The sequence below is a fragment of the Brevundimonas basaltis genome, from assembly GCF_014202075.1.
Classification (GTDB): domain Bacteria; phylum Pseudomonadota; class Alphaproteobacteria; order Caulobacterales; family Caulobacteraceae; genus Brevundimonas; species Brevundimonas basaltis.
In genome coordinates this window covers 1-55,269 of sequence record NZ_JACHFZ010000004.1, presented here as the reverse complement: position 1 = coordinate 55,269, position 55,269 = coordinate 1, and the positions used below count along the sequence as shown (strand labels likewise).

Below are 55,269 nucleotides of genomic sequence, written 5' to 3'. Positions count from 1 at the left end.
ATCACGAAGTCGCGGTCGGTAATGGTCGGCTCGACGTCCTTCGTGCCCTTCAGATCCGTCCAGCGGATGGTGTCGCCCAGCTTGTGACCGGCCAGGTCGACGATCAGGTCTTCCGGAATGTGATCGGCGCGGACCTTGACCTCGACCGAGTGGCGGACGACTTCCAGCGAACCGCCCTGACGGAAGGCTTCGCACTGGTCCTGGTTGATGAAGTGGACCGGGATGTCGATCTTGATGGTCTGCTTCGCATCAACGCGCATCAGGTCGAAATGCATCGGACGGTCCGACACAGGGTCGAATTGCACGTCGCGGGCGATGACCGGCTGGGTTTCCTTGCCGTACTTCAGGGTCACCAGGTGGCCCAGCAGTTTGCCGGTGTAGAGCGACTTGCGGAAGTCCTTCTCGTTCACCGCGATGGCCACGGGGGCCTTGTCGCCGCCGTAAAGCACGCCGGGGACCATGCCCGCACGACGCGCGGCGCGGGCGCCGCCGGTGCCAACGCCGTCACGGACGTCTACGTTCAGAATGATCTCGGCCATCTGGCTCGCCTCAACAACAGAAACGCCGCGCTGACGTAATCGCCCGCGCGGCGGGGTCCTCGAACCCTCGAATTCAAGAGCGCGGGCTATTACACGCAGACGCCGGGGGACGCAACCGTCTGGAGGCCCTGATTCCGCCGCGGCTCAGCCTTCTCTGTTCAAGGCCGCCGTCGCCGAGGCCGAGGCGGCGGCCGCGCCGGCTGCTACCGGGGTCTGGCCCGCAGGCTCGGAGCCGGCCACGACAGTGGAGGGGGAGGCGATGGGCGCGGACTTGACAGTCTGGGCCGTGCAGGTCGCCAGGTCTCGCGCGACGTGGCGACCGATGCAGAACATGTCCTCGTAGCTGGGGCGTGACGCCGCCAGGCACTGGAACAGCATCAGCTTGGACATGTTGAGGCAAAACTCGCTGTTCTGCTCGACCGTCAGGGCCTCGGTGTTGGCCCGGGCGTCCTCGCCCCCGGCCCCAAGCGCGGCCAGCGCGGCCAGGGCGAGCGAACGCACCACGGCCGCCGTATAAGGTGGACCCGAGCGGGCCGACGTCACCTCAAGCCCCGAACCGGCGTTGGCGGCGGCGAACAGCCGGGCGGAGTCGTCGGCCGACGGCAGCATCTGAACCGCCGATAGCGCCTTGGCGCCCTGCAGTCGGGTATCCCGGTCCGCGATATTGACGACCGCCCAGCGGCGACGGGGATCAGACCGGCCCTGGATGGTGTAGGCGTCTTCCTCCACGGCGTCGGCGATCGCCAGCATGGCGGCCGAATCACGCCCGATGGCTTCGACAATCAGGCCCGCGGCCGCGTCGGCGCCGGGCAGGGTGGCGGCGTAGGCCGGATCGGCGATGATCCGGGCGACCATTTCCTGCCGGATGGCCGGATCAACCGCATAGGTGCGGACGCCGTCGACGAATTCCGGGGATTGGAGCGCGAGGATCGAACCGTAGGCGATCATGCCGCGCGAGATCTGCGCGGGCTCGTACGACGCGCCCTTCCGGATCGCCGCCTGGATAGCTTCGGCGTTCTGGAAACCAGCCTCGATGGTGCTGACCTCGCGCATGAAGGCCACATAGATGGAAGCGGCCTGCGCCACTCCTTCGTTCAGGCTGACGGCCGGCGGTGGCGGCGGGGCCGGCTCAGGCTCCGGTTCCGGCGTAGCGCAGGCGGCGAGCACGGTCATCGCGGCAATAGCGGCCAGCGACAGGCCACGGCGAATACGAGCCTCAAGCATACGAAATCCCCACCCTTGGACGTGCGGCGCCGCTCGTGGCGCCGGAACTTCGGAGCCGGTTATAACGCGGTCAAAACCGTTCCACGAGCGTTAATGCCAGCTTGGCCGCACATCGGAGGTCGGGAGGGATCGATCAGTCAGGCGAGGCGCGGCCCGGCTGAGCGTTCAATCTTTCCGTTATCGACGGGTCGCGCCGCGGAGCAGGGGGTTCCGGCGTGGCCGGCGGTGGCGCGGGGCTGATCACGATCGGCTCGACCGTCCGGGGCGGCGGATCGGTAGGGGTGACATCCGACACGGTCACGATCGGGGCCGGCATGGCCGCACCGCGCGAACACGTCGCGAGGTCGCGGACGACATGGCGACCGAGGCAGAACATGTCCTCGTAGTTCGGCCGCGAGGCCGCGAGGCATTGGTAGAGGTTCAGCTTGGACATGCCCAGGCATCCCTGGCTGAACCGGTCGAACTGCAGCGCGTCCGTGTTGGCGCGGGCGTTTTCCCCCGCATAGCCAAGGGCGGCCAGCGCCGCCAGGGCGAGGGCGTTCACCACGGCCGGGGGATAGGGAGGTTTGCGAGGCTCGCCGTCGACGTGTAGCGCGCCGCCGCCGCTGTGAGCGGCCGCGAACAGATTCGCGGCCTCCTGCGCCGACGGCAGCATGGTCTGGGCCGAGCGGGCTTTGACCGTTTCCAGGCGCCCGACCCGGTCCCTGACCTCGGAGACGGCCCATGCGCGCCGCGGGTCGTACCGCGCCTGGATTGCATAGGCGTCGTTCTCGATCGAGGTCGCGGCGCGCCCGAGGCTGTTGATATCGGCGGAGAGCGTGGCCATCACGAGACCCGCCGCCGCCTCGGCCCCCGGGAGCGTCGAGGCGCGGCCGGGATCGGCCACGATGTCGGCGACGAGTCGCTCGCGCGAGGCCCGGTCGTTCGTCATCGACCTGACGCCGGAAACGAACTCGGGCGACTGCAGGGCGAGGATCGCGCCGTACGCCACCAGGCCGCGAGAAATCTGGCCCGGGTCATAGGCGGCGCCCCGCCGCAAGGCGTCCTGAATCTGCTCGGGGCGGGTGAAGCCGCCCTCGAGCGCCGCCATGTCCCGACTGAAGCTCATATAGACCGCCGCCGCGTCGGCGACGCTCTGATTCAAGGCGATTGGCGGGCCGGATCGGGCGGCGATCTCGGCTGCGACACGGGCGGCCTCGGCCTCGGTGGCGGCGTTGTCGGAGGCGCAACCGGCCAGGAAGGCGGCGGCGGCGAGGGCGGCGATGGACAGGCCGCGGCTTTGATTACCCGGACGCATCAGGACTCCTCCAATTACCGGCGTCCAGCAACGCCCAACCTCACGGCGCAAATGGGGCAGGCGGTGGTCGGGTTCCGAGATTCTAGTCGAACAGCTTGGAGACGGATTCCTCATTGGCGATACGCCGGATCGCCTCGCCGATCAGCGGAGCCACGGAAACACAACGGATTTTCGGACAGGTCAGAACTTCGTGGGGCCGTTCGATGGAGTCGGTGATGACCAGCTCCTTCAACGGCCCGTCGGTCACCCGCTGCACAGCCGGGCCGGACAGGACTCCGTGGCTGATGTAGGCCGAAACCTCCGTGGCGCCCTTGTCGATCAAAGCCTGGGCCGCGTTGACCAAGGTGCCGCCGGAATCGACGATGTCGTCGAACAGGATGCATCGGCGTCCCTCGACATCTCCGATGATGTTCATGACTTCGCTTTCGCCCGCCTTGGGCCGGCGCTTGTCGACGATGGCCAGGTCCGCATCCAGCCGCTTGGCCAGTGAGCGCGCCCGGACCACGCCGCCAACGTCGGGCGAGACGATCATCAGGTCGTCGCCCTTGCGGTAGTGTTCCTTGATGTCCTGGGCCAGCACCGGAGTGGCCACGAGGTTATCCGTCGGGATGTCGAAGAAGCCCTGGATCTGGCCGGCGTGCAGATCCATCGTCAGGACCCGGTGGGCGCCCGCCCGGGTGATCATATTGGCCACCAGCTTGGCCGAAATGGGAGTGCGGCCTCCGGTCTTCCGGTCCTGCCGGGCGTAGCCGAAGTAGGGCATGACGGCCGTGATCCGCTTCGCCGACGCCCGCACCAGGGCATCGGTCATGATCAGCAATTCCATCAGATTGTCGTTGGCCGGGTAGCTGGTCGACTGGACGATAAAGACGTCCTCGCCCCGCACATTCTCCTCGATGACAGCGAAGACCTCGTTGTCGGCGAATCGCTTCACCTGGGCCTTGGTGAGGGGCATGTCGAGATGGGCCGCGATGGCTTGCGACAGCGTCCGGTTGGAGTTGCCAGAGAGCAGCTTCATGTCCGGTCATCCTTTCGCCGTCATCGCCCGGCTGAAAATACGGCCGCCGCGCTGGCGCGCTTCATATCAGGGGACGGCTCAGCCACAAGCGCCGAGCGTTCTTTTTGGTCGACTTCTTCTCGCATTGGCGTGGCGTTGTCGGCTGGTGTAGAGATCGCGTCACGTTTCCGGGGGCGCCGACGGGTGGATGCCCGCCGGCCTGTCATGTTGAGGTCGTCCTTGCCTTCTTCCAAGTTTCGCGCCGGTCTGATCCTGACGGTCGTGGCCGTCTCGGCCCTGACGATTTCCGCCTGCGGCAACCGCGGCAATCGGCCCAAGCTCGCCTATGAAGAACGCCCCGTCGAGGCGCTCTACACCACCGGCTACGATCGGCTGCAGAGCCGGCGCTGGGGCGATGCGATCGACTATTTCCAGGAGGTCGAGCGCCAGCATCCGTATTCGGAATGGTCGCGCCGCGCGATCCTGATGCAGATTTACGCCCACTACCAGAGCAACGACTACGCCGAGGCGATCGCGGCGTCGGACCGATTCATCCAGCTGTTTCCCGGCAATCCGAGCGCGTCCTACGCCTTCTACATGAAGGCGCTGTGCAACTTCGAGCAGATCACCGACGTGGGCCGCGACCAGGGCTACGCCCAGGCGGCGCTGGACGGGCTGCGCGACGTCGCCCGCCGTTATCCCGGGACCTCCTACGCCATCGACGCCACGGTCAAGATTGACATGGTCAACGACCAGTTGGCGGGCAAGGAGATGACAATCGGCCGCTACTACCAGCGGGCCGGCCAGCCGCTGGCGGCGCTCAACCGCTACAAGGCGGTGATCGAGAACGAGGCCTACCAGCGCACCTCGCACACGCCCGAGGCCCTGTACCGGCTGGTCGAGGTCAATCTGCAGCTCGGCCTCAAGGAAGAGGCGACGCGCAACGGCGCGGTGCTCGGCTTCAACTATCCGGGCAGCCCCTGGTACGCCGAGGCCTACGCCCTGCTGACCGAGGACGGCCGGCGTCCTGACATCGCCCCCGAAGGGCAGCGCGAAAGCTGGCTGCGTCGCATCATTCCGGGCTGACGTCCGTTTCTGACGCATGGGGCGGTCATGACGGACGATCATCGCTAGACTGAGCGCCATGGCGAATCAGACCCGGACCCCCGCGCCCTCATGCTGACCGCCCTTTCCATCCGCGACATCGTCTTGGTCGAGGCGCTCGATCTCGAGGTCGATAGCGGGCTGACGGTGCTGACCGGCGAGACCGGCGCGGGCAAGTCGATCATTCTGGATGCGCTGGGCCTTGCACTGGGCGCGCGCGCCGACGCCGGCCTGGTGCGCAGCGGCGCGAGACAGGCCTCCGCAACGGCCGTGTTCACCGCGCCGGATGATCCGGCCCTGATCGAAATGATCTCGGACAAGGGTTTCGAGATCGCCCCGGGCGAAGAGTTGATCCTGCGCCGCATCCTCTCGGCCGATGGTCGCAGCCGCGCCTTCGTCAATGATCAACCGGCCGGGGTGACGGCGCTGCGTGAGATCGGCCACGCCCTGGTCGAGGTTCACGGCCAGCATGAAACCGTCGGCCTGCTCGACTGGAAGACCCATCGTGCCCTGCTCGACGCCTACGGGGGTCTGCAGCCGCAACTGGGGGGCGTCGCCGCCGCGGCCGACCGCCTCAAGGCCGCCGAACGCGCCGTCGCCGATCTGAAAGCCGCCGCCGCCGAGGCCGCGGCCCACCGGGAGGAGCTGGAACAAAACCTCGCCGATCTCGATGCGCTCGACCCGAAGGCCGACGAGGAGACGGAACTGGCGGGCGAGCGCGCCCTGCTCGGGGCGGCCGAGAAGGCCATCGCCGATCTGGCCGACGCCCGCGCCTCGCTGGGCGGCGACAAGCTGTCGCGCAACCTCTCGGCCGCATTGCGAGCTGTGGAACATGCGCGCCAACGCGCCGGACAGGCGGGCACGGACCCCGAACATCCGCTGCTGCAGAAGCTGACTACCGCGGCCGAGGCCATCGACCGGACGCTCGTTGAGGCCGAGGAGGCCATCGCCTGCGTCGATGCGGCGGCGAACGCCTTCGACTTCGAGCCCGGCCGCCTCGACAAGGCGGAGGAGCGGCTGTTCGCTCTGCGCGCCGCCGCCCGCAAACTGAACGCCTCGGTGGAGCTGTTGCCGACGCTCCGGGGCCGTTTCCGCGAACAGCTGAGGCTGATCGAGGACGGGGCGGAGGCGATCACGGTCGCGGAGCGCGCGGCCTCAGCCGCCCGAGAGGCCTATGACGTGGCCGCCATGCTGCTGACCTCGGCCCGGGAGGCGGCGGCGGAGCGGCTGACCGCCTCCGTGATGGGCGAACTGGGTCCGTTGAAGCTGGACCGCGCCCGCTTCCGGGTCGCCTTCGAGCCGGTCGGCGAGGGGCGGCGCGGGCCGCTGGGCGTCGAGACGGTACGGTTCGAGATCGCGACCAATGCGGGCACGGACTTCGGGCCGCTGGACGCCATCGCCTCCGGCGGGGAGCTGGCCCGCTTCGCCCTCGCCATGAAGGCAGCCCTGGCCGGACGGGAGGACCAGCGCCAGCCGGTGATGATCTTCGACGAGGTGGATCAGGGCGTCGGCGGCGCCGTGGCCTCGGCCGTGGGCGCGCGCCTGCAGCGTTTGTCGCAGGGCGCCCAGGTGCTGGTGGTGACCCACAGTCCGCAGGTCGCGGCTCGTGGCCATGCCCATTGGAAGGTCCGCAAGGCCGATGCGGGCGGATTGACCACGACGACGGTCGATGCGTTGGACGAGGCGGCGCGCCGCGAGGAAATCGCCCGCATGCTGTCCGGCGCGCAGATCACCGACGAGGCGCGGGCGGCGGCCCGGGCGCTGATCGGCTAGGCCCCCAGGATCCAGCCCTCTTCCTGCTCGACCCGGGCGATCAGGGCCTCGTCAGCGCCTTTCGGCGGGGCGAAGGCCTTCGACAGGGCGCCGGTCTCGTCCATCTTCGCCAAGGCCTCGGCGGTGGCCCGGACCTGCGCCTGGTCCCTGAACTCGCCGAGGTTGGGCTTGCCGTCGAACATCGAGGGCCAGACCTCGACCACCAGGGCCGACAACGGCTCGATGTCCGCAGCCTCGAGCGCACGCCAGCCGGTTCCGAAGGGCCAGACGGCGCCGGACGGACCCAGCTTTTCCAGCAAGCGACGCACGGCCGGGATGCCGACAAGGGTCTGGCCGCCGACCGCGCCCGCGCCATGCATCTGCCAGACGCTCTTGGGCTGCAGCTTGCCCTTGCGGACGGCGTCCTCGGTGGCGCGGAATTCCGGGATGTCCGCGCCCGAGCCCGCAGGCGGTTTGGTCGTGGTCAGCCAGCGCTGGGCCTGGCTTGCGGGCGCGCCCCACATCGGCCAGGCGTTGTCGGTCATCAGCCGGTTGATCTTGGCCGCGACCTGATAGCGGTTGTTGCTGTTGTCCGCCCTGTCGACGACGTTGGAGGCGAGGAATTTCCACATCGCCGCCCATGGCGTGCCGCTCAGCTTCAGCCGTTCGGCCGTGCCGGTCGGGAAGCCGAGGTTGAAGTCGAACCCGACCAACACCCGGTCGCCGCGCTTGCGGTGGTCCGCCAGCAGGGATCCGAGCAGGGCTTCGCCCTCGGCCCGGGTCGCGACGTTGTGGGTCTCGCTGTACAGCCGGAAACGCACGTCGCGCTTGGCCACGCCGATCCAGATCGACTGATCGCCCAGCTTCTTGCCTTCCGCGGCGGTCCAGTCGGCGATGATGTAGGCGTCAAACAGGCGGGCCACGGGGGCGCTCCGGATAGTGGTGGGCAGGAACTGGGGGCTTCTAGCCCTCCGGCGGCGCAGGCGGAAGGGCGATCAGCCCTTCAGCAGCGCCTCGAGATGCGACAGCCAGCGGCGGCCCAGACGCAAGGCCTCACCGGGCGAACTGGTCTGGACCGGGAGGGTGGCGTCCCACAAGGCCAGCTCGAACTCGGGATGGCGGGCGTCGCCGAACATCAGCCGCAGCACCACCTGTTCGGCATCGGGGGCGAGAATGTCGAGAGACTTGCGGGTTTCGCCACGGCGGACCCGCGCGACCACATGGCCGTCGACGATGATCTCGCCGCCGTCGATCTCCTCGAAGGCGTAGACCAGGCCGCTGGCGCCGCGGTTCCACAGCACGGCGATCTGGGCGCCGTCGAAGTCCAGTCCCGCGGCCCGCCCCTCGGCGGGCGACAGGGCCTCGGCCTCGGGGATTACGCCGAGCGATTTCAGCAGGGCCCGGCGCATCCGGCGAACGGGCTCCATCCACCAGGCCAGCACAAGGGCGGCCGTGGTCAGGGCCGCCGCCGCCAGCGCCACGAGCAGGATGACCCGGAGCGCCTCGGCCATCTCTAGTCTTCCAGTTCGACCACGACCGGGACGTGGTCAGAGGGCTTGTCCATGTCGCGGGCGTCGCGATGCGTCTCGACCGCCCGGAAGCGATCAGCGGCTTGCGGCGACAGCAGATGAAAGTCGATGCGGATGCCGTGATCCCGCTGCCATGCGCCGGCCTGATAGTCCCAGAAGGTGAAGGTCCCCGGCGGCTGTCCGCCCAGATCGCCCGCGTCCGAGAGGCCGAGATGCCGCAGGGCCTGGAAGGCGGCGCGGCTCTCGGGCTGGAACAGGGCGTCGCCGGTCCACGCCGCCGGGTTCTTCGCGTCGTCCGGCGTCGGGATGACGTTGTAATCGCCGCACAGGGTGAAGGGCTCCTCCAGCGCCAGCAGGTCGCGGGCATGGGCCTGCAACCGCTCGAACCAGGCCAGCTTGTAGGCGAACTTCCCGGTCCCAAGCGGATTGCCGTTGGGCAGATAGATGCAGCCGACCCGGACCGGGCGCGGGGCCTCGATCACGGCCTCGATGTAGCGGGACTGTTCGGCGTCGGCCTCATAGCGGGACTCATCCGCGCCCGGCAGGCCGCGCCGGACATCCGACAGCGGGTGTTTCGAAAGAATGGCGACGCCGTTGTAGCTCTTCTGGCCGTGGGTCTCGACGTTATAGCCAAGGCTCTCGAAGGGCTCGCGCGGGAATTTTTCGTCCACGCATTTGATTTCCTGAAGGCAGGCCACGTCCGGCTGGGCCGCTTCCAGCCAGGCCAGCACGGTCGGCAGGCGGGCGTTGACCGAGTTCACGTTCCAGGTGGCGATGCGCATCGGTCATGATTACGGCGCGTCGGGGGCGTCTGTGAAGCGCCGATCGCGCAAACGAAAAACGCCCCGGGGTCGGAGCCCGGGGCGCTGTTCTCGACCAAAGACGTCGGGATTACTGTTCGCTGGTCGCCGGCGCGGCCGCGGTCAGCGAGCATCCGCCGGCGATCGTGGCGGCCTCGATGCAGTTGTGGACCCGCTGGGCGGTGAACGTCGCGCCGACGCGGGCGAAGAAGCCGTTGCCGCCGCCGCACTTCACTTCATAGACCGTCAGCCCCTGGGCGTCGCGACCGACCCGGCGGGCCTGCTGCACGTCGCAGTCGGCGGCGTCGGTTCCGGCGAGGACGGTCTTCCACGCGCCGAGGCTCTCGGCGGCGGTGGAGTAGCGGCAGCTTTCCTGCTCGAGGGCGAGATCCCAGCAAGGCGTGGCCTTCCAGCCGTCCTCGGCGTTCTCCAGCCAGTAACCGTCACGGTCGGCGCAGCCGATCTCGAAGATGAGGTTGCCGGCGGTGCTCTTGCCGATGGCGACGCCCTGATCGACCGTGCAGTCGATGCCGGCGGCGCGGGTATAGGCCGACAGCACCGGCACCGGGTTCAAATTCACCGGCAGGGTGCATTGCTGACCGACGTCGGCGGTCGGGTCGCGCAGGCGGCTGGTCTCGGCCTGTCCGGCCAGTTCGAGGCAGTTGAAGGACTGCGGCGGCGTCGAGCTGACGACGAGATAGCCGGGGCCTTCGGCGCAGACCGCCTCATAGGTGGAGTGCTGCTCGGCGGTGACGCCCAGCAGGGTCGCCTCGGACACCTGGCAGGTGACGCCGGCGGCGGTCAGCACGACCTGGGCAGCGGCCCTGTTCTCCTCCGGCGTCGCGGCCGGCTTGGCTTCGGCGCCTTCCTGCTCCTGATTGCGGCGATCCCGACGATCACGGGCGCCGTCGCTCATCCGGCCCGGCAGGACGCGGTCGCCGCGGACGTTTCCGCTGGCACGGTCAGAGGTTTCTGCGTCTCTGCGGTCTTCCTGGGCCATGACCGGCTGGGCCGAAAGCAGCGCCAAAGCCATGACGCCGCCGATCAGCGCGAGCAACTTTTTGTGGAACACGGTGAAACTCCGGGTGGGAAATTGTCACGGAACCCTTGGCTGTCGCATGTGGCAGGGTCAAGGCGCCAGACTCGCCTGCTCTGGACGCGCCTCCCGGCTTCGGCCTATTCTGCCCTAAGTTTCGTTTGGAGACTGACTTGGCGGACGGACTGGCCCTGACCGATCTGGAGACGGCGGCGCGCGAGGCGCGCGGGCTGAGCTATCCGTTCGGGCCGCCGCCCGGACCGGGCGAGGCCGTCGAGATCGGCGCCGACGTGCTGTGGATGCGTCTGGCGATGCCGATGGCCCTGAACCACATCAATGTCTACGCGATCCGCGACGGCGACGGCTGGGCTTTGATCGATACCGGCCTGGACCTGCCGGGCAGCCGGGACGAGTGGGAACAGCTGTTGGCCGGGCCGCTGGGTGGCGCGACCGTGACCCGCGTCATCTGCACCCACATGCATCCGGACCACATCGGCCTGGCCGGCTGGCTGTGCGGGCGCTTCGGGGCGCCGCTGGTGATGACGCGGCTCGAGTACGTCACCGCTCGGATGTTGGTCTCCGACACCGGCCAGCCCGCCCCCGAGGAAGGCGCGGACTTCTATCGGGCCGCCGGCTGGGACGATGCGCAACTGGAGGGCTACCGGACGGGCTACGGCCAGTTCGGCAAGGTCGTCTCGCCGTTGCCCCACGGCTTTATCCGCGTGCGTGAGGGCGACCGGCTGTTGATCGGCGGTCAGGGGTGGCGTGTCGTCGTGGGTGAAGGTCACAGTCCCGAGCATGCCTGCCTGTGGCGCGAGAGCGACGGTATCGTGCTGGGCGGCGACCAGATTCTGCCGAAAATTTCGTCGAACGTCTCGATCTGGCCGACGGAGCCGCACGCCGACCCGCTGGGAGACTGGCTGGACTCACTGCGGCGCATGAAGACGGTGTTCCCCGACGATGTGCTGGTTCTGCCGTCCCATGGTGAGCCGTTCCGCGGCGTCCATACCAGGCTGGACGCGCTGATTCGCGGTCACCAGACCGCGCTCAAACGACTGGAAAAGACCTTGCGCACGCCCTGTCGGGCCGTCGATGTCTTTCCGGCCCTGTTCGCGCGCCCTGTCGGCGACGGCGTCCGCGGCATGGCCACCGGCGAGAGCCTCGCCCATCTCAACTACCTGCTCCACCGGGGCCGTGCGGCGCGCACCCGCGACGCCGACGGCGTGGATTGGTGGACCGCGACAGAACAAGGAACAGCGGCGTGACGGAACACATCAGAACTGGGCTCGTCGACGGCGTGCTGACCGTGACGCTGGCGCGGCCGGACAAGAAGAACGCCATCACCCAGGCGATGTACGCGGCGCTGTCGGATGCGACCGAACAGGCCCGGAGCGACGACGCTGTCCGCGTGCTGATGTTCCGGAGCGAGGGCGACAGCTTCTCGGCGGGCAACGACATCGCCGACTTCATCGCCCTGGGATCGCAGGGCCAGCAGCCGCTCGATATGTCGGTGTTCCGCTTCCTCAAGGCCCTGGCCGAGCTCGACAAGCCGGCGGTGGCGGCGGTGCGCGGGCGGGCGGTCGGCATCGGCCTGACCCTGCTGCTTCACTGCGACATGGTGGTGGTGGCCGAGGACGCCCTGTTGTCGGCGCCGTTCATCAACCTCGCCCTCGCGCCCGAGGCGGCGTCCTCGATGCTGCTGCCGGCGGCGATCGGTCACCAGCGGGCCTTCGAGATGTTCGCGCTCGGCGAGCCGATCGACGGGCGGACGGCCCTGGCTTGGGGTCTCGCCAATCGCGCTGTCCCGGTCGATCAGGTCGAGGCCACGGCAGCCGGGCTGGCCGCGAAACTGGCCGCTCGCGCGCCCAACTCGATCCGCAAGACCAAGGGGTTGATGCGCGACGCGGATGCCCTGTGGGCGCTGATGCAGCGGGAGGGCGAGGCCTTCGGCAGCCAGATGTCGAGCCCGGAGGCGATGGAGGCCTTCATGGCCTTCAGCCAGAAGCGGGCGCCGGATTTCTCGAAAGCCGGCTGATAAATTCCGTTGCTTTGGGGGCGCGCGGCCCTTAGGTGCGCGCGCCCATGTCCGCCACGCCCATCCTTTCCACTGTTCCGCACATAGAGGTGGAGACCGCCGCCGACGCCGCCGCCGTCGAGGCGCTGGTGCTGGCCGCCTTCGGCCCGGGCCGGTTCGCCAAGACCGCCGAACGCCTGCGCGAGCGGGCCGCGGTCGCCGCAGGCTTCGTGGCGCGGGAAGGGGGCGTTTTGCTGGGGTCGGTGCGGCTGTGGTCGATCACGGTCGGCGGAACGCCCGCCCTGTTCCTGGGCCCGATCGCCGTCGCCGCCGACAACCGGCGAGCCGGACTGGGGGCGGAACTGGTCCAGGCCTGCCTGGCCCGCGCGGCGGAGACGGGGCAGGGCGTCCTGCTGGTCGGCGACGCCCCCTATTTCGGCCGCTTCGGCTTCGTCGTCGCTCCGGAGGTTCGCCTGACCGGCCCGGTCGATCCGCGCCGGGTCTTGTGGCGCGGAGAGGGTCTGCCCGCCGGCCTCGTCCTACCCGCCTGACCGCGCTTCGCCGGGATAGGCATTGCCAGCGCCGCCGGGCGCCTTAAGTCTGCATCCATGTCCGTCCCCGCCGACAGCAAGACCGGACTGGCCGCCGTGGCCGAAGCGGCGACCCAGGCGCCGGGCCTAGGCCTGCCGCCGGTTCACCTTTGGAACCCGTCCCACTGCGGCGACATCGACATCGTCATCCGCCGCGACGGCGTCTGGATGCACGAGAACTCCCCCATCGGGCGGCCGGAACTGGTCCGACTTTTCTCGACGGTGCTGCGCAAGGATACCGACGGGTATTGCCTGGTCACGCCGGTCGAGAAGCTCTCGATCCGGGTCGAGGACCTGCCGTTCCGCGCGGTGGCCATGACGGAGGCTGAGGGTGCACTGACCTTCACCACCGACGTCGGCGACAGGGTCGAGGCCGGGGCCGAGCATCCGATCCGGGTCGACACCGATCCGGACAGCGGCGAGCCCTCGCCCGCCCTGCATGTCCGCGCCGACCTGTGGGCCCGTATCGCCCGGCCGGTATTCTACGAACTGGTCGAGCGGGGGACGGTCGAGGACGGCCGGCTGATGGTCCGCTCCCGCGATGAAGCCTTTTCGCTCGGACCGGTCGGAGCCGGCGCCGCATGAGCCTGACCTCTCTGCGCGAAAGGCTGGTCGAGCGGCTGGCCCCGGCCTCGGCCTGGCGACCGGACGGGCCGCCGATGCGATCCGACTTCGATCTCAACCCCGGTGCGCCGCGCCCGGGCCGGACGCTGCGTCCCGCCGCCGTGCTGGTGCCGATCATCGCCCGGCCCGAGGGCGCGACGGTGCTGATGACCCGGCGCTCCGACAGCCTCGCCAGCCATACCGGCCAGATCGCCTTCCCCGGCGGTCGCCTGGACCCCGGCGAAGATGCCGTGCAAGCCGCCCTGCGCGAGGCCCAGGAAGAAGTGGCGCTGGACTCCGCGGCGGTCGAGGTGCTGGGCGTCGCCGACGGCTACGAGACCGTCACCGGCTTCATGGTCACGCCGGTGGTCGGCTGGCTGGTCGAGCCGCCGGTGGTCTCGCCCTCTCCAGACGAGGTCGCCGAGGTGTTCGAGGTCCCGTGGGACTTTCTGATGGACCCGACCAACCACCGCCGCGACTTCTACGATCCGGAGACCGGCCCGCGCCGCTGGTTCTGGGCCATGCCGTGGCGCGAGCGCTATATCTGGGGCGCCACGGCCGCCATTGTTCGGGCCCTCCGCGCCCGCCTCTATGGCGACGAGGCCGAGCCCGCCGCCGCCGTCGACGAGGACGCGGCGTGACCGCCCGCCTGTCGGATCAACCTTGGCTGACCGCACCCTCGACCCGGGCGGTGATGGCCGCGCTGGAGGCCGCCGGCGGTATCGGCTGCGCCCGCTTCGTCGGCGGCTGCGTGCGCAACGCCCTGATCGGCCAGCCGGTCGCCGACATCGACATCGCCACGACCCTGACCCCGCAGGAGACCGACCGGGCCATTCGCGCCGCCGGGCTGAAGTCCGTCCCGACCGGCATCGCCCACGGCACCGTCACCGCCGTGGCCGAACGGACGCCGTTCGAGATCACCACTCTGCGTCGTGACGTCTCCACCGACGGCCGCAGCGCCACGGTAGCCTTCACCGACGACTGGGCCGAGGACGCGGCGCGCCGCGACTTCCGCCTCAACGCCCTCTACGCCGACGCCGAGGGACTGGTGTTCGATCCCACCGGCGAGGGCGTTGCCGACGCGCTGGCGGGACGGATCGTCTTCGTCGGCGAGCCCCGGACCCGCATTCGGGAGGACTTTCTGCGCATCCTGCGCTTCTTCCGCTTCCACGCCTGGTACGGGCGCGGCGAGCCGGACGCGGCTGCGTTGGCGGCGTGCCGCTCTCTCGCGGCCGGAATGACGCGTCTGTCGGCCGAGCGGGTCTCCAGCGAGCTGATGAAACTCCTCTCGGCCCCCGATCCTCGAACGGCCGTGCGCGCCATGGCTGGCGCCGGCGTGCTGGAACAGATTCTGCCCGAGGCGGAGCTGACGCCGCTTTTCGGCGCCGTCGTGGAACAGGGGGGCGACGCCATCGCGCGGCTGATGATGTTGCTCCCACCCGAAGAGGCCGTGGTTCGCGATGCGACCACTCGTCTGCGTTTTCCCAACGCCGCCCGCGACCGGCTGGCCTTCGCGGCGCTGGCCCTTCCGGCCGTGCGCCTGTCTATGAGCGATCGTCAAGCGCGGGAGGCCCTCTACCGCCATGGCGCGCGGGCGGTGGCGGACGCCGTCTGGCGTCGTTGGGCGGCGGCTCCCGACAAGGGTGACCACGCTCGTCGCCTGCTGGCGCTGGCGGATGGCTGGAGACGTCCGCCGCTGCCGGTCGGCGGGCGGGATATCGCCCGTCTGGGGGTCGAACCCGGCCCCGAGACGGGTCGCCTGCTCAAGGCCTTCGAGGAGGCGTGGATCGCCGACGACTTCCCCGCCGCCGGGCACGCCGAGCGGCTGGCGGCCCTCGTCAACGCGCCGCGCGGGTGAACTCCGTCACCACCGGACGATGGTCCGAGCCGTTCGGTCTGCCCAACCGCCGGCTGAGAAAGGCCAGATCGGGCGAGGCGTAGACCTGGTCGATGGTCACGCCCAGCGGCGCCGGCACGTCCGAGGGCCAGGTGCCGGGAAAGCCCGGCGCCGGGTGCAGGTCGAGGTCGCGCCGCACCTGCTTGCCGATGCGGGCGCTGGACACGCTGTTGAAATCTCCCGCCACCACGACCGGGCCGTTCAGGTCCACGACAACGTCCTGCAGGGCCATGGTCTGGCTGATCTGGCCCCACTGCTCCTGGAACGGCCAGGGGCGGGTCAGGTGGACCCCGACGATGTTGAGCCGACCCAGCGGCGTACGGGCCACCGTCGCGACCGCGTGCAGACCGTCCGGATGGTCGGGCAGGGCGGTCAGGGGCCAGCGCGAGCCGATCACCGACCGCGAGGGGCCGCGCGTCTGGTCCAGCCGTATCGAGGCTGCGCGGTGGGGATAGCCTTCCAGCACCTCGTCGATTCGGCCGGCGGCGTCTTGGCCCAATTCGATCAACACCACCACGTCAGCGTTCGCCGCCTCGATCGAGGCCCGGATCGCGGCGACGTCGTCATTCAGGTAATAGAGGTTCGCGGAATACAGCCGGACCATCGGGGCGTCGGGCTCTGGCTCTGGCCCGCCCGGGAACCATTGCGGGGCGGCCGCGGCCAGCAGGGCCAGACAGGCCGCGAGACCGTGCAGCGCCGCCGTCTTCAGCCGGGTCAGAGCGAGCACCGTAGTTGCGACCACCGTCACCACGAACGCCGGCCCCGTGAACTGGGCGAGGATGTCGAACCAGCGATGGCCGATCCCGCTGAGGGCGATCAGGGCCAGTCCAAGCGGCGCCGCGAGGGCCAGCCGGACCACGGCGTCCAGGGCCGATGCAGGGGCCCAGCGCCGGCGGCAGGATCGCAGAGCCTGTCTGATTTGTTGAACGGGCGGCGTCATGGCGCGTTACGGTCTCGCTTCGGAGGGGCGGCATGGCCAGACGGACCATCGGCGATATCGAGAAAATCTGGACCGATGTCGAGGGCATGAAGAAGCTCTCCGACAAGGTCATCGGGATCGGGCCGTTCGGCATTGGCCTCGACGGATTGCTGACGTGGGTGCCCGTGGTCGGGACGGTCTACTCCGTCGGCGGAGCGGGCTGGCTGCTGGTGCAGGCGGCGAAGGTGAAGGCGTCTCCGGGCACCTTCGCGCGAATGATCGCCTATCTCGGCCTCGACAGCGTCACCACCATGGTCGGCGAAATTCCGTTTCTCGATTTCGTGCCGAGCATCGCCGACGTCCTGTTCCGGGGACACCTGATGGCGGCGACGGCGCTGCAGAAGGATATTCAGACCACCCACTGGGTCGAGGCCAGCGAGCGGGACGCCAGGGCGAGCGGCGAGCATGTAAGTCACGTCGCCGAGATGCGGCGCAGGGGTGGGCTGAGGCGCGTTGTCTATCTGCATGACTGAACGCCGATCAGTTATGCTGACATTTCGGCTCCAGCCATCATATTTTTTCGGATCAAGCCATTGATCTGAAACGATCTGGCTCACGATTCAGGGTCCTGAACCCGCCCCATGAGCGGGCGGGCGCAGACTGATCTCCGACAGTTTTTCGGAGACCTATCGATGAGTGACGACCAGACCGCCCGTCTCGGCCTTCCCTATCTGGCGGCGGGCCAGATGCAGAAGCATGTGACCCTGAACGAGGCCCTGACCCGGCTGGACGCCGTGGTTCAGACCGCCGTGGTCAGCCGGACAGAATCCATGCAGCCCCCGGGGCCTCCCGACGGCGCCCTGTACATCCTGCCGCCGGGCGCGACCGGGTCCGCCTGGACCGGGCGGCCAGAGGGTTCGTTGCTGCGCGCCGAGGGCGGGGGCTGGAGTCTCGTCGAGGCCTCTGATGGTCTGGTGGCCCTGGTGCTCGACGCCGACGAATTGGTGATCCGGGCCGGTGGCGGCTGGGTTGCGCTCGGCGAGCGGCTGGACGTGATCCAGAATCTGACGCGCGTGGGTCTCGGGACCACGGCCGACGCGGCCAATCCCTTCGCGGCCCGACTCAACAAGGCTTTGTGGACCGCGCTTGCGTCCAGCGACGGCGGCGACGGCGATCTGCGCCTGACCTTCAACAAGGAAGGCCCGACCGACGTTCTGTCGCTGCTGTTCCAGAGCGGCTGGGAGGGCCGCGCCGAACTGGGCCTGATCGGTGACGATGACCTGAGACTGAAGGTCAGCGCTGACGGCTCGACCTGGCGGGATGTCTGGTCGGTCGATCGCACCTCGGGCCATGTCAGCTTTGAACGGGGCGCCGTCCGGCGCGCGGTGACCGCCTTTGGCGCAGGGGGAGCCTACGCCGTCCCGACGTGGGCGCGGACGATCGAGGCGGTCGCGGTGGGCGGCGGGGGCGGTGGCGGCGCCGGGGCCTTCGGCGCATCGGGCTCCCGCTTCGGCGGCGGCGGCGGCGGTGCGGGCGGCGTCAGCCGGGCGACATGGCCGGCGGACCAGCTGACGGCCGGGTTGTCGGTGGTCGTGGGGTCCGGAGGCGCGGGCGGCGTCGCGTCGGCCGGATCTTCGGGCAGCGGTTCGGCCGTCTATCTCGGCTCGACGGTGTTGCTCCTCGCCACGGGTGGCGGGGGCGGCGGCCTCGGGGGCGGCTCCGGCGGAGCTGCGGGCGTGGCGGGCGCGGGTGCGCCCGACTCCAACGGCGGCGGAGAGTCCAGCGTCACGGCGACCGGCGCGGCGGGCAAGAGCTTCGATCGTCCGGACGCTCCCGGCGGAGGCGGGGCGGGCGGGGGACTGGACGAGTCTGCAACGGCGCGGTCCGGCGGTCCGGGGGGCGACGGCGGCGTCCTGGCGGTCAAGGCCGTCGGTGGGGCCGGCGGGACCGGGGCCCCGGGCGTAACCGGTTCAGCCTCACCCCAGCCGGAGCTGTACTGGGCGGGAGGCGGCGGTGGCGGAGGCGGGGCCTCGGCCTCGGGTGTCGGCCATGACGGCGCGGGCGGCGGGTCCGCCGGTGGGGGCGGAGGCGGCGGTGGAGCCGGGGAGACCGCCGGCGGCGGAGGCGGAGCTGGAGCGACCGGCCGTGTCTGGCTGATCGCCGAGGGGTGAGAGCAATGATCAGAACTCGCAAGCCACCCGAACCGACCGTGCTCGACACCGAGGCATGGGACGCCCCGTTTCAGCTCTCCGTCGACGACCTTTATCGTCAGGCTGGAGCCGACCGTCGGGCCGCGCTTCACGGCGCCGATGACCGGGAGGACGATCGATGATTGATCCGACCTGTCGTCACGCCGAGCCGTCGCCGCTGGCCGAGGGCCGCTGGCTCTGGCGTCGCCTCTATGTGTTCGCCAGCACCGGGGCCGCCTGGCTGCTGCTGGACCGTTTGATCGCGTTAACGCCGCCTGAGGCCGCGCTTCCGCTCGCCAAAGGGCTGATGGGCCTGCTGGCCCTGACCATGATCCTGTATCTGGTCGCTCCGACGGCCCAGCAGCTGATCGCCAGTCTTCGTTCGCTGCGGCCGCCGCTAGGCGGGGAGGGACGCTGATGGGCGTTCGTCTCTCCGAACGGTCGATGAAGCGGCTCGTCGGGGTGCATCCCCGCTTGGTCGCTCTGGCGCGCGAGGCTGTCGCGCTCAGCCCCGTCGACTTCATGATCACCGAGGGCCTGCGCACCAGGGAGCGGCAGCGCGCCCTCATCCGCGCCGGGGCCAGCCGCACGAAACACTCCCGGCACCTGACCGGTCACGCCATCGACGTGGCGGCCATGGTCGACGGGCAGGTGCGTTGGGACTGGCCGCTCTATCCGCGCATCGCGGCGGCCTTCAAGGCGGCGGCGGTGCGTCAGGGCACCGCCATAGTCTGGGGCGGCGACTGGCCGACGCTGCGGGACGGACCGCATTTCGAGCTCGACCGGGCGGTGTTCCCGTGACCGCCCCGTCCATCCTGCGCGCCTTGGCGCCGGCGCGATGGCTGCTGCTCGTGATCGCGCTTGCGGTCGCGCTGATAGGGTTGGGCCGGGGGCTCGGCTTCGGCTGGGACCCCTTCGGTCTCGCAGCCCGTCGTCTGGAAGCCGCCGAACGGCGGGCGGATAGCGCCGCAGCCGACGCCGCCGCCCGCCGTCTCGAGGTCGAGGGCGCGGCGTCTCTCGCGCGCCGGCTCGAGCGCCAACATCAACAATCCGTAGAACTGGCGCGGGCAACCGCTGTCATCGACACAGAGGCGAGGAACGCCCATGACGCCCTCATTCCGCTGGATCCGGATCGCGTGGCCCGCCTGCGGGCTCATGATCGCGAACTGTGCCGGCGCGCCCCCGCCCTCTGCGCCCCCGCCGCGGCTGGTTCTCCCGGATATGGCCCAGATGCCATGCCGGCTGGACCGGTTGCCGGAGGCGCCGACGGTCGGTGACCTCGAGTCGTCCTATCTCGCCCGGGGCCTGGCCCTGGCCGAGTGCGACGCCGCCCGGCGGCTGGCGGTCGAAACCCTGCTGGCCGAACGCGCGCTTCTGGACCGCTGGCGGACGGCGTCGCCCTGATTCGTCATCGAAGTGTCCGAAAGTGTCCCACGTTTACGACGGACATTCAGTCACTTCGGCAGTTTCTGCAGTGTCGCCCGGCAAAAACTGCCGGGGACCCGGCAAGTCCTGCCGTCCCTCCGATGTCCTTAACAGGAACTAACGCAGCAAAATCAATAACCGGCGGTCTGGCATGACCGAAAAGAGACTGGTCCCGTCCTTGCTCGTGGCACTGCCGAGCAAAACGCTCCCGGCAGCCAAAATGGCGTCGGACACCTTGAAAGAAGGACTACGTGCCATGGCGCTGAACAGCGTTAACACGAACATGGGCGCAATGATCGCCCTCCAGAACCTGCAGGTCACGAACAATGAACTGTCCACGGTTCAAAATCGCATCAACACCGGCAAAATGGTTTCGTCCGCCAAGGACAATGGCGCCATCTTCGCCATCGCCCAGGGCCAACGTGCCGAACTGGGCGCGCTGAATGCGGTCAAGGACAGCCTGAACCGCGGCCAGTCGGCCGTGGACGTCGCTCTTTCGGCCGGTGAGTCGGTCTCCGACCTGCTCGCCCAACTGAAGGAGAAGGCCCTGTCCGCCACGGACAAGAGCCTGACCACTTCTGCTCGCTCGGCCCTGAACGAAGACTTCAAGGCCATCCGCGACCAGATCGCCACCGTCGTGGCCAACGCCAAGTTCAACGGCGTGAACCTGCTCGACAACTCGACCACGACGAACGGCTTCAAGGCCCTGTCCAACACGGCGGGTTCGACCATCAAGGTGGCGGGTGAAAACCTGTTGCTCGGCGGTACGAACGTGACCGTCACGGCCACGACCACCATCGGCACCTCGACGCTGGCCGCTACGGCCCTGACCGCGGTCAACGCCTCGATCGACAAGGTCTCGGCTTCCCTGGCTCGCCTGGGCACCGGCTCCAAGTCGTTCGCGACCCACCTGACCTTCGTCGGCAAGCTGCAAGACAGCATCGAGTCCGGCATCGGCAATCTGGTGGACGCCGATCTGGCCAAGGAAAGCGCCCGACTGCAGGCTCTGCAAACCAAGCAACAGCTGGGTGTGCAGGCGCTGTCGATCGCCAACTCCTCGACCTCCATCCTGCTCGGACTGTTCCGCTAAGGATCGACCGGAAGGGCGGGATCTGCGGATCCCGCCCGACCGATCCGGGCCGTTTCACGGAGACGTCGGCTGAACGCCGACGGAAGGAGAGATGCAAAGCAATGCCAAGATAAGTCCGATCGGCGTCGTCGCCGTTCAGCCCGCCGCCGCGTCCACCGCGAGCGGCGATTTCCAGGATTCCCGGTTCGCCGAGGAGGCCGAGCGCGCCGCGCGCTACCGGCTGGTCATCGAGGAGGGGCCGCAGTCGGGGTCCTTTGTCTACAAGACGCTCGACCGGGTCACCGGCGAGGTCGTCAAACAGCTTCCGCGTGAACAGGTCCTCGATCTGATGCAGGCCGCCCAGTACAGCGCCGGTTCGGTGTTCGACACCAAGGCCTGACGCCACAGCGTATTCGCAAGACCCGCCGCGCAGGAGCGATCCGCGCGGTTAAAACGCGTGGTTAGCGGTCGTTAACCATGTGTGCACGGTTCGCCCTCTAGCCTTGGCCAAACCTGAAAGGCCGAGTCGGATGACGAACAGCGTCCACACCAACACTTCCGCCGCCATCGCGCTGCAGAACCTGTCGCAGACCAATACGCGCCTCGGTGACGTGCAGAGCCGCATTTCGACCGGCCTGAAGGTGCAGGGCGCCAAGGACAACGCCGCCATCTGGGCTATCGCTCAACAGCAGCGCGCGGATGTCGGCGCCCTCAGCGCAGTCAAGCAGAGCCTCGACCGCGCGACCTCGATCGCCGACGTGGCCCTGTCCGCCGGCGAATCGGTGTCCGACCTGCTCAACCAGCTCAAAGAGAAAGTCGTCGCGGCCAAAGACTCCTCGCTGAAGACTCAATCGCGCGAACTGCTCAACGCCGACTTCAAGGCCCTTCTGAAGGCCATCGCCTCGGCGGTGGACAACGCCGCCTTCGATGGCGGCAACATCCTCAACGGCACTCTGAGCACAGGCATCCGCTTCCTCGCCAACGCCGACGCGACCTCCTTCGTCACTCTGTCGGCCAAGAACCTCACCCTGGGCGGAGGCATCATCGACCTGACGCTGTCGGACAGCCTGCTGACCCTGACCGGCGCCACGCAGGCCCTGACCCGTCTGGACGACTCGATCACCCAGCTCAACGCATCCCTCGGCGAAATCGGCGCTCAAGCCAAACAGATCGAAGCCCACAACAGTTTCGTGACCAAGCTGGTGGACACGCTGGAGTCGGGAATCGGCAACCTTGTCGACGCCGACCTAGCCAAGGAGAGCGCCCGGCTGCAGGCCCTGCAGGTTCAGCAACAACTGGGCGCGCAGTCGCTTTCGATCGCCAATCAGGCGCCGCAGATCATCCTGTCGCTGTTCCGCGGCGGCTGAGCCTCAGATACGCCCGGTCCCCGGACGGCCGATATAGACTGGCGCCGGTCGTCGCCGTTGGGCGCGATGACCCAAGCCGTACAGGGCTAGCAGCGATCTCAGGGCTTCAACGAAGGCAGACATGACGCACGTCTCCTGCTTCAGAGGCGACCGCATAACAGTCGCCACCTGACATTGTTCCCTGAGTCGCGTTCGGAGTCCCTCCCCGGCCGGACGTTAAGACCTCCTTACGCTCGTCCCGTCACACTGGCGGCCGGGAGTTCGGCGTGATCAACAACAGCTATCTTCTGGGTCTTTTCGGAGGGACGGCGTCTTTCGCACCCGCCCCCACGACGACGGCCGCCCTGAGTCAGGCCGCCCGCAAGCAGCCGACGCCCCCCTGGTCCACCACGGTCGAGGCCCCGAAGGCGGACGCCCTCGTCCGCGCGGCGCTGGGCGGACGCAAGTTCATCAACGAGGACGCCGCCCGTCTGGACGTCAAGACGGCGTCCGCGGACTACAAGAAGCTGTTCGCGCTCTACCAGGGGCTGGATACGCTGAACGCCCTGGTGAACCGGTCCGGAACGAAGGGGGTCGGGGCCCTCGAGCTGGCGCAGCTGGACAAACGCTTCTCCGCCGGCCTGACCGAGATCGGCGCGTGGCTGTCCACGTCCGAGTTCGCCGACATCCGGATGGTGCAGGGCACGTCGAAGATGACGAGCAAGACGACGGCCGCCGTGCTTCGCGACAGCGCCAACTCCATCACCGGCCCGATCCATGAGGGTTCGGTCGACACGCCGGTGGCCGCCTTCCAGGGCGACACCCGTTTCAGCATCACAATCAAGGTCCCGGTCGGAATCGCCGACTCCCAGACCACGGCGGTGCCGATCGACCTCGCCGACATGGGCGCGACGCCCCGGACGCTTGACAACGTCCTCCTCCATATCAACGGCAAGCTCGATGCAGCGGGATTCCAGACCCGCGTCGGGCGCGAGCAGATCAAGGCCGAGGCGAAGATCATCCAGGTGAACGGCAAGCCCGTGACCTTGCCCGCCGGGCCCGACAAATGGGCCCTCGCCATCCGTGGAACCTCGACTGAAACGGTCGGTTTCACCGCTCCCGAGACCTCGGACGCCGTCTATGTCGTGCAGTCGGCCGGGACCGCCGGCGGGACCCAGCTGCTGAAGTTCCAGAGCGACGGCGGCACGGCGACCCAGCCCACCGGCGGCGGTATCGGCGAGACGCACTGGGTCGACGGTCGCCTGTCACAGGACGCCCTGCCGCCGGGCGTCGAGAATGTTCGCGCCAGCGCGACCGGGCCTGACGGCTCGCTGTGGATCGTGGCGGACGTCACGGCCGGCCCGGACACCCAGCCGATCAAGGGCGTTCGGGACGTCGCCCTGATGAAATACGATACGGCCGGGCGTCTGGTAGCGACCCGGACCCTCGGCGCGGCCTCCACCGCCAGCGGATACGCCATCGCCATCGACGCCAACGGCGACGTCGCCGTGGCCGGATCCGTGACCGGCGCGCTCGGCACGAGCTCGACCGACGCGGGCAAGACCGGGGCCGTCGCCGATGTCGCCGACAGTTTCGTCACGGTTTTCGACCGGGAGGGCAAGGAGCTCTGGACGCAACGGCGGGGCGCCCGCGCCGCCGATGAGGCGACCTCGGTCAGTTTCGGCGCCGACGGCGTGGTCTATATCGGCGGCCGCGCCAAATCGGCGATACCGGGCGCCGCCGCGCTCGGAGGCTGGGACGGCTACGTGCAGGCCTTCAAGGCCGGGGAACCCTATCCGACCGCCGGCATAACCGTCACGGCCACGGCGACGGCGCAGTTCGGGACGGGCAGCGACGACAGCGTCGACGCCATGACCATCGAGGGCTCGAACCTCTACACCGCGGGCGTGGAGAACGGCCGCGCCGTCGTGCGCCACTTCACCCTCGGCGCAGCGGGCGCGCCGACGCTGGCCTCGACCCGCGATCTCGGCGCGATCACGGGCGAGATCCGGGGCGTAACCGTCTCGGGCGGCCAAATCATCCTGACCGGCACAAGCCGCGACAGCGGGCTGGCGGCCGGAACGGTCACCCGCGCCCACTCCGGCGGAAAGGACGTCTTCATCGCCACCCTGAGCGGCGACCTGACGGCCTCGACCGGCGACCGGATGACCTGGTATGGCGGCGGGGGCGATGACAGCGCCGCCGACGTCAAGGTGCATAACGGCAAGGTCTGGATCACCGGTATCGCTGATCGTGACCCGGTGGCGAACGACGACGACCCGACGCGGGGCTATCTGGCGCGCATCGATCCCGCCAGCGGCGTCGTCGAATACGAGCGGAGCTGGTCCGGCGACGGTGATCAGGCCCGTCCCCTGGCCTTGGCGGTGGCGTCGGGCGGCGCCAGCGTGCTGGACCGACTGGGCCTGCCCCAGGGCGAAATCGATCAAAGCGATTCGAAGCGTCTGGTCGACGCCACCTCGCTGCGTGTCGGGGACCGATTCTACATCAGTCCGGCGGACGGCGGCCGTTCGGTTTCAGTCACCATCGCCGCCAAGGACACCCTCGCCACCCTGGCCCGGAAGATCGAGATCGCGTCCAACGGCAAGCTGAAGGTGACCGTCGCCTCCGAGGGCGGATCGGTGACGGGCAAGGACGGCGAGATCACCACCACCACGGGCGGTTTCCAGCGCCTGTCGATGATGGCGCGCGACGGCAAGTCGGGTGCGGTGCTGACCCCCGGCGAGACGGGGCGCGACGCGTTGGCGGGACTCGGCCTGTCGTCCGGCTATATCGGGGCGTCCGCAGGCGACGACGTGCGCAAGACGTTCGGTTTGGACCTGCCGGGTAATCTCCGACTGGGGGATGCGGCCGCGGTCAAGACAGCCGGCGAGCGCATCCAGGCGGCGATGAAGGCGGTGCGCGACGCCTACCGCTCGCTGAACCCCGCCAACAAGGCGCCGGCCGGCTCCAACGGCCCTGTGCCGGCCTATCTGACCAACCAGCTCGCCAACTATCAGGCCGCTCTCGCGCGCCTCGGCGGCTAGACGCACAGTCGACGAAGGGCGTTGACGCGGCATGGCCCGGCGGGGTTATTGGACTCCCCAGCCGCGCGAGCCATTCATGCCCCAGGACAACCGCATCCTCATCGCCATCGGCGCCGGCCTGGCGATTGTGGCCGCCGTGGTGATCGCGTTGGTTCTTTCGGCCGGTCGGGATCGTAATCCCGCGCCGCCGCCGGCGGCGCAGGGCGGACTGACGGTCGCTGTGGCCGATGCGCCTGAGCTGAACACCACCCGCGAGTTACGTTGCTACGTCGACGGGCAGTTCGTCGGCATGGCGACGCTGGCGGACTGCGCGCGACGCAACGGCGTGGCGACGGACGCCCTCGACGTGGGCGTCGATGAGACCGGCGCGCTGGTCGCCCTGCCGGCCGCGCCGGTGATCGAGCCGCCGGTCGAAGTGGCGGCGGCCGAGCCTCAGCCGTCGTCAGCCGCCCCCGAGCCCGCGCGGCCCGACCAGCCGCAGGTGCAGACGGCGGCCGCGGGGGCCCAGTGCCTGCGTCACACCGGTTCAGACTGGCGCGCACTGTCGTCCAACATGAGCCTGAACGCCTGCGTTCAGGCGCTTTACTCCGGCACCTGCGTCCGGCCGGGCGACGCCCTCTATGGTCGTTGGGGCAATACGACCCTGCGCCTCGTGCCTCGCCGCGTGGAGCAATCGCCCGACAACAACCGCTTCCGCACCCTGGTCGAACAGGATCGCAGCTGCCAATTCCCGGACCTTCGCTGATGACACGCCCGGCCCTTGTTGTCGCCGCCGGCCTCGCCGCCGTCGCTCTCACCGCCTGCGGCGGCGGCGTCGATGCGCCGTACGAACCCGGCGTCTGCTTCAGCGTGGAGACCCGGGAAGGCGGCGAGACGCCCGCCTTCCACAAACTGGCCGAGGACCAGCCGCAGATCGAGCACTGCGCCGCGCGGCTCGAGGAGATGCGCGTGCGCTTCCTGCGTCAGGGCGGCAGCCGCCAGGAGGTCACGGGCGCCTATCAGGGTCAATTCATCTTCATTGACCGGGAGGGCGTATGGATCGGCAAGTCGCTGGACGGCTCCCGCTTCTTCCTCCTCGCGAGGACGGGGGATGGCCGCCTTGCCATGCCAGGGGCGATCACACGGGATGAAAGCGGTCGCCCGGTCGGCGTCGCGGCGCCGGTCGATACGCCGACTGAACCCTCCCCGGGACAATAGCGAACAAAACTGGAACATCGGTTCGCGATCGGCTAGATTGCGGCCCACGTAAAAACCGGCCGGCGTGTAGGCGCTTCAGGCCCATGAAAAGGAATCGGTGATGGCGGGCAGCGTCAACAAGGTCATTTTGGTCGGCAATCTGGGCAAGGATCCGGAAATCCGCACCCTCAACTCGGGCGAACGCGTCGCCAACCTGTCGCTGGCGACCTCCGAACAGTGGCGCGACAAGGCCACGGGCGAGCGCAAGGAAAAGACCGAGTGGCACCGCGTGGTCATCTTCAACGAGAACATCGTCAAGGTGGCCGAAAACTACCTGAAGAAGGGCTCGACGGTTTATGTCGAAGGCTCGTTGCAGACCCGCAAGTACGAGCAGAACGGGGTCGAGAAATATTCGACCGAGATCGTGCTGCAGAAGTTCCGCGGCGAACTGACCATGCTGGGCGGTCGCGGCGACGGCGGCGGCGCCTCGCGAGGCGGCGATGACGACTACTCCTCCGGCTTCTCGACCGGTGGCGCCAACAAGCCGAGCGGTCCCAAGGAAAGTTACGACCTGAACGACGACATCCCGTTCTAGGCGCGGGGTCGACCTTGGAAACGGTCGGTTACCGGCTTTGACGGGCGGATCACGGCGGCGCGTGGCATAGGCTTCCCGTGATCACACCCGACAAGCCCCACAGCCCGCTCTCCCTGATCGAGATCGCCGCCATCGTGGCGGTGGTGGTGATCTGGGGCGTCAACAACGCAGCCGCCAAACTGGCCACCGAGACCCTGCCGCCGCTGATGGTCGGGGCGATGCGGTTTGGTCTGGCGGCGGCCTGTCTGATCCCCTTCGTGCGACCGCCCTTCCCGAACTGGAAGAGCTTGCTGATCATCATGATCGTGGGCGGGCCGATCCACTACGGCCTGATCTATCTGGCCTTCTGGCTGGCGCGGGATGTCAGTCCCGTTGCGGTGGCCACGCAACTGTGGGTGCCGTTCACGGCCCTGTTCGCCTTCCTGCTGCTGCGAGAGCGAATCTCGCGATACGCCCTGATCGGCATGGGCGTGGCCTTCGCCGGGATCGCGTGGATGACGCTCGACCCGCACGCAATCGAGGACTGGGGGGCCATTCTCGTCGGGATCGCCGGAAGCGCCGCCTGGGCCGTGACCACGGTCATAGCCCGACGGACGACGTCCATCCCGCCGCTCAAGATGCAGGGACTGCTGGCGCTGACCGCCTTGCCGAGCCTCGCCTTCGCCTCGGCCGCGTTCGAGCGCGGTCATCTGGAAGCCGTGCAGGCGGCGACGCCCCTCGTCTGGGGCGCGGTGGCATGGGCCGGGCTGGTGTCGTCGGTGCTGGCGACCACCCTGGTGTTCTGGTTGGTGCAGAAGCGGGAAGCGGGGCGGGTGACGCCCTACCTGCTGGCCACACCGGTGGTCTCCATCCTGATCGGATGGCTGTGGATGGGCGACGTTCTGACGCCGCAGATCCTGACCGGAGCGGCCTTGAGCATCGCCGGGGTGGCCGTCGTCGCGCTCGCCGAGCGCGGCCTCAGGGCTGGCGCCGCCAAGGCATGACCGTCAGCGGGGTCGCGGTTGTCCCCGGTGTCTCGGAAAATGTCGCGGTTGTCGCGGCCGACGAGTCGCGCTTGTCCCGCCCGCAATGTCTCGGGTCATTGTCGCGGATGTCTCGCGACGTCCGAACCTAGAGGCCGGGGAGTTTGAAGCCGGTGTCGCGACGCGGGGCGATGACGATGCCGGCCTGACCGCCGGTCAGGGCCTGCAACCGCGCGTATTCGCTCTGGGCGTCGATGGTGATCGCTCCATTGGCGGTCTGCGACGTCGTCGGCGCCTGTGATGCGGCGTCGTCGCGGCGCCAGAACAGGATCCGGTTGGCCCAGCCCTCTTCCTTGTGGGCCAGGTCGCCGAACTCGTCGTCGATGACATAGCGGGCGAGGGGGTCGGCCCGATCCCCGCCGGCCTGGGCGACCAGCACCTGCTCACCCGGCGAACGGGTCACGGCCTGCCGTTGACCCAGAAGAATCTGACGGGCGGCCGACTCCGGCGCCAGTTCCTGCGGACGCGGCTGGCCCGGGGCCGGCGGACGCAGGCCGTATTCCGGCGGCACTGTCAGCGGCGCGGTGGAAACGGTCAGGAACTCGTCCGGAGTGATCTTGGTCAGCCCTACGCTCTGGCGCAGCGAGCCGCAGCCGCCCAGCACGAGGGCCGATGCGGCGAGGGTCAGGACGGCGGTGCGGGTAAGGCGCATGGACAATCTCGGCTGGGCGCGCCCGGGGCGCGCGCGTAGACCTTGGAAGGAAGCGGCTGATTACGACTTTTCGGCGGCGACGCCAACCTTGGCGGCGCGCTCCGACAGGATGCTGTCGAGGATGAGCAGGACCACGCCGACGGTGATGGCGCTGTCGGCGACGTTGAACACCCAGGGGAAGACGCCCGTCCCCGAGAAATCGAGAAAATCGACCACGAAGCCGAAGCGGATGCGATCAACGACGTTGCCGATGGCGCCGCCCATGATCAGACCAATGGCGCTGACCAGCAGCCGGCGGTCGGCCTTGAGGGCCCACCAGCCCAGAATGCCCGCGACCACAATCGAGAAGGCGCTGAGCATCCAGCGTGCCGATCCGTCGCCGAACAGACCAAAGCTGACGCCCCGGTTCTCGACCCAGGTGAAGTTGAAGACAGGCGGCCACACAACAACCCGGCCCACCTCCCGCAGATCCAGGCCGGAAATCACCCAGGCCTTGGTCAGCTGGTCGATGACGATGATCAGGAGGGCGAAGCCGTAGGCGGCCAGGGCGATGCGTGGGATTTTCATTCGGGTCGCTGAAATAGGGGACAGTCCGGTTAGCAGCCCGGACGGCGGACGCGAAGTGGCAATCGTGTCGCGCGGCGCGCCGGGCGGGCGTCGCAGCTTGCGCCAACGCGTGGCAGCCCTCAAATGTCGCGCTTCCCCATCGAGGAACTTCCCGCCCGCCCAAAGGAGCGCCGATGCCGCATGCCGACAACCTGATCCTCACCCTGGTCAGCGGTTTCGTGCTGGCCTTCGCGTTCGGGATGTTGGCTAACCGGCTGAAATTGTCTCCGCTGGTGGGCTACCTCGTCGCGGGGGTTGTCGTCGGGCCGTACACGATCGGATTCGTCGCGGACACCGAACTGGCGCCGCAGCTGGCTGAGATCGGCGTCATCCTGCTGATGTTCGGCGTCGGGCTGCATTTCTCGCTCGCGGACCTGATGAGGGTGCGCAGGATCGCCATTCCCGGCGCCCTGGCGCAGATCACGGTGGCGACCGGGCTCGGCTGGGGCATGGGCCGCCTTATGGGCATGGACGATCTCGAAGCCGTGTTGATGGGCTTCGCCCTGTCCGTCGCGTCAACCGTCGTGCTGCTGAGGGCGCTCGAGGAACGGAAGCAGGTCAAGGCCGAGGTCGGCCGGATCGCCATGGGATGGCTGATTGTCGAAGACCTCGTGATCGTCCTTGCGCTGGTGGTCCTCCCTCTGCTGGTGGCGGGCGCAGGCGAAGCGGCGAGCGTGGTCGCGATGGGACAGTCAATTGGCTGGACCCTGATGAAGGTGGCCTTCTTCGTGGTGTTCATGCTGGTGGTCGGCACCCGGGTCCTGCCGTGGCTGCTGATCCGGATCGCCCATACCCGCTCGCGGGAGCTGTTCACCCTCGGCGTGCTGGCCATCGCCCTTGGCATCGCATGGCTGGCCTATCAGCTGTTCCATTCTTTCGCCCTGGGGGCGTTCCTCGCGGGTTTGGTGCTGAACAGCTCACCGCTGGGCCATAATGCGGCGGAACGCTCCCTGCCGCTTCGGGATGCCTTCGCCGTCCTGTTCTTTGTTTCGGTGGGGATGCTGTTCGACCCCACCATCCTCCTGCGCGAACCGTTGGCGGTGCTGGGGGTCCTCGGCATTGTCATCGTCGGCAAGTCCATCGCCGCGTTGGGCATCACGACACTGTTCAAGCTGGACCGGGCGACAAGCCTGACGGTCGCTGCGGCGCTCGCGCAGATCGGTGAGTTTTCCTTCATCCTCGCCGCCCTGAGCGTCAGCCTCGGGGGAATGAGCCAAGAGACCCACGACCTGATTCTGGCCGCCGCCCTTTTGTCGATTTCGCTGAATCCGTTCGTCTTCGCGATGATCGATCGCCTGGGGGCGCGGCCGAAGCCGCCAGCAAACGGATCTCCGGAGGCCATCGCATTGGCGAAGGAAGAGGCCGCCGCACCCAATCCTGCGACGGCCTGATCCCCTCTCCCCTCAGAGCACGCCGATCATACTGGCCACCAGCGGGTGGCGGACGATGTCGCGCTCGGCCAGTTTGACCACGGCGATGTCCGGCACCGGCGCGAGCCGCTCGGCGATGTCCGACAGGCCCGAGATGCCAGGCAGCAGATCCGACTGCTGCGGGTCGCCCGTGACAACCATGGTCGAATGCCAGCCCAGCCGGGTCAGCAGCATCTTGAGCTGGACATAGGTGCAGTTCTGGGCCTCGTCGACGACGATGAAGGCGTTGTTCAGGGTCCGGCCGCGCATGTAGCCGATGGGGGCGATCTCGATCAGTCCCTCGGCCATCAACGCCTTGACCCGCTTCATCGACAGCCGGTCCGACAGGGCGTCGTAGAGCGGCCGCAGATAGGGGGCCAGCTTGTCCTCCATATCGCCCGGCAGGAAGCCGATCGACTCGCCCGCCTCGACCGCCGGCCGGGACAGGACGATACGGCCGACCTTGCCGGCTTCCAGCGCCTCGACCGCCTTGGCGACGGCGAGATAGGTCTTGCCGGTGCCGGCCGGGCCGAGGGCGAGGATCATGTTGTGGTGATCAATGGCCGTCATCAGTTCGGCCTGGCCGTCCGATTTCGGCTTCAGGGTCTTCAGATAGGCCTGGTCCCGGTCATCGTTGGACGGGTAGGGCGACCAGCCGGCGTGGGTGGGAAGCCGCCGAACCTTGGCGTCCTCCATGAACTGGCGTGAGTCCAGAATCCCGTGCTCACGGGACATTTCACGGGTCTGACGCTTGATTGCCGCACGCTTGGTCATCGACGCCTCCAGGGCATGAAAAAAGGCGATGCCGCAAAGCATCGCCTCGAACGAAGGTAGTGGTGGAAAGGGGAGGGGACGCGACGCATCCGCCCGGGTCGGAGGAAGGACCAACTTCCAGCGGGAATACCCGCCGACCGGAACGCTGCACGCGCGCTCTCCTGGGTCTGACCGGACCGGGCTTGATCCGGCTTCGGATCCGGGGCCGAAATGGCGGCCTCGAATCGCATCTACACTATGATGCTAGCGTGGTTTACGAGAGCTTAAAGCCCTTGTTTTGTTCAGAAATGGCGGTGTTCTGATGAATGTTTACGGTCTCGGAGACAAGAATCCACAGCTTCCACCTCAAGGCGAATACTGGATCGCACCGACTGCAACCGTCGTAGGAGACGTGATTCTCAAGCCGGGCGCCAGCATCTGGTTCGGCGCGGTGGTCCGCGGCGACAACGATCCGATCACGATCGGCCGGGACACCAATATTCAGGACGGCAGCGTGCTGCACTCCGACCCCGGCGAGCCCCTGATCATCGGCGACGGGGTTACCGTCGGCCACATGGTGATGCTGCACAGCTGCGAGATCGGCGACAACAGCCTGATCGGCATCGGCGCCGTGGTGCTGGGGCGGGCGAAGATCGGAAAGAACTGCCTGATCGGCGCCAACACCCTGATCACCGAAGGCAAGGAGATTCCGGACGGCTCGCTGGTGATGGGCCAGCCAGGCAAGGTCGTCCGGCAGCTTGAGCCGGGGCAGACAGAGGCGCTCAAGGCCTCCGCCGCTCATTATGTGCAGAACTGGAAGCGGTATGCGACGGGTCTCAAGCCGTCATGAGGTCGATCACGCGATCCGCCGGCCATCCACGGCGGCAAGGCTGAGCGGGGCGCGGGCCGGGGCGCCGACGCCAATGCAGACGCGGGCGGTAAGCAGGCGCGGCTCGTCGGCGGCCAGGGTCAGCGTCGCCGCAGGCGCATAGAGGCCCAGCAGGCGGTCTGGCCGTCCCGACGGCCCTCTCAGCGGCGCCAGGGCGATCTCGACCTGGGCGGCGATCTTGCCGGCGAGAGCCACGATCACAACGGGACGCCCCTCGCGGACGGCCTGGCTGAGGGCCGACGTGACCAGCGGTCGCGAGGCTTCGCGCCAGACGGACAACAGGTCCTGATCCTTCAGCGCGTCACCATGAAATCCTTCGATCCAGCTTCCGGCGACACGAATGACCGTATCATCGCCTTTGCGGTGCGCTACGAAGGCGCGGGGCAGGCGCAGGCCCAAGGCGTCAGGCTCCACTGCCGCCCGGCGGGGGATGCCCGCGCGCGAATCCGGCCGCCGCGACAGCGACATCCAGTGGTCGACCAGGAATTGCGTATCAGGGTGAAACATCGCCTCGATCTCCGCCGCCGACGCCGCAAGGAGCGGGCCGGGCGAAAAGCAACGGAAACGAAAGGCTTTTGCGGTTCAGATGCAGGCTGGAGCGGTCCGGGTCTTGCATCGGTCGCAGTTGTTTTTTGACGGGAGGTCGGCCCATGAGGGTGCGGATCATGAACTGGACGCCTGCGGTGGCGACTTTCGTCGTCGTGACGGCGGTCGCCGGAACCGCCGCGGCGCAGTGCGGGCCCGTCTGCCCGCCACCGCCGCCGCCGCCGTGCTGCGAGCCGCCGCCGCCGCCGCCTCCGCCTCCGCCTCCTCCGCCGTGCTGCGATCAGCCGCCCCCTCCGCCGTGCTGCGGCGGCGGCGGCGACTTCAACGTCAATGTGAACGTCAACGCCAACGCCAACGCCGGGGCGGATGCCAGCGCCCGCAGCCGGACCGGCCTGAACGCTCGCGCGGGGGGCAGCGTCTGGGTTTCTGGCGGAGGGTCCGCCTATGTGACCGTCGACCAGCCCTATCCCACCACCATCAACGGCCTGACCGTCGAGGGCGCCCGGGTGCGCCAGGTCATCCGCGTGCCCTATGAGGCCCGCCGCCGCTGGGAGAAGCGGGTCGTCATCCGCGCCTTCTGCATCGATGACCGCGCCGTTCCGCACCCGGCGTCGCAGGTGCGCCCCGACCGGGACGTCCATGGCGACTATGAAGGCGAACTCTACCGTTGCCTGGCGGGAACCTGGCTGCAGTACACTTGGGCCGAGTATCAGGGCGACGTCGATTTCGAGCGTGGCGAAACGATCAACTGCCGCAAGGGCGAGGCCCTGTGGCACGGCCGGGGTGGTCGGGTTGAATGCCGGTCCCAGAAGGCGGAACGCGAGTGCAACGAGCGGTCGCTGCTGCGTCGCTACGGCGCCGGGGTCAAGATCCTGACCATGGTTCGCGAGGAGATCTACACCGAATACCGCGAGGAAGTGGTGGAACAGGCCGGCGTGGCCGTGTCGGGCGCCTCCATGACCCTCGACGGCGGCGTCGGCGGCCGGGTTTTCTGACGCAGACCTGAACATCGGCGTTCAGCCGAGCGTCATGGCGCCTCCGTTAGAGTGCCCATTGTCGGCTCTGTCGACATCCTGAGAAGCGACTGGCCCCGATCCGCAAGGACCGGGGCCTTTTTTTCGAGCCGCTATTCGGCGGGGCTCGCCCCGGCATTGGCCGACACGACCCGCACCCGCACCGCCGTTGAGTCGGTCAGATATTTCTGAGCCAGTCGTTGGACGTCCTGCGGGGTGACGGCCTCCAACACCGCGATGTGGTTGACCGTCTGCTCGACTTCGGACGGGTCTTCCGCGACATCGGCCAGTTGGCCAAGCCAGTATTCATTCGTGGCCTGGCTGAGACGCAGTCGTTCGATCGCCGGAAGCTTGGCCCGGTTCAGTTCATCCGCTTCCGGCGGCGCGTCCCTGAGCGAGGCGGCGATCGCGTCGACGGCGTCATAGAAGGCCGGGATGGTTCCCAGCGCGGTCTCGCCCTGAACGAGCATGAAGCCGTAGTCGGGGAAGACATCCGAGGACTGGGCGCCGACGCCCGGCGAATAGGCCAGAGCCTGTTTTTCGCGAATCTCCTCCAGCACCCGCAGGCGCAGAACCTGGCTGAGGACCGACAGCTGACGGGCTTCGGCGCGATCGCCGACGGCGTCGGTCGTCGGCCACGCGACGATGGCCAGCGCCTGATCCGCCGGCCCCGTGTGGATCAGCTGCATGGGCTCGTCGGTCGGAGCGGGGAAGCGCTTCTGATCCGAGCCGGGAAGGGGCCGGGCATCCGGGCCGCGAGGCGGCAGGGCGCCGAAGGTCGATGCAACGGACGCGATCGCGTCCTCGACGGTCAGGTCGCCCACCATCGTGATGTTGACGGGCCCGTTGGCGAGGCCGCGGGTGAGCTCGGCCTTCAACTGTTCGTTGGTCCAGGCCTCGAGCGCCTGCGGACGAGGCAGGGCGTCGCGCGCGTCGCCGCTGCTGAGCAGGGACCCGCCATCGACGGCGAAGGCCCCGCCCGGCGTGGCGCGCGCCTGGTCGAGTTGCTGGGCATAGGCCGACTTGAGCAGTTGGAAGGGCGCCGGACGGATGCCCGGGTCGGTCAGGTAGGCGGCCAGAACCTGCATCTGCAGGGTCAGGTCCGCAGGGCGGGTCGAGCCGCTGAGGGTGTAGCGATCGTCGCCCGTTCCGAAGCCGGCGGAATAGACCCGGCCGTTCAGGACGCGGCTCATTTCGTCGGCGGTGAGCTTGCCGAGGCCGCCAGCGGTCAGGAGATTGGCGCCCAGCCCGGACACCGTCGGACGGTCGGTCGGCAGCCCCAGATCGCCTATGCCCGTGTGGACGCGCACGAGAATCTGTTCGTCGCGGAAATCGGTCGGCTTGACCGTCAGGGTGGCGCCATTGGCGAAAGTGACGACCGTCGCGCCGAGTTCGGCGATCTCGCGACGCTCCGTCACGGTCCCCGGCGCGCCGAACGCGTCATAGGGCCATTCCAGTTCGGCCTGGGCGGCGGGTGCCGCCACCGGAGTAGCGCGCGAGGCTTCGAGAGCGGCTGTGACCGCAGCCTCTCCACCCTCGATCGGCACGGGGGTCACGACGAGAGCCAGCGGCCCTTCGCCCTGGAAGACCTGGGGAAGGATCGTGTTGACGGTCTCGGCGGTCAGGCCCTCGACGGAGGCGTTGAACAGGTCGAGGCTGGTCTGCGGGGTGTTGAACACCCTCTTGCTGTTGACGGATCCCGCCAGGGCGTTGGCGAGCTGCGGGGTCCGGCGGGTCGCGGCGCCGGCCACGGCGTTTTCGAGAGCCGTGCGAACCGCCGTGATCTCGCGCTGCAGTTCCGCGTCGGAGACGCCGTACTGTACGAGGCGGCGCTGCTCCTGCTCGATCGCCTCGAGCGCGCGCTTCCACTCGCCGACATTGTACTGGGCCGACACCGAGGCGGCGCCGAAGCTGTCGGCGAGGTCGAATTCGCCGCCGCCGGCGCCGGTGAAGGGCGGATTGTCGCTGCGCGCGATCTCACCGAGGCGGCGGTTCAGGACGGCGACGCCGAGACTGCGATACAGGTCCTCCCGGCGCTCGCCGACGCTGTCGGGGTCGCGGTCCGGATTGCGGATGAAGCCCAGTTCGATCGTGGACTGGATACCGGGTTCGACCAGAATGCGGGTCTCCGGCCCGCGCGGGGCCACCGTGCCGAGATCGGGTTCCGGACCGGCCGGGCCCTTGCCCTCCCAGCTTTCGAACGCCGACCGGATCTTGCCCTCCATATCGTCGACGTTGAAGTCGCCGACGGCCACGAACGTCGCCCGTTCGGGACGGTAGTAGCCTTCGTAGAAGTCGACGAAGCGCTGCCGCGGCGCCGTGCGGATGATGTCCAGGTCTCCGATGGGCAGGCGGTCGGAAATCCGCTGACCCGGTGCATACAGCGCCAGTCGAGCCTTGATCGAACGCAGGCCGGGGGTGTTCCGAAGGCGTTCCTCGCCGACGATGACGTTGCGTTCGGCTTCGACCGCGTCCTCTGCCATCAGCGCTTCCGACATCTGCTCGCGCAGGATGCGCAGGGCGTCATCGACGGTGCCTTCGTCGGCGTTCGGAATCTCGAGCATGTAGATGGTCTCGTCGAACCCGGTCGAGGCGTTGGTGTCCGCGCCGAACGCCAGCCCGCGCCGCTCGAGGATGCGCAGCAGTTCGTTCTCCGGAATGTTGGTCGTTCCGTTGAACGCCATATGCTCCATGAAGTGGGCCAGGCCGAGCTGGTCCTCATTCTCCATCAGCGAGCCGGCGTCGATCCGCAGCCGGAACGAGGCTTGGTTCGGCGGCGTGGCGTTGCGCAGGATCGCGTACTGCATGCCGTTCGGCAGCACGCCAAAGCGGACGGCGGAGTCGGCGGGAATGTCGCTGGTTGCATGGACCCACGGATCGGAAGGCTGGACCTGCGCCTGGGCGAGCGCGGGCGAGGCCGCGGTCAGCACCGCGACGGAGGCGGCGGCGAGAAGGAGCAGACGACGGTGGGAACGCATGGAGGGCAATCTTTCCGTTGGGCGCGAGGGCTCCCGGTCGGGGCCGCGCCGGACAAGTTTCAGGGGCGCACGGTCTTCGACCGCCGACGCCCCCATCAACCTTTCGGCGACTGGGAATGGCCGCTCAAGTTACGGAAGATTAATGTGACGGCCGCGAGACGTGGAAAGTCGCGGAATTTCCGACAGAATTGGCGCCGGTGATCACCGCCCGGGTCGAGCCCGCGACGGTGGTGTCGGCTCTGGCCGAGACGTCGCCGTCGTTGGTCTGGCTGTTGCGCGCTTCCAGATAGCCGCCGCAATCCGAGCAGGAATAGCCGATAACGCTGTTCCCCACGGCGTCGGCGCCGACATAAACGTCGTAGCCGTTGGCGCCGGAGAAGGTGGCGGTGACGTCGACCCCGCCCGAGTTGAACTGGCTGTTGTCGATCTCGACGTAGATGTCGTTGTTGCCGATCGACAGTTCGTTCGCCGCCCCCCGGGCGTGCGCCTCGGCGCGGCCGAAGTCGAAGGCGGTGGTTGTGGCGGCGGCGCGGACGAAGGCGGTGTTGTCCTGACGGGAGTCCGCCACGACCGAGCCGCCCTCGTTGTAGAGCACCGCCTGGTTGGCGGTGGCGCGGGCGCGGCCGGCCAGGTCCCAGGCATTGCCCGAGTTGGCGCTGGACTCGGCCTCGACGAAGGCGCCGGTCGAGGTCTGGACGATGGCGAGGTTCTGGCCCGACGTCTGGCCGCTCGTCACCTGCACCGCATTGACGATGGCCTGGCTGTCGATGACGGCCTCGGCGGGAATGTATTGCGTCTCGATCCGGTTGTAGGCCCGCACCGTAGCCGAGGAGGACTGATCGATCGTTCCGCCGACGAACGAGCCTTCGCCGTACATGGCGACGGTGTTGGAGATGGCCGAGGCGTTGATATAGGCGCCGCCCAGCAGGCGGGCGTCATCGTCGCCCAGCTGCGAGGTCGCGCTGACCAGACTTCCCGTGTTGGACTGGGTCGCGTCGACCGTCAGATCCGAATCATAGGCGCTGACCGCCAGATAGTTGCCCTGGGCCTGGGTCGTGGCGTTGACGACGCCCCAGGTGTCGCCCCCAAAGGTCATGTCCGTGCCGGCCACGGCGTCGCCGCGCATGTCCTGATCGGACTGGACGGTGATCGATCCGTTCTCGACCGCACCCGAGGCGCTGTTGCCCTGGGCCGAGGTGCTGACGGTGACCTGTTCCTGCGCGTCGACCACGTTCAGCGTCTGGTGCGAGAAGACGTCGCCCAGCTGGAGTTGCTGGTTCAGGACGATGCTGTCGTCCGGGGGGGTCTGTGCGGCAGCCTCAGTAGCGGCTGCGGCGCACAGCGCCGTCGCGGCGATCGTGCCAGCGAGACGGATCCGCGCGGGTTTCGCCATTGTTCGTTCCCGTGTTGGGGTAAGCCGGATAGTAGCCGCCGGTCGGACCGGTGGTGCCTCCGAGGGGATCGGGACCCGCCGACAGGCAGATCTCGGGGCCGGGCGCTCCGTAGAGGTTGGCCATGAACTCGACCGTGGCGCGCTCGATGAGGGCCCGCACGGCCAGCTGGACAGGCTCCAGCCCGCCTTCGCCGGCGGAGATGTCGAACACGTTGCCGTTCAGGAAATCGAACACGCCGGCCGAGATTTCCCGGCCGATGATCTGCTTCTGATAGGACACGACGTCGACGACCTCGAGCGTGGTGGTCTGAACCAGCCGCAGATCGATGGCGATGTTCATCACGAAGGCCTTGCCCGCGAAGGCGGTTGACAGGGGTGTCTGTGAGGTGGCCTGGCCGGCGGCGAAGTCAAAGCCGCCCGAGCGGATATTGTAGTTCACCTCGGTGATGCCGCCGATGATGTAGAAGTCCGAACCGGGCACCGAGCCGGCCAGGATGCGGCGATACTGGACGTCGTCATCGCCCCCGGGGCCGGCGTCGCCGATCAGCCGGTTGTTGGCGTAACGCAACTCCATCTCGGAGACCGAGGTGTCGTAACGCTCAATCATGCGCGCGCCGGACTTGGCGAGGGCGGACATGGCCATCAGCGAGGCGCCGCCGGTGATCTGACGGCCGCCGTCGGCCGACACCGTGCCGGTGTAGTCGGCGATCCGGCCCACCGCCATGCGGGGCGAGGGCAGGTTATAGCGCCGGGCGTAGTCGGCCATGCAGTAGAGGGCGGCGGAGTAGGGGGTCGGATTCGCCGTCACTGGCGCGTTGCCGATCGGCGTCGCGTAGGTTCCGTTCGGCCCCGCCGACGCGGAGATGCAGCCGCCGAGAAGCGCGGCGATGGCGCCGACGGCGACAGCCGCCTTCAGACGCCGGGCGAACTGACTGGAAATCATGGAAGCCTCAGCGTGCCGTTCAGGCTGGTTCCGGCGGTGACGTTGCCGTTGTTGACCTGGCGGGAATTGACGATGACGGTGTTGTGGTTGCCCTGGACGACGACGTTCAGGCTGTTGCCGATGGCGGTCGAACCGCCGATGGCCGTGCCGCCGTTAGTGCCGCCCACGCCGGAGAAGCTCGAGGAGACCCCGCCGCTGGCGCTGGAATAGCTGTTCGCGCCGGCCTGGATGATGCCGTCCACGATCAGGCGGTTGCCATTCTGGTCCCGGGTCGAGCCGGTCTGGGGGCGGGCTGTGGTGTAACGTGAACCGCCGTAGCCGGCCTGGTAGGCGCCCATCCCGGACGAACCGGCCGACTGCGCCGCCGCCACCGCGGGCGTCACGATCAGGGCGGCGCCGAGGAGGGCGGAGACGGTCTTCAGACGGATGGTCACGAGAACCTCCACACGCGGACATGGTTTATGGGTCGGCAAGCAACCCGCGTCCCAATCTGGATCATGGTTATTAAGAACCGCTTGCCATGCTTCACCGTATGCCGCTGTCATTCCTGCAACCCCGGAGCCAGCCCTGACCGATAATCCCCCCGCCGAACCCGTCTTCAAAGCTCCGCTGGTTGTGGTGCTGCTGGCCGCCTCGCTGCCGGTTCTGTTCTGGCTGCAGACGAATCTGCCTGACGGCGGCCTGTCGCTGGCTTTTCAGCCGGCCGTCCTGATGCAAGGCGAGGCGTGGTCTACCCTGTTCACCTCGATGTTCATGCACCACGGATGGACCCACGTGCTCATGAACGCCGTTGCGGCTTTCGCTTTCGGCCCCCCGGTCGCCCGACTGATGCGGGGCCCGGAGGGCGCGGCCAGTTTTCTCGGCTTCTATATAGTGACCGGACTGGTGGGGGCGGTCGGCTACGCCCTGGTCCATCCGGACAGCTTCGACGCCGTCGGCGGGGCGTCGGCGGCGGTGTTCGGACTGATGGGGGCGGCTTTCAGGCTGCTCGGGCGGCGGGACGGAACGCTGCGTCCCCTGACCGACCGGCGCTTCCTGCTGATGGCCGCCGTCATCATGGCGGTCAACATAGGCGTCGGCCTCATCGGCCTGGTGCCCGGCGCGGCGGGCGCGCGGGTGGCGTGGGAGGCCCATGCCTTTGGCTTTGTAGCCGGCGCGCTGCTGATCGGTCCGTGGCTCCGGCTTTTGGGTCCGCGCCGACGGCCATTTGATTCCCCGCCCAATCTGGGCGACCCTCCGGCCTGAAGCGGTCCATCCGCGGCCGCGCTCTATAAAGAAGAGGAGCCGCGATGCTGGTCGCCGAAATTCTCAAGGAAAAGGGCGACGCCGTATTCAGCATCCGCCCGGATATGCGGTTGGGCGAAGCCTGCGGCGAGCTGGACCGGCTCAAGGTTGGCGCCCTGATCGTCTGTGACGCGGACCGGGTCGTCGGCGTCCTCTCGGAACGCGATGTCGTGCGGGCCGTCGCCCGGGGCGGCGCCGGCGCGCTGGAGAAGCCCGTCTCGGATTACATGACGGCGGACGTCGTATTCGCCGAGCCGGCCGAAACCGTCGCCATTCTGATGGGCCGGATGACCGACCGCCGGATTCGCCACCTGCCGGTCCTCCGCGACTCCCGTCTGGCGGGGGTCATCTCGATCGGCGACGTGGTGAAATGCCAGATCGCCGAGGCGACGCGGGAAGCGGAATCGCTGCGGACCTATATCGCGGCGGGCTGAGCGCAAGGCGGACCAGGCCGCATACTCCCCTGGCCGCGGGCTCAGCGGATGCCGAACGTCGCCCGGCGACCGGGACTCCGCGAGAAAGTTCAGGAATCCGTCGGAATCGGGTTGCGGTCTAAATGGCCGCTGCGTATATCGCCGCCTCGCTCGGAAACGGGCCGGCCACCGGGGCCACGGAGACGAAAGTCTCCAGGGGTTCCCCGGGAAGAAAGTCGCGAAAAGCGGGTTGCTTCCTTAAGGTGTTTCGGTTAGGTTCCGCGCTCCAATCGAATCGTCGGACGAGACAGGGGCAAGCCTCTCGGCTTTCCAGACGGTTTTTTGCGGCCCGAAGTCTTCGGATTTCAGTTCCCGCAAAATGGCTGAAAAAGCCCGGTTGACACGGAGAACGGCCTTCCTTAGAGAGCCGCCTCCGCCGTCCTCCGGGGCGGTTTGCAGACAGAGGTTCTTCTTTAAAAAGAACCGCTTGACGCAGAAAAATGAGGCGCTAAACAGCGCCTCCCTCGCTTCCGGGCGGGGCCGCTGAAAAGAGATTGTTCTTCTGAATGATCGCTTGACACCGGAAAGCGAGGCGACTACATCGCCGCCTCCGCCGCAACCGGGCGACAAACGGTGGGATCGGTTCTCCGGTTCCTGGGTCTTTGAAATCGTTGATCTGGAAAGAGAAACGCAGGCGGCGGTGTCCTGGCGACAATCCTTGAGATTGTCTCGACACTGACAACTGCGGTCTTTTTGAAAAGACACCATGACGTCGCTCTTCGGAGAGACGTTCGTGGGATCTCGTCAAGAATACGTAGAACTAATGCCAACCGGCCTTCGGGTCGGTCTGCTTAGGTCAGATAGTCAACTCAACCTGAGAGTTTGATCCTGGCTCAGAGCGAACGCTGGCGGCAGGCCTAACACATGCAAGTCGAACGGACCCTTCGGGGTTAGTGGCGGACGGGTGAGTAACACGTGGGAACGTGCCTTTAGGTTCGGAATAGCTCCTGGAAACGGGTGGTAATGCCGAATGTGCCCTTCGGGGGAAAGATTTATCGCCTTTAGAGCGGCCCGCGTCTGATTAGCTTGTTGGTGGGGTAATGGCCCACCAAGGCTACGATCAGTAGCTGGTCTGAGAGGATGACCAGCCACATTGGGACTGAGACACGGCCCAAACTCCTACGGGAGGCAGCAGTGGGGAATCTTGCGCAATGGGCGAAAGCCTGACGCAGCCATGCCGCGTGTATGATGAAGGTCTTAGGATTGTAAAATACTTTCACCGGTGAAGATAATGACTGTAGCCGGAGAAGAAGCCCCGGCTAACTTCGTGCCAGCAGCCGCGGTAATACGAAGGGGGCTAGCGTTGCTCGGAATTACTGGGCGTAAAGGGAGCGTAGGCGGACATTTAAGTCAGGGGTGAAATCCCGGAGCTCAACTCCGGAACTGCCCTTGATACTGGGTGTCTTGAGTGTGAGAGAGGTATGTGGAACTCCGAGTGTAGAGGTGAAATTCGTAGATATTCGGAAGAACACCAGTGGCGAAGGCGACATACTGGCTCATTACTGACGCTGAGGCTCGAAAGCGTGGGGAGCAAACAGGATTAGATACCCTGGTAGTCCACGCCGTAAACGATGATTGCTAGTTGTCGGGGAGTTTACTTCTCGGTGACGCAGCTAACGCATTAAGCAATCCGCCTGGGGAGTACGGTCGCAAGATTAAAACTCAAAGGAATTGACGGGGGCCCGCACAAGCGGTGGAGCATGTGGTTTAATTCGAAGCAACGCGCAGAACCTTACCACCTTTTGACATGCCCGGACCGCCAGAGAGATCTGGCTTTCCCTTCGGGGACTGGGACACAGGTGCTGCATGGCTGTCGTCAGCTCGTGTCGTGAGATGTTGGGTTAAGTCCCGCAACGAGCGCAACCCTCGCCATTAGTTGCCATCATTTAGTTGGGAACTCTAATGGGACTGCCGGTGCTAAGCCGGAGGAAGGTGGGGATGACGTCAAGTCCTCATGGCCCTTACAGGGTGGGCTACACACGTGCTACAATGGCGACTACAGAGGGTTAATCCTTAAAAGTCGTCTCAGTTCGGATTGTCCTCTGCAACTCGAGGGCATGAAGTTGGAATCGCTAGTAATCGCGGATCAGCATGCCGCGGTGAATACGTTCCCGGGCCTTGTACACACCGCCCGTCACACCATGGGAGTTGGTTCTACCCGAAGGCGCTGCGCTAACCGCAAGGGGGCAGGCGACCACGGTAGGGTCAGCGACTGGGGTGAAGTCGTAACAAGGTAGCCGTAGGGGAACCTGCGGCTGGATCACCTCCTTTCTAAGGATGCGTCTCCAGAGGCTCTCTCACGAGGGTCACTATTGACGCTCCAATAAAATGCGGGGCGCCGCCGTCTCCGTTTCTCTTTCCTCTTTCGCCTTCATCGGCGTCCGGCATTCGGCCGGCGGTGATGAGGGTGCGATCGCGAGCCTGGGCTTCCGCCTGGCTGTCGTGCCGCCATAGGCCCGTAGCTCAGGTGGTTAGAGCGTACGCCTGATAAGCGTAAGGTCGGCAGTTCGAGTCTGCCCGGGCCTACCAGCCTCGCTGGACCGGCTACGACACTCGCCGACGGCTCTCCTGGGCTTCGCAACGTTCACTGGAACGGGGCCATAGCTCAGTTGGTAGAGCGCCTGCTTTGCAAGCAGGATGTCGTCGGTTCGACTCCGTCTGGCTCCACCAGGAACCTTGTGATCGCAAATCGAGATTGCCCCGGCCGCATCGGCCGTCGGCATTGAAATTGTAAAGGAAGAGCGTGTCCGGCCCCTCATAGGCTTTCAGGACAGGTTCGAGAGAAGACATTGTCTGACAAAAATCAGGCATGGACCCCCGGCATTTCTTTCCAGTCGGCGGGAACATCCATGCATGAGTTTTGCTGAGAAACGATCAAGCGTTGAAGGGCTTCTGACGGATGCCTTGGCGTAGAGAGGCGATGAAGGACGTGGCAAGCTGCGATAAGAACCGGGGAGGCGCTAGCACCCTTTGATCCGGTTATTTCCGAATGGGGAAACCCACCTTTGCAGTCTTCCAATTCATGTCCGGTCTTCGGACCGGGCGCGGATTGGCGGATTGCTTAAAGGTATAATGACCTGAATACATAGGGTTCATTAAGCGAACCCGGGGAACTGAAACATCTCAGTACCCGGAGGAAAGGACATCAACCGAGACTCCCGTAGTAGTGGCGAGCGAACCGGGACCAGGCCAGTGCTCTTGTGAAATAAAGTCGAACGATCTGGAAAGGTCGGCCATAGCGGGTGACAGCCCCGTAGACGTCAAACAGCAAGAGACTCGAGTAGGGCGGGACACGTGAAATCCTGTCTGAACATGGGGGGACCACCCTCCAAGCCTAAGTACTCCTCTACGACCGATAGTGAACAAGTACCGTGAGGGAAAGGTGAAAAGCACCCCAACGAGGGGAGTGAAACAGATCCTGAAATCGGAAGCCTACAAGCAGTCGGAGCCCCCATGCGGGGTGACGGCGTACCTTTTGTATAATGGGTCAGCGACTTCATGTGTCGAGCAAGCTTAAGCCGTTAGGTGTAGGCGCAGCGAAAGCGAGTCTGAATAGGGCGCCAAGTTCGACGTATGACGACCCGAAACCAGGTGATCTATCCATGAGCAGGATGAAGGTTGGGTAACACCAACTGGAGGTCCGAACCCGTGAATGTTGAAAAATTCTGGGATGACTTGTGGATAGGGGTGAAAGGCCAATCAAACCTGGACATAGCTGGTTCTCCGCGAAATCTATTTAGGTAGAGCGTCCGACGAATTCCTTGGGGGGTAGAGCACTGGATGGTTGCGGGCTGCGCGAGCGGTACCAATACTAACCAAACTCCGAATACCCAAGAGAACTATCGGGCAGACACACGGCGGGTGCTAACGTCCGTCGTGAAAAGGGAAACAACCCTAACCATCATCTAAGGCCCCCAAGTACTGGCTAAGTGGGAAACGATGTGGGATTGCTTTGACAATCAGGAGGTTGGCTTAGAAGCAGCCATCCTTTAAAGAAAGCGTAACAGCTCACTGATCAAGCGATCCTGCGCGGAAAATGTAACGGGGCTCAAGCCAGTCGCCGAAGGTATGGGTGTGCACTTATGTGCATGCGGTAGCGGAGCGTTCCGTAAGCCGGTGAAGGTCAACTGTGAGGTTGGCTGGAGGTATCGGAAGTGAGAATGCTGACATGAGTAACGATAAACAGTGTGAGAAACACTGTCGCCGAAAGACCAAGGGTTCCTGCGTAAAGCTAATCTGCGCAGGGTTAGTCGGCCCCTAAGGCGAGGCTGAAAAGCGTAGTCGATGGGAAGCAGGTAAATATTCCTGCACCAGCTGGAAGTGACGGATGGTGTAAGTTGTCAGGGCTTATTGGATTGTCCTGGCAGCGAAGCTGTCCCTGGAAATAACTCCAGCAGAGACCGTACCCGAAACCGACACAGGTGGTCAGGTAGAGTATACCAAGGCGCTTGAGAGAACTGTGCTGAAGGAACTCGGCAAATTGCACGCGTAACTTCGGAATAAGCGTGACTCACCTCGGGCAACCGAGACTGAGTGGCACAAGCCAGGGGGTAGCGACTGTTTAGCAAAAACACAGGGCTCTGCGAAGCAGCAATGCGACGTATAGGGTCTGACGCCTGCCCGGTGCCTGAAGGTTAAAGGGAGATGTGAAAGCGTCGAACTGAAGCCCAGGTAAACGGCGGCCGTAACTATAACGGTCCTAAGGTAGCGAAATTCCTTGTCGGGTAAGTTCCGACCTGCACGAATGGCGTAACGACTTCCCCACTGTCTCCAGCACAGGCTCAGTGAAATTGAATTCCCCGTGAAGATGCGGGGTTCCCGCGGTCAGACGGAAAGACCCTATGAACCTTTACTATAGCTTCGCCTTGGCGTTAGCGACCGTATGTGTAGGATAGGTGGGAGGCTATGAAGCCGGGGCGCCAGCTCTGGTGGAGCCATCCTTGAAATACCACCCTTACTGTCGTTGACGTCTAACCGAGGGCCGTTATCCGGTCCCGGGACATGGCGTGGTGGGTAGTTTGACTGGGGCGGTCGCCTCCTAAAGTGTAACGGAGGCGCGCGATGGTGGGCTCAGACCGGTCGGAAATCGGTCGTCGAGTGCAATGGCATAAGCCCGCCTGACTGCGAGACTGACAAGTCGAGCAGAGACGAAAGTCGGCCATAGTGATCCGGTGGTCCCGCGTGGAAGGGCCATCGCTCAACGGATAAAAGGTACTCTAGGGATAACAGGCTGATTTTGCCCAAGAGTCCATATCGACGGCAAAGTTTGGCACCTCGATGTCGGCTCATCACATCCTGGGGCTGGAGCAGGTCCCAAGGGTATGGCTGTTCGCCATTTAAAGTGGTACGTGAGCTGGGTTCAGAACGTCGTGAGACAGTTTGGTCCCTATCTGCCGTGGGTGTTCGAAGCTTGAGAGGATCTGTCCCTAGTACGAGAGGACCGGGATGGACGTACCTCTGGTGGACCTGTCGTGGCGCCAGCTGCGCAGCAGGGTAGCTATGTACGGAATAGATAACCGCTGAAAGCATCTAAGCGGGAAACTAACCTCAAAACAAGGCTTCGCTGAGGATCGTGGAAGACTACCACGTTGATAGGCCAGGTGTGGAAGTGGGGCGACCCATGAAGCTTACTGGTACTAATAATCCGATCGGCTTGATCGTTTCTCAGCAAAACTCATTCGATTACTTCGGCTAGGCCGAAGCTGACAATGTCTTCTCACAATCGTCTATCCGCCTGGTTGACCTGGTGGCTATGTCGGAGGTTCCCCACCCGATCCCATTCCGAACTCGGTCGTTAAGCCCTCCAGAGCCGATGGTACTTCGTCTTAAGGCGCGGGAGAGTAGGTCGCCGCCGGGTCTACCAGTCGGATAGATGATTGTATTTGCGGGCCGTCGCCCGTTCTCTCGAACCGTTCTTCCTTTTCACTACCGTTTGCCGCGGGATGGAGCAGCCCGGTAGCTCGTCAGGCTCATAACCTGAAGGTCGCAGGTTCAAATCCTGCTCCCGCACCCAAGATCCGAAACCCCGCTGGCTCCGCCGGCGGGGTTTTTCATTGTGGGCCTCTGTGAGGTCGGACTCGCCTTACCGCGAGTTCATCGTGCCGCCGCATTGCTGACTTTATCCGCTACAAATGTAGCGCTACGAATGTAGCGTCGCTGTTGTCGGAGATGTCATGATCGAAACCCTGCCGCGCCGCGAGCGAGAGGTCTTCGAGACCCTGTGCCGGCTGCAGACCGGTGCCACCAGCGCCGTGCGGGCTGCGATGGGCGGTTCGCTGAGCGACTCGGCCGTTCGCACCCTGCTGGCCCGGCTTGAGGCCAAGGGACTGGTGTCACGGGAGTCTCACTCCGACGGCGTCCTGTTCCGGCCTTCGCCGCGCCCCGAGACGATCGCCGCCAGCGCCCTGCGCCGGACGGTCGACACCTTCTTCGCGGGATCCGCTGCCAGCGCCGCCACCGCCCTGCTCGGCCTGACGCAGACGTTGCAGCCGGAGGAGCTTGAGGCCCTGGAGCGCGCCATCGGCGAGGCGCGGGAGCGCGGATCATGACCATCGAACTGATCGTCGGACTATTGTGCAAATCCGGCGTCATCGCCGGCGCGGGGCTGCTGCTCTCTAGCTTGTCCGAATTCCGCGCGGCCAGCGATCGCGTGGACGTGCTCAGGGCGGCTGTCTGCGTTCTGCTGGTCCTGCCCTTGCTGACGGCCTTTGGGCCGAGCGTCCAGCTTCAGGTTCTCCCTGCCGCGGTCGAGCCGGCCATGACACCCGCCCCGGTCTGGCAGGGCTCCGTGACCCCGGTGGAAGGGCTGTCGCTGTCCAGCACGCTCCGGACGCCTTCGCCGGCGGAGATATTCGCCGGCGTCTGGATCGCCGGGGCGCTGGTGGTGCTCGGCCGTTTCGCCCTCGGGGTGCTGGCCCTCTGGCGCTGGACCCGGACGGGCGTCCCCGTGACCGATCGGGCCTGGACCAGGCCGTTGGAGACCTTGGCTCCGCGCCGCCGTCCCCGGCTGATCGCCGTGAGCGCAATCGGGTCGCCGCTCAGCTGGGGCCTGCCCCCCGGCGTCGTGCTCGTCAGCCGGTCCTGCCTGTCGAAGCCAGAGGCCGCCGGCGCGGTGCTGGCTCATGAGTTGGCCCACATTCGCCGGGGCGACTGGCTGTTCCTCGCCCTGTCGCGGCTGGCCCTGGCCCTGTTCTGGTTCAATCCGCTGGTCTGGCGCCTGCACAACACTTTGGCGAGCCGGACCGAGGACGCCGCCGACGCGGCTGCGCTCGCCATCGTGGATCGGCAGACCTACGCCCGCGCCCTCGTTGGCCTCGCCGCCGACTTCCGTCCGTCCGCCGCCGTCGGCATGGCGGCGGACGCCCAATCCCTGACCAGAAGGATCAACCGCATCATGATCGACCGCACCGCACGCTCTCGTCCGATGGCCATGGCGTTGGCTATTGGCGCACTGATGGCCGTCGCCACGCCGATCGCAGCGCTGGAAGTAACCCGGCAGTCACCGCTTGCCCCGCCCGCGCCGCCGCCAGCCCCCCAGGCTGCCCCGGCCCCGCCCGCGCCACCCGCGCCGCCGGCCCTGAGCTCGCTCTTGGCCATGCCCGCCCCACCGGCTCTATCGGTCCGGCCTGCTCCTCCTCCTGTCCCGCCTGCTCCTCCCGCGCCGCTGCGCTTGCAGGACGGCTCGCGCATCACGATCACGAACGGCGGGCGGACTCATGTCTACCGATCGGTGGAGGAGATGGATCCGGAGATCCGTCGCGCTTACGAACGGGGCCGGGAGGAGGCGGCCGTGGCTCGTCTGCACGCCGCCGAAGCGAGGGAGCACGCGCGCGCCGCACGAGCCGAGGCCGCTCGCGCCCGGTCCGAGGCCCGCGTCCACCACGCCGCGGTCAGGGAGCAGGCCAGAGCCGCGACCGCCGGGGCGTGGGCCGCGGCCGCCGAAGCCCGGGTCCAGGCCGACGCCGCCCGGGCGGAAGGTCGCCGCGCCATGGCTCGCGCCCGGGTCGAAATGCGTCAGGGCGCGGACGAGATGGACCGGGGCGCGAACGAGATGCGGGAAGAAGCCCGCCGTCTGCGCGATCCCGCCTATAGGGCGCGGCAGATCGAGGAGAACCGGGCGCGGGGCAGCACGGTCACCGATGCCGAACTGGTCGCCCTCTCGCGCCGGCTGCCGGAGCAGGCCGACCAGATGGAGCGGCAGGCGCAGCGGATGCGGGAGCGATCCGCGGACCAGACCTGAGGTCTGTAAGGCCCCGCTTTGGCGGGGCCTTTTGGTTATGCCCGGCGCGCGTCCCAGGCCCGAACCGCGTCGGCGTCGCGGGCGCTCAGTTCCGGGTGGTCAGGGTCCGAGCCGACGTCCGGCACGCGCCGCCATGAGCGGGCGCATTTCGGATGATCGGCCAGCCGGATTTCGACGGTTACGGCGTCGCCAGCGACCTTCAGTTCTGCGCCCGAGGTGCGGAACACCTCGGCGGGGTCGAGTCCCGCGAACGGCGCGAACGCGGCCGCAGGGCCGGTGACCACGGGCCAGGCGTCGAGCGCGCCGCCGATGATCTTGTCGCGGCGGGCGGCTTCCAGCGCCTCGTTGACGATCTCGAGCACGGTTTCGATGCCCGCCCAACGCTCCGCCTCGTCCGGATTGCGCCAGTCGTCGGGCGTGTCCGGGATGACCCGGGCGCAGTTCGACCCGGCGTCGGGGAAGCGGGTGGTCCAGGCTTCCTCCATGGTGAAGGGAGTCAGCGGCGCCAGCCAGGCGGTGAGGCGCATGAAGACCTCGTGCATCACCGTGCGTGCGGCGCGGCGGCGGACCGCATCGGGGCGGTCGCAGTAGAGGCTGTCCTTGCGGATGTCGAAATAGAGGGCCGAGAGGTCGCCGGAGCAGAACTCGATCACCGGGCGGACCACGTCCTGGAAGTCATAGTTGGCGTAAGCCTTGCGGACCTGGCCGTCGAGCTCCCACAGGCGATGAAGGATGAATCGCTCCAGCGGCGGCATCTGGTCCAGCGGCAGGCGTTCGACCTCGTCGAAATCGGCGAGGGCTCCGAGCAGGTAGCGGACCGTATTACGCAACTTGCGATAGGCGTCGACCGTGGTCTGCAGGATCTGCTTCCCGATCCGCTGGTCCTCGGCGTAGTCCACAAGGGCGACCCACAGGCGCAGGATGTCGGCGCCCGACTCCTTGATGACCACGGCGGGGTCCGTGGTGTTGCCCTTCGACTTGGACATCTTCTCCCCGTTCTCATCCTGGGTGAAGCCATGGGTGAGAACGGCATCGTAAGGCGCGCGGCCGCGGGTGCCCGCGCCTTCGAGCAGGTTGGACTGGAACCAGCCGCGGTGCTGGTCGGAGCCCTCGAGATAGAGGTCGGCGGGCCAGTGCGACGGGCGGTCGCCGGTATAGCCGTGGGCCGGGTCGCGGCTCTCGAGGGTGAAGGCGTGGGTGCAGCCGCTGTCGAACCAGACGTCGAGGATGTCGGTGATCTTCTCGTAGCGCTCCGGGGCGTGGGCGCCGAGGAAGTCTGCGTCGGGGCGGTCGAACCAGGCGTCGGCGCCGCCGTCGCGGACCGCGGCCAGTATGCGGGCGTCGACCTCGGGGTCGTGCAGCGGCTGGCCGGTTTCCTTGTCCACGAACATAGCCAGCGGCGTGCCCCAGGCCCGTTGCCGGCTGATCAGCCAGTCGGGGCGACTTTCGACCATGGTGCGGATGCGGTTCTTGCCGGCGGCCGGGTGGAAGGCGGTGGCGTCGATCGCTGACAGCGCGCGCTCGCGCAGGGTGCCGTCGTCCTCGAGCGGCTTGTCCATGCGGATGAACCACTGCGGCGTGTTGCGGAAGATGACCGGGGCCTTGGAGCGCCAGCTGTGCGGATAGGAATGCTCCATCCGGCCACGGGCCAGCAGGTTGCCGGTCTCGATCAGCTTTTCCATCACCGCGCCGTTGGCGGGGCCGAACTTGCCTGTCTTCTTGCCCTCGGTCTCGATGACCTTGAGGCCGGCGAAAAGGGGAACGTGCGGGTAGTAGGCGCCGTCGGGGTCGACGGTGTCGGGCACTTCGTGATGACCGTGCGCCTTCCAGACCTCGAAGTCGTCGGCGCCGTGGCCCGGGGCGGTGTGAACGAAGCCCGTGCCGGCGTCGTCGGTGACATGGTCTCCGGCGAGCAGGGGCACCGAGTAGCCGTAGCCCGATGACAGGGCCGCCAGCGGATGGGCGCATTCGAGGCCGGAGGGATTCAGGTCGTCGATGCGGGTCCACGTTGCGATCTTCGCGGCCTTGAAGACTTCCTCGGCCAGCTTGTCGGCGAGGATCAGCCGGTCGCCGGGCCTGGCCCAGGGCTCGAACTCCAGCCCGGTCTCCATCGCCGTGACCTCGTAGAGGCCGTATGCGATCTCGGGGCCGTAGCTGATGGCGCGGTTGGCCGGGATGGTCCACGGCGTCGTGGTCCAGATCACCACCGACGGATTGGCGTGGCGGAAGGCCAGCAGGTCGTCGGGATGATCGTCGGTCGCGCCGGTCACCGGGAATTTGACCCAGACCGTCGGGCTGACGTGGTCGTGGTATTCGATCTCGGCGTCGGCGAGGGCGGTGCGCTCGACCGGAGACCACATCACCGGCTTGGAGCCGCGGTAGAGCTGGCCCGAGTTCTTGAACTTGTGGAACTCGGCGACGATGGCGGCCTCGGTGGCGAAGTCCATCGTGGCGTAGCGGTTGTCCCAGTCGCCGAGGATGCCGAGGCGTTTGAACTGGTCACGTTGCACGTCGATCCAGCCGGCGGCGTATTCACGGCAGGCCTGACGGAACTCGGCCTTGGAGACCTCGTCCTTGCGGCGCCCCCTGGCCCGGTACTGTTCCTCGATCTTCCACTCGATCGGCAGGCCGTGGCAGTCCCACCCGGGGACGTAGTCGACGTCGTTGCCGAGCAGGAAGCGGCTGCGGACGACGAAGTCCTTCAGCGTCTTGTTCAGGGCGTGACCGATGTGGATGTCGCCGTTGGCGTAGGGCGGGCCGTCGTGGAGGACGTAGAGGGGCGCGCCCTCGGCCTGACGCTGTTTGCGCAGGGCGGCGTAGAGGTCGCCCCACTGCTCGAGGATCAGCGGCTCCTTCTGGGGCAGGCCGCCGCGCATGGGGAAGGGCGTCTCCGGCAGGAAGACGGTTTCGCGATAGTCGCGCGAAGTAGCAGGGGTGTCGCCGGCGTCAGCCATGAAGTCTCGTCTCGTCGTGTTGATCGTTCGCGTGGATTTCGAAGCCCCCGGCGTGCGCGGGGCCAGAGCCCAGCAGCGCTACGCCGGGCGGATAATCGAAATCAGGCGAAACACGCGGACGGTCATGGTCCGTTCGGTCTAGCAGGCGGTTCATGAGGGCGCCAGCCGCAGAGCGGCGCGGGCCGCGTCGGCGTCGGCGTCGATCTGGACCTTGAGGGCGTCCAGGCCGTCGAAGGTCCTCTCGCCGCGGAGGAAGGCTATCAGGTCGGTCTCGACGGTCTGGCCGTAGAGGTCGCCGTCGAAGTCGAACAGCCAGACCTCGAGCAGCGGCTCGTCGAGGGCGTACATGGGGCGCAGGCCAAGGCTGGAGACGCCGTCGACGACACGGCCGTCGGGGAGGCGGCTGCGGGTGGCGTAGACGCCGAAGGCGGGGCGCATGTAGTCGCCGAGGCGGATGTTGGCGGTCGGGACGCCGATGGTGCGGCCGCGCTTGTCGCCGTGGACGACCTCGCCCTCGATGGCGAAGGGGCGGCCGAGGATGGCGGCGGCCCGCTGCATGTCGCCGGCCCGGACGGCCTCGCGGACGGCCGAGGAGGACAGCTTCAGGCCGTCGGGATCATCGACGCGATCGGCGACGCTGACGGTGAATCCGAGCGTCTCGCCGTGGCGGCGCAGGCCCTCGGGGGAGCCGGTGCGGCCCTTGCCGTAGGTGAAGTCGAAGCCGACGGCGGCGTGGCGAACGCCCAGGCCCGCCGCCAGAACGTCCCGCGCAAAGCTCTCGTCGGACATGGCGGCCATGTCGGCGTCGAAGGGCAGCAAGTAGAGACGGTCGACGCCAAGGGGTTCGAGGGCCCGGACCATCTGGGCCGGGGTCATCAGGCGGAAGGGGGCGGCGTCAGGCTGGAACCAGCGGCGCGGATGCGGATCGAAACTGACCACGCCGAGCGGGGCGCTGAGGGCGCGGGCCGCCTCGCGCGCGGTGGCGATGACCGCCTGATGGCCGCGATGCACGCCGTCGAAGGCGCCGATGGCCACCGCCGCGCCCTTGAGGTCGTCGGTCAGGCCGCGCCAGTCGGAGACGATCTGAACCAAGTCAGTCCTTCGCGGGGCGCCGGCGGCGGGGAACGCGGACCAGGGCGACGCCATCCATGACAAGCTTGCCGTCGACGAAGCCCTCGCAGTCCAGTTCGACCCGGGCGCTCTCCTGATCGACGGATTTTACGCTGACCCGGACCAGCACCTCCTCGCCGATGCGCACCGGCATGTGGAAGCCGAGGGTCTGGGACAGGTAGATGGCCCCGGCTCCCGGCAGGATGGTGCCGACCACGGCCGAGCCGAACGAGGCCGTCAGCAGGCCGTGGGCGATGCGGCCGCGATAGGCGGTCTTGGACGCGAAGGCCTCGTCCATATGGACCGGGTTGAAGTCGTCGGAGGCCTCGGCGAACTGTTGGATGCGCTGTTCGGTGACAAGGATATTGGTCTCCGCCGTCATGCCGACGTGGAGTTCTTCGAGGATGTAGCCGCCGGAGGGGTGTTGCGTGACGATTTCCATGGCGGGGGCTTAGCCTGAATTGAGGCCGCTCACCACGTCAGATCGAGCATGGCGTAGCGGGCGTACGTCGTTTCAGCCTTGAGCAGGCCGGCGGCGCGGGCGGGGTCGAGGCGGCCGTCGGAGCCGCGGGCGGCGTCGCCGTGGATGCCCTGGGCGATGAACAGGCAGTCCAGCGCCTGGCGGTTGGCGCCGAGCACGTCGGTGACGACGCCGTCGCCGATGCACAGCACGCGCGAGCGGTCGACGGGCTTGCCGAGCAGGTCAGCGGCTTCCCTGAGGGCCAGGTCGTAGATCGGGCCGAAAGGCTTGCCGGCCATGGTCACGCGGCCGCCGAGGCTTTCGTAGAGGTCGGCGAGGGAGCCGCCGCAGTAGATCAGCCTGTCGCCGCGCTGGACCACGCGGTCGGGGTTGGCGCAGATCAGTTCGAGGTCGCGGGCGACGCCGGCGGCGAGGCGGTCGCGATAGTCCTCGGGGGTTTCGTTCTCGTCGTCGACCGGGCCGGTGACCGAGATGAAGGCGGCGTCGGCGGCGCCGTGGGCGCTGTCGAGGCCGAGACCTTCGTAGAGCGGCCAGTCGCGGTCCGGGCCGATGACCCAGGCGGGGCCGGGCGCGCGTTTGGCGAGTTCGGCGCGGGTGGCGTCGCCGGAGGTGACGAAGGCCTTCCAGCTGTCGCGCGGCACGCCGAGACGGTCGAGCTGGGCCACCACGTCGGAGGACGGGCGCGGCGAGTTGGAGATCAGCACGACATGACCGCCCTGCTCGTTGAAGCGCGTCAGGGCGGCGCAGGCGTCGGGCCAGCTCTCGCGGCCGTTGTGGATCACGCCCCAGACGTCGCAGAGCAGGATGTCGTAGTCGGCGGCGACAGCGCCGAGGCCGGAGAGGGCGTGGGGGAGGGTCATGGGGGGCTGATAGCGGTTTCGCGGGAGGGGGTGAAGGGCGGTACAGGAACGGGCGACATCGGCGGGGGCGCGTCGAAGGGCAGGTTCAGCCGCTCGGCCATGAACAGCAGGCCGGGCACGATGAAGTCGTGCAGATTGGCCCTGCCGCGCGCCTCGAGGGTCCAGAGCAACAGGTGTTCGCGCTCGAAATGCGGCTGCAGCCGGCCGGCGGCGATCTCCTGGAGGCGCCAGTGCTGGGCATGCCACGACAGTCGGTCCTTGCAGCGCGGGCGGGAGGGGCGGCGGGGTTTCATAGGCGACTCCGGGCTTTCGAGGGGGAAGGCGAGGCAGCAGGCAGCAGGCAGCAGGCAGCAGGCAGGATTCTGCGCCGCTTCGGGAAAAGCGGTTGGGGAGGGCGCGGGACAGCCGGGCCTCGCCCGGTTGAGATGTGAATACCGTTTCGACGAGACAGACTGTCCCGCGCGGTCGTTATCCACGCGCCCTCCGGCTGGCGGCCCTGTCATTCGAGCCTTGCCGGAT

The 55,269-nt window shown here is 67.3% G+C and carries 51 protein-coding genes, 3 tRNA genes, 3 rRNA genes and 1 pseudogene (1 of these 58 only partly in view); 35 read left to right on the top strand and 23 right to left on the bottom strand.

Annotated elements, in window-relative coordinates; translation table 11 throughout:
- The 4 genes and pseudogenes from HNQ67_RS09935 to HNQ67_RS09920 form a co-directional block, all read right to left on the bottom strand.
- Positions 1 to 539, bottom strand: a pseudogene (locus HNQ67_RS09935) (50S ribosomal protein L25/general stress protein Ctc) (its annotated part extends 73 nt beyond the left edge of the window); the annotation flags it as partial.
- A 144-nt stretch (positions 540 to 683) separates the two neighbouring features.
- Positions 684 to 1,763, bottom strand: coding sequence for a hypothetical protein (locus HNQ67_RS09930; protein WP_183254955.1), 1,080 nt, complete (start codon positions 1,761 to 1,763; stop codon positions 684 to 686).
- Positions 1,764 to 1,896: 133 nt separating this feature from the next.
- Complete coding sequence (locus HNQ67_RS09925; protein ID WP_183254953.1) at positions 1,897 to 3,060, bottom strand: hypothetical protein; 1,164 nt, start codon at positions 3,058 to 3,060, stop codon at positions 1,897 to 1,899.
- 82 nt (positions 3,061 to 3,142) lie between these two features.
- Positions 3,143 to 4,078: a ribose-phosphate pyrophosphokinase gene (locus tag HNQ67_RS09920; protein WP_183254951.1), complete on the bottom strand. Its 936-nt coding sequence runs from the start codon at positions 4,076 to 4,078 to the stop codon at positions 3,143 to 3,145.
- 204 nt (positions 4,079 to 4,282) lie between these two features.
- Here HNQ67_RS09920 and HNQ67_RS09915 point away from each other — a divergent pair, with 204 nt between their 5' ends.
- Positions 4,283 to 5,143, top strand: coding sequence for an outer membrane protein assembly factor BamD (locus HNQ67_RS09915; protein WP_183254948.1), 861 nt, complete (start codon positions 4,283 to 4,285; stop codon positions 5,141 to 5,143).
- Positions 5,144 to 5,233: 90 nt separating this feature from the next.
- On the top strand, positions 5,234 to 6,934 hold the full coding sequence (gene recN / locus HNQ67_RS09910) for a DNA repair protein RecN (RefSeq protein ID WP_183254946.1): 1,701 nt from the start codon (positions 5,234 to 5,236) through the stop codon (positions 6,932 to 6,934).
- On the opposite strand, the gene HNQ67_RS09905 is transcribed toward recN, so the two are convergent.
- The 4 genes from HNQ67_RS09905 to HNQ67_RS09890 form a co-directional block, all read right to left on the bottom strand.
- On the bottom strand, positions 6,931 to 7,836 hold the full coding sequence (locus HNQ67_RS09905) for a cobalamin biosynthesis protein CbiG (protein WP_183254944.1): 906 nt from the start codon (positions 7,834 to 7,836) through the stop codon (positions 6,931 to 6,933). The genes recN and HNQ67_RS09905 overlap by 4 nt on opposite strands.
- 72 nt (positions 7,837 to 7,908) lie before the next feature.
- Positions 7,909 to 8,424: a hypothetical protein gene (locus HNQ67_RS09900; RefSeq protein ID WP_183254943.1), complete on the bottom strand. Its 516-nt coding sequence runs from the start codon at positions 8,422 to 8,424 to the stop codon at positions 7,909 to 7,911.
- A gap of 2 nt (positions 8,425 to 8,426) precedes the next feature.
- Positions 8,427 to 9,224 (bottom strand): exodeoxyribonuclease III, encoded by a 798-nt coding sequence (locus HNQ67_RS09895; RefSeq protein ID WP_183254940.1) that lies wholly within the window; start codon positions 9,222 to 9,224, stop codon positions 8,427 to 8,429.
- 109 nt (positions 9,225 to 9,333) lie between these two features.
- Positions 9,334 to 10,314: a hypothetical protein gene (locus HNQ67_RS09890; RefSeq protein ID WP_183254938.1), complete on the bottom strand. Its 981-nt coding sequence runs from the start codon at positions 10,312 to 10,314 to the stop codon at positions 9,334 to 9,336.
- A 137-nt stretch (positions 10,315 to 10,451) separates the two neighbouring features.
- On the opposite strand from HNQ67_RS09890, the gene HNQ67_RS09885 reads away from it, so the two are divergent.
- The 6 genes from HNQ67_RS09885 to HNQ67_RS09860 are packed head-to-tail and all read left to right on the top strand — an operon-like array spanning position 10,452 to position 15,343.
- Positions 10,452 to 11,543, top strand: a complete 1,092-nt coding sequence (locus HNQ67_RS09885; RefSeq protein ID WP_183254936.1) for an MBL fold metallo-hydrolase — start codon at positions 10,452 to 10,454, stop codon at positions 11,541 to 11,543.
- Entirely contained in the window at positions 11,540 to 12,313 is a 774-nt protein-coding gene (locus tag HNQ67_RS09880; RefSeq protein ID WP_183254934.1) for an enoyl-CoA hydratase-related protein, read from the top strand. The genes HNQ67_RS09885 and HNQ67_RS09880 overlap by 4 nt, the downstream gene beginning before the upstream one ends.
- Positions 12,314 to 12,360: 47 nt before the next feature.
- Complete coding sequence (locus HNQ67_RS09875) at positions 12,361 to 12,843, top strand: GNAT family N-acetyltransferase (RefSeq protein ID WP_183254932.1); 483 nt, start codon at positions 12,361 to 12,363, stop codon at positions 12,841 to 12,843.
- 57 nt (positions 12,844 to 12,900) lie between these two features.
- Positions 12,901 to 13,467: a DUF1285 domain-containing protein gene (locus HNQ67_RS09870; protein ID WP_183254930.1), complete on the top strand. Its 567-nt coding sequence runs from the start codon at positions 12,901 to 12,903 to the stop codon at positions 13,465 to 13,467.
- The gene (locus HNQ67_RS09865) at positions 13,464 to 14,126 is read left to right on the top strand and encodes a CoA pyrophosphatase (RefSeq protein ID WP_183254928.1); all 663 of its coding nucleotides are present in this window, start codon (positions 13,464 to 13,466) and stop codon (positions 14,124 to 14,126) included. Before HNQ67_RS09870 ends, HNQ67_RS09865 begins: the two co-directional genes overlap by 4 nt.
- Positions 14,123 to 15,343, top strand: coding sequence for a CCA tRNA nucleotidyltransferase (locus HNQ67_RS09860; RefSeq protein WP_343054883.1), 1,221 nt, complete (start codon positions 14,123 to 14,125; stop codon positions 15,341 to 15,343). Before HNQ67_RS09865 ends, HNQ67_RS09860 begins: the two co-directional genes overlap by 4 nt.
- Here HNQ67_RS09860 and HNQ67_RS09855 read toward each other — a convergent pair.
- On the bottom strand, positions 15,324 to 16,322 hold the full coding sequence (locus tag HNQ67_RS09855; protein WP_183254926.1) for an endonuclease/exonuclease/phosphatase family protein: 999 nt from the start codon (positions 16,320 to 16,322) through the stop codon (positions 15,324 to 15,326). The genes HNQ67_RS09860 and HNQ67_RS09855 overlap by 20 nt on opposite strands.
- Positions 16,323 to 16,354: 32 nt before the next feature.
- Here HNQ67_RS09855 and HNQ67_RS09850 point away from each other — a divergent pair, with 32 nt between their 5' ends.
- The 13 genes from HNQ67_RS09850 to HNQ67_RS09790 all read left to right on the top strand — a co-directional run bounded on the left by HNQ67_RS09850 (position 16,355) and on the right by HNQ67_RS09790 (position 28,128).
- Positions 16,355 to 16,834, top strand: coding sequence for a DUF4112 domain-containing protein (locus HNQ67_RS09850; RefSeq protein WP_183254924.1), 480 nt, complete (start codon positions 16,355 to 16,357; stop codon positions 16,832 to 16,834).
- 159 nt (positions 16,835 to 16,993) lie between these two features.
- On the top strand, positions 16,994 to 18,472 hold the full coding sequence (locus HNQ67_RS13755) for a DUF2793 domain-containing protein (protein ID WP_183254922.1): 1,479 nt from the start codon (positions 16,994 to 16,996) through the stop codon (positions 18,470 to 18,472).
- Between the two features lie 157 nt (positions 18,473 to 18,629).
- Positions 18,630 to 18,908: a hypothetical protein gene (locus HNQ67_RS09840; RefSeq protein WP_183254920.1), complete on the top strand. Its 279-nt coding sequence runs from the start codon at positions 18,630 to 18,632 to the stop codon at positions 18,906 to 18,908.
- Positions 18,908 to 19,291: a M15 family metallopeptidase gene (locus tag HNQ67_RS09835; protein ID WP_183254918.1), complete on the top strand. Its 384-nt coding sequence runs from the start codon at positions 18,908 to 18,910 to the stop codon at positions 19,289 to 19,291. Before HNQ67_RS09840 ends, HNQ67_RS09835 begins: the two co-directional genes overlap by 1 nt.
- 420 nt (positions 19,292 to 19,711) lie before the next feature.
- Positions 19,712 to 19,894, top strand: coding sequence for a hypothetical protein (locus HNQ67_RS09830; protein WP_183255628.1), 183 nt, complete (start codon positions 19,712 to 19,714; stop codon positions 19,892 to 19,894).
- Between the two features lie 277 nt (positions 19,895 to 20,171).
- Positions 20,172 to 21,005: a flagellin gene (locus HNQ67_RS09825; RefSeq protein ID WP_183255556.1), complete on the top strand. Its 834-nt coding sequence runs from the start codon at positions 20,172 to 20,174 to the stop codon at positions 21,003 to 21,005.
- A gap of 91 nt (positions 21,006 to 21,096) precedes the next feature.
- Positions 21,097 to 21,384 carry a flagellar protein FlaG gene (locus HNQ67_RS09820; protein WP_183254916.1) on the top strand — a complete coding sequence of 96 codons (288 nt, stop codon included), beginning with the start codon at positions 21,097 to 21,099 and terminating at the stop codon, positions 21,382 to 21,384.
- A 130-nt stretch (positions 21,385 to 21,514) separates the two neighbouring features.
- On the top strand, positions 21,515 to 22,351 hold the full coding sequence (locus HNQ67_RS09815) for a flagellin (protein WP_183254914.1): 837 nt from the start codon (positions 21,515 to 21,517) through the stop codon (positions 22,349 to 22,351).
- Between the two features lie 266 nt (positions 22,352 to 22,617).
- The gene (locus HNQ67_RS09810) at positions 22,618 to 25,374 is read left to right on the top strand and encodes an RHS repeat domain-containing protein (protein ID WP_183254912.1); all 2,757 of its coding nucleotides are present in this window, start codon (positions 22,618 to 22,620) and stop codon (positions 25,372 to 25,374) included.
- A gap of 76 nt (positions 25,375 to 25,450) precedes the next feature.
- Entirely contained in the window at positions 25,451 to 26,119 is a 669-nt protein-coding gene (locus HNQ67_RS09805; protein ID WP_183254910.1) for a hypothetical protein, read from the top strand.
- Entirely contained in the window at positions 26,119 to 26,571 is a 453-nt protein-coding gene (locus tag HNQ67_RS09800) for a hypothetical protein (RefSeq protein ID WP_183254908.1), read from the top strand. Before HNQ67_RS09805 ends, HNQ67_RS09800 begins: the two co-directional genes overlap by 1 nt.
- A 100-nt stretch (positions 26,572 to 26,671) precedes the next feature.
- Positions 26,672 to 27,145 (top strand): single-stranded DNA-binding protein, encoded by a 474-nt coding sequence (gene ssb, locus HNQ67_RS09795; RefSeq protein WP_183254906.1) that lies wholly within the window; start codon positions 26,672 to 26,674, stop codon positions 27,143 to 27,145.
- A 77-nt stretch (positions 27,146 to 27,222) separates the two neighbouring features.
- Positions 27,223 to 28,128: an EamA family transporter gene (locus HNQ67_RS09790; RefSeq protein WP_183254904.1), complete on the top strand. Its 906-nt coding sequence runs from the start codon at positions 27,223 to 27,225 to the stop codon at positions 28,126 to 28,128.
- A gap of 127 nt (positions 28,129 to 28,255) precedes the next feature.
- Here HNQ67_RS09790 and HNQ67_RS09785 read toward each other — a convergent pair whose 3' ends face one another.
- Both HNQ67_RS09785 and lspA read right to left on the bottom strand, forming a co-directional pair.
- Complete coding sequence (locus HNQ67_RS09785; protein ID WP_183254902.1) at positions 28,256 to 28,819, bottom strand: DUF3035 domain-containing protein; 564 nt, start codon at positions 28,817 to 28,819, stop codon at positions 28,256 to 28,258.
- A 60-nt stretch (positions 28,820 to 28,879) separates the two neighbouring features.
- Positions 28,880 to 29,386 (bottom strand): signal peptidase II, encoded by a 507-nt coding sequence (gene lspA, locus HNQ67_RS09780; RefSeq protein ID WP_183254900.1) that lies wholly within the window; start codon positions 29,384 to 29,386, stop codon positions 28,880 to 28,882.
- A 173-nt stretch (positions 29,387 to 29,559) separates the two neighbouring features.
- On the opposite strand from lspA, the gene HNQ67_RS09775 reads away from it, so the two are divergent.
- Positions 29,560 to 30,816 (top strand): cation:proton antiporter domain-containing protein, encoded by a 1,257-nt coding sequence (locus tag HNQ67_RS09775; RefSeq protein WP_183254898.1) that lies wholly within the window; start codon positions 29,560 to 29,562, stop codon positions 30,814 to 30,816.
- A 12-nt stretch (positions 30,817 to 30,828) separates the two neighbouring features.
- On the opposite strand, the gene HNQ67_RS09770 is transcribed toward HNQ67_RS09775, so the two are convergent.
- The gene (locus HNQ67_RS09770; protein WP_183255553.1) at positions 30,829 to 31,620 is read right to left on the bottom strand and encodes a PhoH family protein; all 792 of its coding nucleotides are present in this window, start codon (positions 31,618 to 31,620) and stop codon (positions 30,829 to 30,831) included.
- Positions 31,621 to 31,909: 289 nt separating this feature from the next.
- Between HNQ67_RS09770 and HNQ67_RS09765 the strand changes: the two genes are divergently transcribed.
- Positions 31,910 to 32,437: a gamma carbonic anhydrase family protein gene (locus HNQ67_RS09765; RefSeq protein ID WP_183254897.1), complete on the top strand. Its 528-nt coding sequence runs from the start codon at positions 31,910 to 31,912 to the stop codon at positions 32,435 to 32,437.
- A 6-nt stretch (positions 32,438 to 32,443) separates the two neighbouring features.
- Here the strand turns inward: HNQ67_RS09765 and HNQ67_RS09760 are convergent, their stop codons facing one another.
- Positions 32,444 to 32,983: a PAS domain-containing protein gene (locus HNQ67_RS09760; RefSeq protein ID WP_183254895.1), complete on the bottom strand. Its 540-nt coding sequence runs from the start codon at positions 32,981 to 32,983 to the stop codon at positions 32,444 to 32,446.
- Between the two features lie 143 nt (positions 32,984 to 33,126).
- Here HNQ67_RS09760 and HNQ67_RS09755 point away from each other — a divergent pair, with 143 nt between their 5' ends.
- Positions 33,127 to 34,017 (top strand): hypothetical protein, encoded by an 891-nt coding sequence (locus HNQ67_RS09755; protein WP_183254893.1) that lies wholly within the window; start codon positions 33,127 to 33,129, stop codon positions 34,015 to 34,017.
- Positions 34,018 to 34,148: 131 nt separating this feature from the next.
- Here HNQ67_RS09755 and HNQ67_RS09750 read toward each other — a convergent pair whose 3' ends face one another.
- From HNQ67_RS09750 to hfaA, 4 genes are all read right to left on the bottom strand, one after another.
- Positions 34,149 to 37,013 (bottom strand): M16 family metallopeptidase, encoded by a 2,865-nt coding sequence (locus HNQ67_RS09750; protein WP_183254891.1) that lies wholly within the window; start codon positions 37,011 to 37,013, stop codon positions 34,149 to 34,151.
- Between the two features lie 139 nt (positions 37,014 to 37,152).
- Positions 37,153 to 38,406: a holdfast anchor protein HfaD gene (hfaD, locus tag HNQ67_RS09745; RefSeq protein ID WP_183254889.1), complete on the bottom strand. Its 1,254-nt coding sequence runs from the start codon at positions 38,404 to 38,406 to the stop codon at positions 37,153 to 37,155.
- Positions 38,333 to 39,349, bottom strand: coding sequence for a holdfast anchoring protein HfaB (gene hfaB, locus HNQ67_RS09740; RefSeq protein ID WP_183254887.1), 1,017 nt, complete (start codon positions 39,347 to 39,349; stop codon positions 38,333 to 38,335). The genes hfaD and hfaB overlap by 74 nt, the downstream gene beginning before the upstream one ends.
- Positions 39,346 to 39,783, bottom strand: a complete 438-nt coding sequence (gene hfaA, locus HNQ67_RS09735) for a holdfast anchoring protein HfaA (protein WP_343054881.1) — start codon at positions 39,781 to 39,783, stop codon at positions 39,346 to 39,348. Before hfaA ends, hfaB begins: the two co-directional genes overlap by 4 nt.
- Before the next feature lie 184 nt (positions 39,784 to 39,967).
- Here hfaA and HNQ67_RS09730 point away from each other — a divergent pair, with 184 nt between their 5' ends.
- Positions 39,968 to 40,594, top strand: a complete 627-nt coding sequence (locus HNQ67_RS09730; RefSeq protein ID WP_343054879.1) for a rhomboid family intramembrane serine protease — start codon at positions 39,968 to 39,970, stop codon at positions 40,592 to 40,594.
- A gap of 44 nt (positions 40,595 to 40,638) precedes the next feature.
- Complete coding sequence (locus HNQ67_RS09725) at positions 40,639 to 41,067, top strand: CBS domain-containing protein (protein WP_183254881.1); 429 nt, start codon at positions 40,639 to 40,641, stop codon at positions 41,065 to 41,067.
- Between the two features lie 237 nt (positions 41,068 to 41,304).
- Here the strand turns inward: HNQ67_RS09725 and HNQ67_RS09720 are convergent, their stop codons facing one another.
- On the bottom strand, positions 41,305 to 41,814 hold the full coding sequence (locus HNQ67_RS09720) for a hypothetical protein (RefSeq protein ID WP_183254879.1): 510 nt from the start codon (positions 41,812 to 41,814) through the stop codon (positions 41,305 to 41,307).
- A gap of 102 nt (positions 41,815 to 41,916) precedes the next feature.
- Between HNQ67_RS09720 and HNQ67_RS09715 the strand changes: the two genes are divergently transcribed.
- The 8 genes from HNQ67_RS09715 to HNQ67_RS13750 all read left to right on the top strand — a co-directional run bounded on the left by HNQ67_RS09715 (position 41,917) and on the right by HNQ67_RS13750 (position 49,345).
- Positions 41,917 to 43,377 (top strand): 16S ribosomal RNA (locus HNQ67_RS09715).
- A gap of 181 nt (positions 43,378 to 43,558) precedes the next feature.
- Positions 43,559 to 43,635: transfer RNA gene (locus tag HNQ67_RS09710), tRNA-Ile, on the top strand.
- Positions 43,636 to 43,700: 65 nt separating this feature from the next.
- A tRNA-Ala gene (locus HNQ67_RS09705) sits at positions 43,701 to 43,776 on the top strand.
- Positions 43,777 to 43,978: 202 nt separating this feature from the next.
- Positions 43,979 to 46,767: ribosomal RNA gene (locus HNQ67_RS09700) — 23S ribosomal RNA — on the top strand.
- A gap of 81 nt (positions 46,768 to 46,848) precedes the next feature.
- Positions 46,849 to 46,963, top strand: a 5S ribosomal RNA gene (rrf, locus tag HNQ67_RS09695).
- Together the 16S, 23S and 5S rRNA genes with 3 tRNA genes alongside form the textbook arrangement of a ribosomal RNA operon.
- A gap of 79 nt (positions 46,964 to 47,042) precedes the next feature.
- Positions 47,043 to 47,119: transfer RNA gene (locus tag HNQ67_RS09690), tRNA-Met, on the top strand.
- A 160-nt stretch (positions 47,120 to 47,279) separates the two neighbouring features.
- Complete coding sequence (locus HNQ67_RS09685; protein ID WP_183254877.1) at positions 47,280 to 47,654, top strand: BlaI/MecI/CopY family transcriptional regulator; 375 nt, start codon at positions 47,280 to 47,282, stop codon at positions 47,652 to 47,654.
- Positions 47,651 to 49,345, top strand: coding sequence for a M56 family metallopeptidase (locus tag HNQ67_RS13750; RefSeq protein ID WP_183254876.1), 1,695 nt, complete (start codon positions 47,651 to 47,653; stop codon positions 49,343 to 49,345). Before HNQ67_RS09685 ends, HNQ67_RS13750 begins: the two co-directional genes overlap by 4 nt.
- A 35-nt stretch (positions 49,346 to 49,380) precedes the next feature.
- On the opposite strand, the gene ileS is transcribed toward HNQ67_RS13750, so the two are convergent.
- Positions 49,381 to 52,299 carry an isoleucine--tRNA ligase gene (gene ileS / locus HNQ67_RS09675; RefSeq protein WP_183254874.1) on the bottom strand — a complete coding sequence of 973 codons (2,919 nt, stop codon included), beginning with the start codon at positions 52,297 to 52,299 and terminating at the stop codon, positions 49,381 to 49,383.
- Between ileS and HNQ67_RS09670 the strand changes: the two genes are divergently transcribed.
- Entirely contained in the window at positions 52,298 to 52,441 is a 144-nt protein-coding gene (locus tag HNQ67_RS09670) for a hypothetical protein (protein WP_183254872.1), read from the top strand. The genes ileS and HNQ67_RS09670 overlap by 2 nt on opposite strands.
- 8 nt (positions 52,442 to 52,449) lie before the next feature.
- Here HNQ67_RS09670 and HNQ67_RS09665 read toward each other — a convergent pair whose 3' ends face one another.
- The 4 genes from HNQ67_RS09665 to HNQ67_RS09650 are packed head-to-tail and all read right to left on the bottom strand — an operon-like array spanning position 52,450 to position 55,043.
- Positions 52,450 to 53,445 carry a bifunctional riboflavin kinase/FAD synthetase gene (locus HNQ67_RS09665; RefSeq protein ID WP_183254869.1) on the bottom strand — a complete coding sequence of 332 codons (996 nt, stop codon included), beginning with the start codon at positions 53,443 to 53,445 and terminating at the stop codon, positions 52,450 to 52,452.
- The gene (locus HNQ67_RS09660) at positions 53,393 to 53,851 is read right to left on the bottom strand and encodes a MaoC family dehydratase (RefSeq protein ID WP_221247842.1); all 459 of its coding nucleotides are present in this window, start codon (positions 53,849 to 53,851) and stop codon (positions 53,393 to 53,395) included. Before HNQ67_RS09660 ends, HNQ67_RS09665 begins: the two co-directional genes overlap by 53 nt.
- 29 nt (positions 53,852 to 53,880) lie before the next feature.
- The gene (locus tag HNQ67_RS09655; RefSeq protein ID WP_183254867.1) at positions 53,881 to 54,750 is read right to left on the bottom strand and encodes a TIGR01459 family HAD-type hydrolase; all 870 of its coding nucleotides are present in this window, start codon (positions 54,748 to 54,750) and stop codon (positions 53,881 to 53,883) included.
- Positions 54,747 to 55,043: a hypothetical protein gene (locus HNQ67_RS09650; RefSeq protein ID WP_183254866.1), complete on the bottom strand. Its 297-nt coding sequence runs from the start codon at positions 55,041 to 55,043 to the stop codon at positions 54,747 to 54,749. The genes HNQ67_RS09655 and HNQ67_RS09650 overlap by 4 nt, the downstream gene beginning before the upstream one ends.
- Between the last annotated feature and the right edge of the window lie 226 nt (positions 55,044 to 55,269).

Coding starts and splice junctions, on each gene's coding strand:
- HNQ67_RS09650 (WP_183254866.1), bottom strand. CDS start 55,043: ATGAAACCCCGCCGCCCCTCCCGCCCGCGCTGCAAGGACCGACTGTCG.
- HNQ67_RS09760 (WP_183254895.1), bottom strand. CDS start 32,983: ATGTTTCACCCTGATACGCAATTCCTGGTCGACCACTGGATGTCGCTG.
- HNQ67_RS09875 (WP_183254932.1), top strand. CDS start 12,361: ATGTCCGCCACGCCCATCCTTTCCACTGTTCCGCACATAGAGGTGGAG.
- HNQ67_RS09805 (WP_183254910.1), top strand. CDS start 25,451: ATGCCCCAGGACAACCGCATCCTCATCGCCATCGGCGCCGGCCTGGCG.
- ssb (WP_183254906.1), top strand. CDS start 26,672: ATGGCGGGCAGCGTCAACAAGGTCATTTTGGTCGGCAATCTGGGCAAG.
- lspA (WP_183254900.1), bottom strand. CDS start 29,386: ATGAAAATCCCACGCATCGCCCTGGCCGCCTACGGCTTCGCCCTCCTG.
- HNQ67_RS09840 (WP_183254920.1), top strand. CDS start 18,630: ATGATTGATCCGACCTGTCGTCACGCCGAGCCGTCGCCGCTGGCCGAG.
- HNQ67_RS09665 (WP_183254869.1), bottom strand. CDS start 53,445: ATGGCGTCGCCCTGGTCCGCGTTCCCCGCCGCCGGCGCCCCGCGAAGG.
- HNQ67_RS09930 (WP_183254955.1), bottom strand. CDS start 1,763: ATGCTTGAGGCTCGTATTCGCCGTGGCCTGTCGCTGGCCGCTATTGCC.
- HNQ67_RS09725 (WP_183254881.1), top strand. CDS start 40,639: ATGCTGGTCGCCGAAATTCTCAAGGAAAAGGGCGACGCCGTATTCAGC.
- hfaD (WP_183254889.1), bottom strand. CDS start 38,406: ATGGCGAAACCCGCGCGGATCCGTCTCGCTGGCACGATCGCCGCGACG.
- HNQ67_RS09820 (WP_183254916.1), top strand. CDS start 21,097: ATGCAAAGCAATGCCAAGATAAGTCCGATCGGCGTCGTCGCCGTTCAG.
- HNQ67_RS09925 (WP_183254953.1), bottom strand. CDS start 3,060: ATGCGTCCGGGTAATCAAAGCCGCGGCCTGTCCATCGCCGCCCTCGCC.
- HNQ67_RS09655 (WP_183254867.1), bottom strand. CDS start 54,750: ATGACCCTCCCCCACGCCCTCTCCGGCCTCGGCGCTGTCGCCGCCGAC.
- HNQ67_RS09865 (WP_183254928.1), top strand. CDS start 13,464: ATGAGCCTGACCTCTCTGCGCGAAAGGCTGGTCGAGCGGCTGGCCCCG.
- recN (WP_183254946.1), top strand. CDS start 5,234: ATGCTGACCGCCCTTTCCATCCGCGACATCGTCTTGGTCGAGGCGCTC.
- HNQ67_RS09685 (WP_183254877.1), top strand. CDS start 47,280: ATGATCGAAACCCTGCCGCGCCGCGAGCGAGAGGTCTTCGAGACCCTG.
- HNQ67_RS09765 (WP_183254897.1), top strand. CDS start 31,910: ATGAATGTTTACGGTCTCGGAGACAAGAATCCACAGCTTCCACCTCAA.
- ileS (WP_183254874.1), bottom strand. CDS start 52,299: ATGGCTGACGCCGGCGACACCCCTGCTACTTCGCGCGACTATCGCGAA.
- HNQ67_RS09915 (WP_183254948.1), top strand. CDS start 4,283: ATGTTGAGGTCGTCCTTGCCTTCTTCCAAGTTTCGCGCCGGTCTGATC.
- HNQ67_RS09895 (WP_183254940.1), bottom strand. CDS start 9,224: ATGCGCATCGCCACCTGGAACGTGAACTCGGTCAACGCCCGCCTGCCG.
- HNQ67_RS09775 (WP_183254898.1), top strand. CDS start 29,560: ATGCCGCATGCCGACAACCTGATCCTCACCCTGGTCAGCGGTTTCGTG.
- HNQ67_RS09855 (WP_183254926.1), bottom strand. CDS start 16,322: ATGACGCCGCCCGTTCAACAAATCAGACAGGCTCTGCGATCCTGCCGC.
- hfaB (WP_183254887.1), bottom strand. CDS start 39,349: ATGATTTCCAGTCAGTTCGCCCGGCGTCTGAAGGCGGCTGTCGCCGTC.
- HNQ67_RS09800 (WP_183254908.1), top strand. CDS start 26,119: ATGACACGCCCGGCCCTTGTTGTCGCCGCCGGCCTCGCCGCCGTCGCT.
- HNQ67_RS09835 (WP_183254918.1), top strand. CDS start 18,908: ATGGGCGTTCGTCTCTCCGAACGGTCGATGAAGCGGCTCGTCGGGGTG.
- HNQ67_RS09720 (WP_183254879.1), bottom strand. CDS start 41,814: ATGGTGTCTTTTCAAAAAGACCGCAGTTGTCAGTGTCGAGACAATCTC.
- HNQ67_RS13750 (WP_183254876.1), top strand. CDS start 47,651: ATGACCATCGAACTGATCGTCGGACTATTGTGCAAATCCGGCGTCATC.
- HNQ67_RS09670 (WP_183254872.1), top strand. CDS start 52,298: ATGAAGTCTCGTCTCGTCGTGTTGATCGTTCGCGTGGATTTCGAAGCC.
- HNQ67_RS09750 (WP_183254891.1), bottom strand. CDS start 37,013: ATGCGTTCCCACCGTCGTCTGCTCCTTCTCGCCGCCGCCTCCGTCGCG.
- HNQ67_RS09785 (WP_183254902.1), bottom strand. CDS start 28,819: ATGCGCCTTACCCGCACCGCCGTCCTGACCCTCGCCGCATCGGCCCTC.
- HNQ67_RS09920 (WP_183254951.1), bottom strand. CDS start 4,078: ATGAAGCTGCTCTCTGGCAACTCCAACCGGACGCTGTCGCAAGCCATC.
- HNQ67_RS09850 (WP_183254924.1), top strand. CDS start 16,355: ATGGCCAGACGGACCATCGGCGATATCGAGAAAATCTGGACCGATGTC.
- HNQ67_RS09830 (WP_183255628.1), top strand. CDS start 19,712: ATGGCCCAGATGCCATGCCGGCTGGACCGGTTGCCGGAGGCGCCGACG.
- HNQ67_RS13755 (WP_183254922.1), top strand. CDS start 16,994: ATGAGTGACGACCAGACCGCCCGTCTCGGCCTTCCCTATCTGGCGGCG.
- HNQ67_RS09815 (WP_183254914.1), top strand. CDS start 21,515: ATGACGAACAGCGTCCACACCAACACTTCCGCCGCCATCGCGCTGCAG.
- HNQ67_RS09870 (WP_183254930.1), top strand. CDS start 12,901: ATGTCCGTCCCCGCCGACAGCAAGACCGGACTGGCCGCCGTGGCCGAA.
- HNQ67_RS09660 (WP_221247842.1), bottom strand. CDS start 53,851: ATGGAAATCGTCACGCAACACCCCTCCGGCGGCTACATCCTCGAAGAA.
- HNQ67_RS09755 (WP_183254893.1), top strand. CDS start 33,127: ATGAGGGTGCGGATCATGAACTGGACGCCTGCGGTGGCGACTTTCGTC.
- HNQ67_RS09825 (WP_183255556.1), top strand. CDS start 20,172: ATGGCGCTGAACAGCGTTAACACGAACATGGGCGCAATGATCGCCCTC.
- HNQ67_RS09900 (WP_183254943.1), bottom strand. CDS start 8,424: ATGGCCGAGGCGCTCCGGGTCATCCTGCTCGTGGCGCTGGCGGCGGCG.